The following is a 57671-nucleotide window of genomic DNA, read 5'->3' as shown; positions in this document are numbered from 1 at the left end:
CTGTTGCGGATACCATTAAGGAAACATCCAAAGAAGCGATTGCCCGATTGCACAATATGGGCTTGGACGTTGTAATGATTACAGGGGATAACACCCAAACGGCTCAGGCGATTGCTAAGCAAGTCGGAATAAAGCATGTCATTGCTGAAGTTTTGCCAGAAGGCAAGGCAACGGAAGTGAAAAAGCTTCAGCAAGCTGGCAAAAAAGTCGCCATGGTAGGCGATGGGATCAATGATGCCCCGGCACTTGCGACAGCTGATATCGGGATGGCGATTGGCACGGGTACCGATGTGGCAATGGAAGCGGCAGATATTACCCTCATTCGGGGTGATTTAAATAGTATTGCAGACGCAATTTTTATGAGTAAGAAGACGATCACAAATATCAAGCAAAATCTTTTCTGGGCGCTTGCCTATAACTGTATCGGCATCCCTATTGCTGCAGTAGGCTTCTTAGCTCCGTGGCTAGCTGGAGCAGCAATGGCATTTAGTTCGGTATCGGTCGTCCTCAATGCCCTAAGACTGCAAAGAATCAAATTAAAGGCTTAAATATAGAAAGGAGGCGGCATATGTGAAGCGAAGTGTTATGATTTGGGCGGTTACGGCTATCGTATATCTTGGGGTAGTCATCGCAGGTTACAGCGTTTATGCAAATATGAATCCTAAAACGGATGAACAAACAAATCATACAGAGGAGGAAGAAAATATGAATCATCAACATAGTCATGGGAACCATGTCACAAACACTGCTAGTGAGGTCACACCGAAAGTATCCTATGCCAACGGAGTAATCACCATTGAGCTGAAAGATAAAAATAATCAAGTGCCGAAACTGGAAGTCTCCCATGAGAAATTTATGCATTTTATTGTCGTCAGTTCAGATTTGAAAGAGTACCATCATTTGCATCCAGAGAAGAAGGAAGATGGAATTTACCAGCAGAGGGTGAGTTTAGCTGATCGTTCTTACAAAGCGTTCGTTGATATAAAACCAAAGGGCCTCCAATATGCTGTAAAGCCTATTGAATTCCATGTTGGTGAAACGCACCATGAACACGGGGATAATAATCTCGTTGCGGATACGGATTTCGTTAAGACCATCAATGGCCAAACGGTTGAGTTGATTTCTCAGCCGTTTGCAATCAACAAAGAAATGACTCTTACTTTTGATATGAAAGGTGCTACCCCGGAGCCCTATTTAGGCGCCTTAGGGCACGTGGTCATCTTGGATGAAAATGGGGAAAAATATATCCATGTTCACCCTGCAGCCGATGATCAAACGGTATTTAAAACACAATTTGATAAGCCAGGTATTTACAAGATTTGGGCTGAATTTAAGTTTGAGGGACAGGTCAATGTCTACCCGTTTGTTATTAAAGTTAAATAATTAAGAACGTGGGAGGTGAGTATTCATGTCGAAAGTTCAGCTTGAGCTTTACACAAGACCTACTTGTTCAGATTGTCAGGCTGGAAAAGAGTTTCTCTCCAAGAATAATGTTTCTTATGTTGATTATGATTTAACGAAACAACCTTCTAAAGAAAGAGACTTAGTCAAAATAACAGGAACAAGAATGGTTCCGACGTTCGTATTTAAAAATAAATCCTTGTTTGGTCTAAGGAGCAAGAAAAAAGTTCTAATTGGATTTGAGCAAAATATAGACGAAATAAGAAACATATTGCATATTGATAGCTGACGTTCCGCCAACTGTTGCTTTTCTGTAAGCAAGTATATCTTTTAACCATTTGTATACGGTTCGGGAGTATAGTAAATATGAAGCGAATGATAAAATCAGGTGATTAGAAAGAGGGAAGAAATAAAATGGGGGACGATGTTAAAAAAATCAAGATGGCTGTCAATGGAGGAATAGATTTTGGGGCAAAGCTTAATGCAGAACAACTTCTCATGCTCTCAAAATATATGAATGAAAATGAAGAAATTGAACTAACAACCTTCCAACAGCTTTATATACGAATTCCAGAAGAGAAGATGGAAGAGATCATCAAGGAATTCGAAAGTGTTAAATTAGCCTGTTACCCAGTTGGGAATTACGTGAAGAGCTTGAGAACCTGTAATTTTTGCAAAGGCGAAGAAGAGGAAGGAATGCCAATAGCAAAAGAGCTAAACCGCCGCATTGCCGGAAAAAGTGTACCATTTACTCTTAAGGTGGCTTATACAGGCTGTCCTATTGGTTGCGGTGAACCTCTGTTAAGCGACATAGGCATTATGAAAATTAGAGATTATTATAACTTATATGTCGGCGGAAAAGCCAAAGGGAAAGACGCTGAGGTTGGTTCCCTACTGATGGAGAAGTTAACCCCCCAAGAATTGTACAGCACAATAGAAAAAATCATTGATGTATATTCCCAGACAGGCAAAAGACGAGAAACCTTCCATAAATTTTTAAAACGTGTAGGCAGAGAGTCCTTAATTAGCTAAGGGGGAAAAGAGCCGGTTACAACTTTGTAACCGGCTCTTTTATATGATTATTTTGTTCCTTAAGATTACTACGTATATGTTCGTGGATGCAAATCTACGCTTCCCCCCTTTAGGTAGTTGACGCACTGATGAGCTAAGCCTATATAAAAATTACACTCTTACTGTAAATATTTCTCTGGATAATATAGATTCTACGAAAAAAATAACAGAAAATTTTAAAAAAACCTACCATTCGAAAAATAATTATGTTATATTCATAAATATTACAGTATAACTGTAAAATATTTTTGGATATTTCATTATATTCCTATGATTCATTACAGTAAGACTAGAATTTTATGAGGTGCTTAATTCTATGGAAGACATTCACAAAAAAATCAAAGCTTTACGTCTCCAAAACAACCTAACATTGAAGGAACTAAGTGAAGAAACTGGATTATCACTTAGCTTTCTTTCGCAAATCGAGAGGGGGACTTCCTCACTATCCATTACATCTCTGAAGAAATTGGCTGATGCACTAGGAGTCTCAATGATCTTCTTTTTTGAGGACGATAAAGAAAACCAAAACTATTTATTAAGAAAAAGCGATCAAAGAATATTTCAAGTAAATGGTGGAGAACAGAGATACGTCCGCTTGTCCGGTACATTTCCAGACAGGAAACTGGAGCCGCTAATGGTTATACTTCCCCCAAAAATGAAAGAGGAACAGAGTTACAGTCATTCGGGAGAGGAGTTTTATTATGTCTTGCAAGGTGAGGTCATTTTTCATTTAAACCAGGACGGCTATCATCTGAAAGCTGGCGACACTATTCACTTTCCTTCTGAACTTTTGCATGCGTGGGAAAACCCAACTTCGGAGGAAACAATTATTTTGAGTATATCAACACCTATCATTTTCTAATTGACACAAAGGAGTGTAGAACAAATGAGAGTAGCGACAGATATCGGGGGCACTTTTACAGATCTTGTATATGTTGATGAAAACGGTTTCGTAGGAGTAGCAAAAAGCAATACCACTCCACCGAACTTTGAGAAAGGTGTACTTGACGTTATTGAGAAAGCTGGTATTAAAAGCGAGCAACTGTCGATGTTTATTCATGGAACAACGGTCATTATCAATGCGCTAACTGAGCGTAAAGGGGCCAAAATGGGGTTGATTACGACAGAAGGATTCCGGGATATTTTAGAAATTGCAAGAGGCAACAGGCCGGATCTATTTAATGTTCGATACAAAAAACCAGAACCGTTCGTTGAACGGCATTTGCGACTCGAGGTAAGTGAACGTCTCAATTATAAAGGTGAGATTCTATCCCCTCTGCACCGAGAAGATATAGAAAGATGTGTGGATTACTTTAAAAAAGAGGGTGTGGAGGCGATTGCCGTTTCTTACATGCATTCTTATGTTAATCCGGCACATGAAATAGAGACAGTAAAGATTATTAAAGAGCTATGGCCAGAAGTATTTGTGACAGCATCGAGCGATATCACAAAAGAATGGCGTGAATATGAAAGAACTAATACAGCCGTTTTAAATGCTTATGTCCAGCCCGCCGCTACTACATACATTGATAAATTAGACAAGAAATTACGGGAACAAACTGAGATAGATCAGCGTTACATCATGCAATCAAATGGCGGGACAACAAGATTTAACAGTGCCAAAGCGGCGCCTATTAACATGGTTGAGTCCGGGCCGGTGGCCGGTATTTTTGGAGCCGCTGTTCTTGGGGAACTGATCGGTGAAAAAAACATCATTGCATTTGATATTGGTGGAACTACAGCAAAATGTTCACTCATTGAAAACGGGGAAGTGAAAGTTTCTACAGATTACTATATTGAGAGAGATAGCCGAAATGCAGGATACCCGATTAAAGCACCTGTTGTCGATATTGTGGAAATCGGAAATGGAGGCGGTTCCATCGCTTGGATAGATGATGCAGGCTCATTGAAAGTCGGGCCGCAATCTGCCGGTGCGATGCCTGGACCAGTCGCATACGGATTGGGTGGCACGGCTCCAACCACAACAGATGCTAACTTATTGACAGGCAGGCTGTCTCCTAAAAACTTCGACTACGATGTGGATATGGATCATGTAAAAGAAGTGATCCAGAAGAAAATAGGTGATCAATTTGAGATTTCTGCCGAAGAAGCAGCCCTTGGCATTATTCGCATTGCTAACTCGAACATGTTGAATGCATTAAAATTAATTTCTATTCGAAAAGGGCATAATCCGCAGGACTTCACTTTGCTGGCGTTTGGTGGAGGCGGATCGATGCACGCTCCGGCACTTGCACTCGAGCTCGGTGTTAAAAAAGTCATCGTACCAATTGCTTCACCGGTGTTCTCTGCCTGGGGAATGCTTATGACTGACTTGCGGCATGATTATATCCAAACATATATCAAACGGATGAATGAGCTTTCTCTTGCCGAAATGGATGCACAATGGGAAGAAATCGAGAAACAGGCGCTGACCTATTATGAAGATGAAGGGATGGAAGCTGGGACAATTGAATTCCATCGCTTTGCGGATATGCGCTATCTAGGACAAGAGCATACGGTAAAAGTTCCTGTTCCTAATGGCAAATGGACCGAGGAAGATAAACAGGCGATCATTGAAAAGTTCCATGAGCTTCACGAGAAGAATTACACATTTAAACTGGTTGATTCACCGACTGAAATTGTCAATCTCCATGTAACGGCTTTTGGCAAAGTGCCTAAACCGGTCATTGGAAAGATTACACGTGAAGGTTCTATAGAAGAAGCGAAAAAAGAAACACGTGATGTTTACTTCGAGCAAAAAGGGTGGGTTAGCACACCAGTTTACGATCGGGACAAACTTCCGCCAAATGAAGTAGTTCATGGACCCGCAGTAATAGAAGAAAAAGCAGCCGTCACTGTTATTTATGAAGGCCAGCAGTTGCACCTGGATGACTTTGGAAACATCATTATCGAAATGGAGGCAAAGTAATATGACAACTTCTGTAAAAGTGGATCCGTTTACACTGGAAATCGTTAAAGATTCTCTTTTGGCAGCTGGGGACGAGATGTTTGTGGCCCTTGCTCGCACATCCATGAGTCCTATCATTTACGAAGTACTTGACTATGCCAGCGGTTTGACTGATGCACAGGGAAATCTTCTTACTCAAGGCAATGGTGTTACCGGATTTATCGGAATGCTTACCTTTATGGTAAAGGAAACACTGAAGAAATATCCTGGCGATAAGCTGAAGCCTGGAGATGTTATTATCATCAATGACCCTTATAACGGAGGAGGATCCCATCTTTCCGATGTTGGACTTGTTATGCCGATTTTCTATGAAGGTGAACTCATTGCCTTCTCGGCAAACAAGGCCCATTGGACAGAGGTCGGCGGGAAGGATCCCGGCTCATTTACAAACGATGCCGTAGACATTTTTCAAGAAGGCCTTCAATTCAATTGTATTAAATTATATGAAGAAGACCGCTTAAATGAAGGCATTGTTGAAATTATTCGCTCCAACGTCCGCTTTCCGGACCTGTCATTAGGGGACATGTGGGCGCAGGTTGCCGCCTTACGCACAGGCGACCGCCGATTAAAAGAACTTTGTGAAAAGCATAGCAAAGAAACTATTCTGACAGCTATTAATTACTTATTGGATCATGGAGAGATCATTTCTCGACAAGAAATTAAAAAGCTGCCAAAGGGTGTTTTTGAAGCGGAAGATTATATTGATACAGACGGCATGGGCAACGGACCATTTAAAATTAAAGTAAAGGTAACGATTACGGATGACGAATTTATTTGTGATTTTCGGGGAAGCCATCCACAGGTGCCAGGCCCGATGAACTGTTCCTATACAGGACTCATGTCAGCTGTGCGATCTATTTTCCTGGCTATAACAAACCCTGAGCAAGATGTGAACGATGGAGTGTTTAGGCCACTTCAGGTACTTGTTGACAAAAAATCAATTATGTCTGCCGAGCGACCAGTTCCGGTCTCTAACTATTTTGAGACGCTCTTAGGAAGTTTAGACTTAGTCTGGAAAGCTTTGGCGCCACACTTGCCAGAACGGCTGACTGCAGGACACCATTTGTCCGTTTGTGCCGTAACATTGTCTGGTAATCACCAAGATACAGAGGAACCTTTCCTTATTGTTGAACCTTCTGTTGGAGGATGGGGTGGAGGCGCTGGACAAGATGGCGCTTCAGGTCAGTTCTGTATCGCAGATGGTGAGACGTATAACGTTCCGGTCGAAGTAGCGGAAACACGTTATGGTGTTCTTATTGATGAATATAGTCTTCGCCAGGACGGCAATGGGGCAGGTGCAGGTGAATACATTGGCGGAAAAGGGGTCATCCGTGCTTATCGCGCATTATCTGATAACCAGGCCGCCACAGTTACCTTTGGCCGCAATAAATTTTATCCGTGGGGAATGAACAAAGGCCATGAAGGTTCGCCAAACGAGTTCTATGTTCATAAGGCAAATGGGGAGATAGATGGACCATATGGTGTTTATCCGCGGTACAAGCTTCAAAAGAACGATGTGGTACGCCTGATGACAGGAACAGGAGGCGGTTATGGCAGTCCGTCCAAGCGTCCAGCCGCCCAAGTGGCCAAGGATGTGAAAAATGGTTATTTCACTGTCGAAGAGGCAAAAGCACACTTCCTCGTTGACATCGACCCGGATACTTTTGACTATCAAGAGCTGCCAGGCAGACTATCATAATTGGAGGCATTCATATGGATATTAAAGAACCAAAAGTCACAAAAGAAATTGTTCAAACCCTTTTTCAGAATCAATTCCAAGGCACGGAAGTAAAGTTCGGTTTTGTTTCCATCCCAGCCGGAGAGCGCCTTCCCTTAGAAGGAACGGGTGTTCATGAAGAACATGAGTATTCGTATATTCTCAAGGGCACTTTAGCTGGTGAGAGCGGGGGACAGCCTTATAAAATTAATGCGGGGGAAGCGTCTTATATTCCTGCTGGAGAGCACCATTGGTGTGTCAATGAAGGGGAAAGTGCTTGCGAATTGATCTATGCATTGGTGAAAAGTTGATAATAAAGTGAAAAATAGAATAGGAAGACATAGGTGCTTCCTATTCTATTTTTATACCATAAAAAGGATGTGAAAGGATGGAGCAAACGAATACAGTGGAAGTGACAAAGAAAACAAGTTCAGAGGGATTCATGAGCCAAGATCAGGCATTGGATTCTATCCCCGAATCTGCTCGGCAGCATTGGCTGACTCCAGCGATGATTTTTGGCGGATTAGAATTTACCATTCCAGTTTTAATGGTTGGCTCTACATTAACCGGAAGTTTTGGGTTGTCAAAAATACTTTTCATACTTCTCATTTCATTATTCGGCATTCAATGGGTTGGAAATACCTTGCAAGGATATATAGGCGCGAAAACAGGGCGCTCTTCTTCTGTTATTTCCCGTTCCAGCTTCGGTGATGTTCAGGCAAAAGTCATTGTTGGATTTACCATTTTTATCGTTTCACTTGGCTGGTGGGCATTGCAAACGGCTGTTGCGGGAAATGCGATTTCTGCGATGTTGGGCATAGATTACAAGGGTAATTGGGTTGGCTGGGCGATTGTCACTGTCATATGCGGATTACTTTTTGCATTGCCGTCTATCATCGGCTACAGCTCGATGAAATGGACAGATTATATCGCCGTTCCCGCTGGCCTTATTTTAATAGCTGGGGGAATATACTACGCATTAAGAAATACAGGCTGGGAGGCGATCGCTTCATGGCATCCAGAACCTACGATGACAATATGGGCTGCCATTAGTTTAGTGATCGGAGTAAATGTTTCTCAGTGGGTCATTGCCTCGGATTATACACGCTATGCAAAGCCCACCTGGAAAGACAATATTATTATTCCGAGTGGCATTATATTCGTGGGTTTTCCTCTTTTCATTGTTGGGGCTATAATGGCCGTAGGAGTGGGGGATGCCGATATCGTGAATGTTATGATGGGCATGGGTTTTCCTATTTGGGGCTTTCTTATTTTATGGTTTGCGACTTGGACATCGCAACTTGTCAATAACTATAGCATGGGATTAGCTTTAGCAAATATTTTTAATGTCAACTCCGGGAAAGGGAGAGCACTCCTCACACTTCTTGGCACGATTCTGGCAATTATTGTCGCGCTATTAGGAATACTTGAACATTTTATGGACTTCTTATACTTAACAGCCTTGCTTTACCCAGCTATAGGAGGCGTCATGATGGGTGATTTCTTCTTTATTCGCAAACAACAGTGGGAGGATTGCAGAGGGTGGAACTGGATGGCCACCATTGCCTTACTTGCGGGAATCGTTGTCGGCTATCTTACACAATATGTATCCCCATGGGGGCTGCCAGCCGTTCAATCCCTCCTTATTTCCCTCGTTGTGTACATCGTTGCAATGAAGATAAAAAAGAACGTAGCGCCGGATCAGTTTACAGCATAGCCCTATGTTAACCAAGAATTATCACCTATTTAATAGTAAGTAAAGAACATACCCATGAACAAACGAAATAAAAAGCCGGTCCCTTTAAAATAAAAGGTGGCCGGCTTTTTTTCTAGCCTATGCTATTTGAAATAATGAGCAGGGGAGCTAAGGTATTTTTCTCCTGTTCTAGGGACATTCATTTCATCAGGCATTTTTAAAAACAAGGTTTATTCAGGAATATATGGATAGTATGAGGGAAATATAACATGTGGCAAGGAATAAAAAAACTTTGGAGGATCGTTCATGAAAAATAACCAATCCAATCATCAAAGCCAGACGAATGAAGAACACGAAAACACATTAACGAATCGGCAGGGTCATCCTGTGACGAATAATCAAAATATGAGAACGGTTGGAAATCGCGGTCCAGCCATGTTAGAGAATTATGATTTTATTGAGAAAGTCAGCCATTTTGATAGAGAACGGATTCCAGAGCGCGTCGTGCATGCGCGTGGTGCCGGAGCCCATGGCTATTTTGAGGCCTATGGAACAGCTGGAAAGGAACCTGTTTCAAAGTACACGAGGGCGAAACTGTTTCAAGAAAAAGGCAAAAAAACGCCTGTTTTTGTACGTTTTTCGTCAGTTATCCATGGAGGGCATTCTCCGGAAACGTTGCGTGATCCTCGCGGCTTTGCCGTGAAATTTTATACAGAGGATGGGAACTGGGATCTTGTCGGGAATAACTTGAAAATTTTCTTTATCCGTGATGCGATGAAGTTCCCGGATATGATTCATGCATTTAAGCCTGATCCAGTGACGAATATCCAAGATCCAGAGAGGTTTTTTGACTTTTGTGCAAGCTCTCCGGAATCTTTCCATATGGTGACTTTTGTTTATTCTCCTTGGGGAATTCCTGCGAACTATCGCATGATGCAAGGTTCTGGAGTGAACACGTACCGCTGGGTTAACAATGAAGGAAAAGCAGTCCTCGTTAAATATCACTGGGAACCGAAACAGGGCATTAAAAACTTGACGATGAAAGAAGCGGGCGAAATTCAAGCTACAAACTTTAATCATGCTACACAAGATTTATATGAAGCTATTGAGCGCGGCGAATATCCGGAGTGGGAGCTTCTTGTACAAGTCATGAGCGATGAAGAGCACCCTGAACTTGATTTTGACCCGCTGGACTGTACAAAATTATGGCCGGAAGATCAATTCCCATGGCTGCCGGTGGGCAAGATGGTTCTAAACAAAAACCCGGAAGATTATTTTACTGAAGTGGAACAAGCTGCATTTGGCACAGGTGTGCTTGTGGATGGCCTTGATTTTTCTGATGATAAAATGCTGCAGGGCAGAACATTTTCTTATTCAGATACACAGCGTTATCGTGTCGGACCGAATTATCTTCAACTGCCGATTAATGCGCCGAAAAAGCGGGTGGCTACCAATCAGAGCGGCGGACAGATGCAGTATAAAGTTGATCATCCAAATCCTCATATCAACTATGAACCATCCATACTGGACGGCCTGAAAGAAGCCAAACAGCATGGCAAGGAACATACGCCACATGTGGAAGGGAATATTGTACGCGAGTCGATTGAACGGACGAACGATACAAAACAGGCAGGCGAAACGTATCGCCAATTCGAACAGTGGGAAAAGGATGAATTGATCGCAAACCTTGTAGCCGATCTTTCACGATGCGACCAGCGCATTCAAGATAAAATGATTTCTTATGCGGAGGAAGCAGATGAAGAGTATGGCCGCCGTTTAAGAGAAGGATTAGCCAATGCGCCAAAGGGAGGCTCTACCCGTAAGCCACTTGGAGATAACCATGCAGAGGATGCTACCAAACAAGCTGTAGAAAAAGGGCATGACGCTGATCCATACTAAATAGCTGAAAAAAGCCATAAACGAAATGTTTATGGCTTTTTTTTCGAGATTTGCAGAGGAGAAAAAACTGCCTTCTTCTGAAGATTCTTGCCTACACTTTAGTGTCGGCATAGCAGCTTGCATGCAAATATAACCAAGGAAGAAACCGAAGAGTGATCGATCGTTGTCTAAGCCTTTGGATGCTCTATTTTAATGGGCAATGTTAGTGAAATGTAAGAAGAAACGTTACTCTTTAAATTGTGCAAAAGAGGCTATTCAGAAAGGATGTCATCAGTTTGCTTGCTATATGACGCTTCGGAAGCATATGTTTCCGGTATCATAAGACCAGTAAAAAACGCTTAATCGAGTATTCAGAAATAGAGAAAAAGCTATAAGGGTTCATCTATACTGCTTATCGGTTATCATACTTCACAGACTATGAACTAAACATTGTAAAAAGAGACCGAATATAAAGCATAACTTGACTATAAATAAAACCTTGTATTATATTAAATCATATAAGTCTTATAGGAATTTAGGATTTTTTGTTCTAAAACTGACTGACTTGTCAATCAATAAAGGAAAGAAGGGAAAGATAATTGGCAAATACAGATCGCAGAGAGGAACTTTTGCACGCAGCTCTTGAGATTTTCGCTACTAAAGGCTATCATGCCACGAAAATTTCGGACATTGTAAAGCAGACAGGGGTTGCACAAGGGACCTTTTACTGGCATTTCAAAAGCAAAGAGGAAATTGCATTAGAAATTATCGGTACAGGGAAAGAAAATTTGCTTGCAGCGATCCACCAGGGGTACAGGCAAACTTTTGGGACAACCGATGATATGATCAAATCTTCTACAGCTCTTATGAAGAGGATTTTCACTTTTGCCGAGAAAAATCGCAATCTTCTAACTCTCCTGTTAATCAAGGGACAAGGAGCAGATCCTGTAATTAGAGAAGCGGTTGCAGACACGGTTATAAGTATTGAAGAGGCATTCAAAAAAAATATTGAAAGAGCGATTGAGCTGGAGATGCTAAATTCTAATCATAATGTTGATTTGCAAGCCAACATGTTAACGAGCCTTGTCATAGGCACACTGTCAAAATGGCTGTTTGGACCGAAGAACGACCTTAGCTATACACCGACCCTTTCTGTCGATGAGATTACTAGGGAATTAGTCGATTTTGAATTTTTTGGTTTGATTGGCCAAAGGAGGGAAACAGATTGACTGTTATTAAACAAGAAAATAAAGAATTCGGTATTTTTAATCAGATGGGCAAACAGGTAGAGGGAGCCTTTGCTCCTAATTCAAAGGGGCTTTCTCCAATCGAACTTCTAGAAGCTTCTTTAGGCATGTGTCTTGTTATTTCTCTGCAAAGAATGTTTGAAAGGGACGGCATAACTGTATTAGATCATGAATTTTCAGTGGAGGTATCTGCCAAGAAAGCCCTGGAGGGTCCTTCCCGTGTAGAGAGGTGCAAGGTGGCTGTTACATTTCCGGAACATTTCACCGCTGAGTACAAAAAAAAGCTAATCATTTCGGCGGAAAGGGCATGCACCATAGGCAATACATTAAAACAGGGGTTAATGATTGATATAGAAGAGACAATATAACATGTTTGTTGTTTAGAATTTTCAATCTTTCGCTTAACTAAAATAAGGAGATTTTAAGATGGAAAAGAATGTACGAAAAATTCCTCAAGCCCAGACAGATGATTTTGCTGTGACCTCTGTGCCGGCAGAACAGAGAAAATCGTCTGTCAATATTGCTATTACAAGTTGTGCCTGGATTATTTCATTGTCGACGATTGTGACGGGCGGGGCTCTTATTCAAGGGCTAAATTTTAAGAATGCGATTTTTGCAGCTATATTCGGCATGTTAATTTTAGCTGTTTATGGATTTTTTCAAGGGGTAATGGGCGCTAAATATGGAATTTCAACTACGGTTCTGGCCCGTCAGGCTTTTGGACGTTATGGCGCGAGCCTATTCGGGATTGTATTGGCTCTAACCCTTGGAGTTGGATGGTTTGGCTGGCAGGTTGCTTTTTTTGGGACGACCATTTCTGAAATGTTTCCAAATGTTTGGCTCGCACAGCCTGAGGTGGCTATCGTTTGGGGAGGCATCTTAATGATGTGTACAGCCTTTATCGGTTACCGCGGACTTGCTGCCTTAAGCTTTATTGCTGTTCCCTTAGTTGTCATCTTATCGATTTGGGGGATTGTGAGTGCTGTCAATTATTCTGGAAGCTGGCATGCTTTATTATCATTTGAGCCAGCAGGCGATCCGATGACTGTTTTCGCGGGAATTACGATCGTCGTTGGAAATGCAGCCTTGGGTGCAGTAGTCTTTCCGGATGTAACGAGATATGCCAAAAGTGCGGCTTCCGGCGGCATTAGTGCATCTGTCGGTTATTTTCTTGGAGGGGTTTTCTGTATTATTGCTGGGGCCGCAATGGCCATTGCAGCCCAAGTTCCTGATATCGGGTCTACACCAAACATCCCAGCCGCCATGAGCAAGCTAGGACTAGGATTTTTTGCCTTTTTGATTTTAATTTTTGCTCAATGGACAACAAATGACAACAACTTATATACCGGCTCTTTAGGTCTTCGGAATGTTGTGAAAATCCCTAAAAAAGTCTTGGTTATTTGTATGGGGGTTATTGGGATCCTCATTGCGCTCATGGGTATTCAAGATATGTTTGTGCCATTCTTATCGTTCTTAGGGTTATATGTTCCCCCGATTGCAGGTGTAATGATTGCGGATCACTGGATTGTAGGGCCTAAGATTCGAAATAAGAAATATGAATTTGGGCCAGGATCGGCGTATTCGGGATTAAACATTGCGGCGATTGTATCTGTAGTGATCGGTGGTTTTGTTACTTCTAAATTATCATTTGGTATTGGACCGATTAATTCTACTCTTCTTGCTTTCTTAATTTATATTGTTCTTACTTTTATTTTGAACAAATTAAACCTGCATTACGAGCTTGGAGAAGTAAAGGAAGAGTCATCTGGATTTTAAGCGAATAGAAGGAGGAAAAGCTTCATGGAGAAACAACAAAATCAATGGGTGTTCGGAGTGGATGTCGGTGGAACGTTTACCGATTTAGTGGCTATCGACAGACACGGTAAAATGGTTTCAACTAAAACTCCTTCAACACCTGATCAATCAGATGGTGTCATGAATGGAATTAAGAAAGTCTCCGAAATCATTGGAGTGGATATAAAAGTTCTTTTAGCGAACAGTCCATTAGTTGTCCACGGAACAACTGTAGCGACAAACTCATTACTAGAGTATAACGGTGCGAAAGTAGGGTTGCTTACGACAGAGGGATTCCGTGACGAAATTGAATTCCGCCGTGCCTATAAGGAAAGCGTATTTTCTCCGCGCCTTCAGGCGCCCTTTCAAATTGTTCCAAGAAGATATCGAGTGGGGATCCCTGAACGTCTAGATCATGCGGGAAAAGTAATCAAAGAGTTAGATGAAGCAGCTGTACGTCAGGCCGTCCGCGACTTTGTTGAGGAGGGAATCGAGGCTATTGCGGTATGCTTCCTATTCAGCTTCATGAATCCTTCCCACGAAAGCCGGGTAAGAGAGATTATCCAGGAAGAAGCTCCTGGTATGTTTGTTTCCTTATCTTACGAAGTGTTGCCACAAATTCGGGAGTTTGAACGCGTCAGCACGACCATTGTAAATGCCTTTACAGGGCCATCAATGCAAAGCTATTTAAACCATTTGGATGAACGTCTCCGTGCAGACGGTTTTACAGGTGAATTATTTGTTATGCAATCAAATGGAGGAGTCCAAAACGTCTTACAGAGTGGGAAATTTGCGGCCGGCGCTCTTCTCTCAGGGCCGGCAGGAGGGGTGACAGCCGCTTCCTTCATTGGAGAAAAATCAGGGTACGAAAATGTCATCACTGTTGATATGGGCGGAACAAGCTATGATGTCTCGGTGATCGAAAAATTAAATCCAGCCATTACAACTGAAAACTGGATCAGCCGTTACCGTGTCGCATTGCCAATGATGGATATCCATACAATTGGCTCTGGAGGTGGAAGCATCGCCTGGATTGATAATGGTGGAGCCCTGCAAGTTGGGCCTAGAAGTGCAGGGTCAACTCCAGGCCCTGCTTGTTATGGAAGAGGGGGAGAAGAACCAACTGTTACAGATGTCAATGTGTTCTTAGGCTATATTAATCCTGACAACTTCCTGGGAGGGGAAATGAAGCTTGACCGTTCGTTAGCTGAAAAAGCTATTCGCACACGCATTGCAGACCCGCTTGGCATTTCAACAGTAGAAGCGGCCCTTGCCATCTCGCAAATCGTAAATAGTGATATGTCGAATGCTGTCCATTTTGTGACAACACAGCGCGGACATGACCCGCGCAACTTTGCCTTAATGGCCGTTGGTGGTGCAGGAGCCATTCATGCTGGAAAACAGGCAGAAGATCTTGGAATCAATACGGTGATTGTTCCCTCTTTAGCTCCTGTTTTTTGCGCACTCGGTGATGTCGCAGCAAATCTAAAGGTAACAGAACTGAGAACCCGCTTTGAAAGCATGAACCAAGTGGATCTTCAAGCGATGAATGCTGATTTTGAAAAGATGGAACAAACAGCTCGTGAAAAACTAGGCGGACAATCCGTAACGGATCAGTATGAAACTCGTCGTTATATTGATATGCGCTATGCAGGAGAGGTGCATGAAGTTACTGTGCCAGTAAAATCAAGAACTCGCCGAATTACGGAGCTGAACCTTGAAGCAACGGTTACCGATTTTCATGAGCTTCATGAAAGAATGTTTGCTCACAAAGATCCAGGTCACGAAATTGAAATTTTAAATCTTCGCCTTGACCTTGTAGGGGTGAGAGAGCCGTTAAAGTTGAAAGAGGAGCCTTTCCAACAGGAGGACCCTGCTCAAGCACAAACGGGTGAGCGCGAGATGTATTTTGACACGGAGCCGACGCGGACGCCTATTTACGACGGTTCCTTGCTGGAACCAGGAAACCTGATAGTTGGGCCCGCGATTATCGAACAGTGGGGAACAACGATTGTCGTTTACCCGGGGCATGAGGCTTTGATCGATTCTTACCGCAACTGTGTCATTGAAGTCAAACACTCTCCTGCCCAGCAAAGGAGTGGAAATGAATGATCCAAGCGCAAATTTTATACAGCAAGCTACAGTCCATCGGCAGAGAAGTGGGAGATAATTTGCAACGAATTTCCCGCTCTCCCTTGTTGTCCCAGGATCGGGCGTTTGCTACAGCCATTTTTACCAATGAGTTAAAAATAGCTATTCAACACCAATATGAGCCAGAGCACTTATTTGCCTTAAAAGAAAGTGTAGAGAACCTGTTTGACTATTTTTCTTTTGATATTGCGGATGGGGATGTATTATTGGTGGCTGATCCCTACAGCGGTGGAACGAAAGGGCAATCTTTGACGATGGCAGCTCCTTTATTTGTAGAAGGAGAGCTCGTCCTTTTTCCTGCTATTCGCGCACAAATGATGGATCTGGCCGGTGAATACCCGGGTGGTTTTCATCCGGATGCTTTTGAGGTATGGCAGGAAAATATGCGTATTACACCGATCAAGCTTTATAAACAAGGGGTACTGCAAGCGGATATTTTACGGTTTTTATTATCTAACAGCCGCATACCTACTTCCTTCAAATCGGATTTAGAGACAATGTACACATGCTTGCGCGGAGCTCAGCAACAACTCAAAAAACTTCTTGGCAGCTATGGGCAGCAGAAAGTAGATGCATCCATTGAAAGCATTTTTCAATACAGTCGAAAACGAGTGGAGCAACATTTATCACAGCTTCCCAAAGCAGGGATGAAAGCTCTGGTGGAATTTGAAACGACACAAGGAGATAAAAATGCCATCGATGTGAGCATTACCATTCCGAACAACGCTGTTGAAATTGATCTGACTGGCTCCTCCATGCAGTCAACGAAGCCTATTAATTCCCCGATAGCTTTGACAAAAGCATTTTCGGTTTGGCCGTTTCTCGCAACGATTGCCGATGAACTCTCGATTAATGAAGGTACGCTGGAACCGTTTAACATCAAAACAAAGGCCGGAACGATACTAGACCCACAATTTCCAGCAGCTACTGCTTTAGCACCAAGCATGACAGGGCATTTTCTTGCTGAAGCGATCTATCGGGCTATTCAAAATGGCCAGGGTCCGACAGAGGAATTTCCCCCGATTTACGGAACTGGTCCACAAGCCATTTTCTATCCTGAGCTTGGGACAAGAGCTGAAACCCAATCGATTGTCCTTGTCCCTGGATATCCTTCCACGGATAAAGGTTTTGGACCGCCTGCTTTATTTGGACAGAGGCTGCTTGTGTCGGCGGAAGAGTTAGAACTTTATCATGGCTTCAAGATAGTTTCTCGCGAGTGGACGGATAGGAAGGAAGAGTTGAAAGTCTCCTTGCTGAATCAGGATGAGGATGTTTATTTTAACTTGATTTTACCTTTTAGTGAAGATGGGGACTATGGATCTGTTACAAGAGAGGGAGAAGGAAAAGAAACGTTTTATCAAAGTATAGTCAATCAACATGTGAAGAAAGGCGATCTCCTCGTCTTTACATACCCCGGAAAGGAGGAGCAATGATGATAAACCAAGAGGTAATCTTGTCACAGGTGGTTGGAGGCTCACTTGATGCAATTGCGCGAGAAATGAGCGCAACGGTTACGAGAACAGCGCGTTCACCACTTTTTAATGAAGCACATGATTTTACAACAGGCGTGTTTGATCTTTCCGGAAAGAAATCCCGGCTCGTTGCACAAGCTCCTGGATGTACTTTGCACTTGTATGCAGTTGTAGGGGCAGTTGATCATTTATTGGATGCTTTTCGGTATGATCTTCATCCAGGCGATATTCTGCTTGTAAATGATCCGTATCATGGCGGCTCACACAGCCTTGATTGGACGATTGTCATGCCAGTTTTTTATAATCGAAAGCCGATTCTGCTGCCAGCCGTACGCAGTCACATGGGAGATAATGGCGGACCGGTTGCCGGCGGATACAATCCGCGCTCACAAGATATTTGGCATGATGGGCTTCGTATCCCACCGTTAAAAATTTATGAGCGTGGCGAGAAGCGGAGAGATGTATTTGATTTAATCATCGCCAATAATCGTCTTTCTCATTGGCTTGAAGGAGATTTAAATGCGATGATTGGCGCTTGTAAACTAGCTGCTAGCCGAATTCAAACAATGCTCGATAAGTATAGCGATGAAAAGGTAATCAAGGCCATCGATCACCGCATTCAATATACAGAAAAACGGGTTCGCGATGAGATCGCCAGCTGGCCGGACGGCACTTATATTGGAGAAACGTTTGCCGATCATGACTTCCAAGGGAATCGTGACATTAGAGTTAAGGCAACCGTGACTGTGAGCGGCAGTGATCTTCATATCGACTTTACTGGATCTTCGCCACAGGTAAAGGGCTTTATCAACAGTCCGCTCTCTAATACTACTTCATTTGCTTTTGTTGGAATATCGACTTGTTGTGAGGAGGACATTCCAGTTAATGAAGGGTATATGAACCCGGTGACAGTAACGGCGCCATTAGGAACAGTGGTTAATCCACGCCTTCCTGCTCCGTGTGGGCATGCGACCGCTTGTGTAGGAGCAGAGATTGCCGAGGCTGTGCTCCAAGCCCTTTCCCAATGTGCTCCTACCCGTGTAGGGGTTAATGCTCATAAGTTGCCACTTGCTTATTCTCATGGAAAGTATGATGATGGCAAACCGTGGGTAAATTTGAATTTTTACGGCTACACGGGCGGTGCGGGAGCTGCTTATGAAACAGACGGCTGGGGCCTTTATCCTCCTGTAATGACCGGGGTTATTCTCCCGTCGATTGAAATGAATGAAGTTCAGTATCCAAGCCGTGTCTTAAAGCACGAATATACTAGTGATTTTACGGGTGCTGGCCGCTGGAGAGGCACACCTGGACTAGATGTACAAATTCAGCATTTAAAGGAAAGTGCCACAAGTGTGATGATGGCAGGAGTACGAAATACAACAAAAGGCTACTGTGAGGGCCTTCATGCCCCGGCAAACAAAGTGATTGTCAATTATGGAACAGAAGAAGCACAGGAAATTGATGAAACGGCTTTTGAAGTGAAAATGCCGGCAGGGGGGATTATCCAGTTTTACCGAGCCGGCGGCGGTGGCTGGGGAGATCCATTTGAGAGGGACCCGGAAAAAGTGTTAGAGGATGTCTTAAATGAATTTGTAAGCATAGAATCCGCATGGCGCGACTATGGGGTCGTCATCGACGCTAAAACGCAAACGATTAACTATGCAGAAACCGAACGCATCCGTGCTTCTCGTTTGTTATAAATAAATTCTGCCAGGAGAGAAAAGAGCGGACTAAAATGGGTGTATAAAAAGCCTTTTTAGTCCGCATTTTATTTTTGTCGGGATTCACAGACCGCCATTAATCCTACTAATAAAGCGATTAAGAATATTAGAGGAAGTTTTATCTTTTCGGCATACCAATCCGTAATAAACGGGAGTTGAGAAGGGCAATTCCAGATCTATAGTGATCAAGTCATGGGTTAATTCCGCTTGTGTATCCGCAAATGAATAATCAAGCCCTATCGTCACAGCGATTCCTTGTTTCACGGCATTTTGTATAGCACGAGTATTATTGGTTATAAATAACACGTTCACGTCTCCGTATTGAGCAATTAACTCGTATGCATCCGTTCTAATGAACTCATCATCGTACAACACTAGCGTATGGCCGGAAAGCTGATGAGGACGTATGGTTTTATTGAGTGAAAGAGGAGAGTTTTTATTTACTCCTACTACAAGTTTCCCTTCTAATACCCGGTCAAAGTAACATTCCTTTTCTTTCTGTGCAATTTCCTCTGATAGGACGATAAAGCCTATATCCACATGATTAGTATGTATATCCTCTAATATTTCCTTCGTTCCTTTTTCGATAATTTCTATTTTGACCTTTGGAAAATCTTTTTTGAAACTGGAGACGGTATCTACCAGCAAATGCATCGGCCCGGGGATCGTTGCAATTCTTAAATGACCGCTCAGCGCATTGGTATAAGATTGGGCTTCTTCCAGCATCTCATCCACTTTTATCAAAATTTCATTTGCCTTCGTGATAATGGCCATTCCTTCAGGGGTTGGAGTTGCGCCAATGCCTCGGGAACGAGTAAACAAAGAAAGCCCCAGCTCTGATTCGAGAAGAGAAATAGACTGGCTTATGGCTGGCAGTGTAACATTTAAGTTTTTTGACACTTGAGTAAAAGAGCTGGTTTTTGCTGCTTCCACAATGTACCTCATTTGTTCAAGATTCATATCATTTCTCCTTATTAAGTAAAAGTTAATTTATAAATAAATATATATAAATTTTAATTAATAAACTAGAGGGGTAAAATATAAAAGAAGAATTTTTTAAAGTAAAAGAACACAATCTAAACAACTATAGGGGGGAAGTATAGGTGAATAGCAAAAGAGTAGTCGTTATAACAGGCGGAGCAAGCGGCATAGGAAGACAGGCTGCGATGAAGTTTGCTAAAAAGGGAGATCAGGTCGTAGTAGCAGACTTTAACGAAACAAGCGGACAAGAAACTGTTAATCTGATTACATCTAATGGTGGAGAAGCGGTCTTTGTAAAAACAGATGTATCAAAATACGAAGAGGTGGAATTCTTAGTTGAAAAGGCTGTTGAAACCTATGGCAAGATTGATGTGATGTTTAACAATGCTGGAATTGGCCGCAGTACTCCTGTTTTGGATCAGGATTTAAATGATTATCATAGCGTTATTAATGTAAATCAACATGGTGTGGCTCATGGCATCATCGCTGCAGGCAAAAAAATGAGGGAATTAAATAGCAAAGGAGTGATCATTAATACGGCATCTGTATTTGGTTTTCTAGCCTCTCCTGGTACATTTGCTTATCATGCAACAAAAGGAGCCGTGATTATGATGACAAAATCGGCCGCGCTTGAATTAGCTCAGTATGGAATTAGGGTCATTGCTGTAGCGCCAGGTGTGGTGGACACACCTATTATCCAAGGATATAAGGATAGCGGATTGATTGAATCGATGAAAGCAAAAGTGATGGGAAATAAATTGACCCAGCCGGAGCAAATAGCGGATTCTATTTATCTTCTTTCTTTAGAAGAAGCCAGTGCTATTAATGGAAGTGTAGTTATGGTTGATGAAGGGTATGCTTCTTTTAAATAAACATTCTAATCAATAATACAGAAGGGATGCGTTTTTATTATGAGATTTAAGGACAAGGTATCTATCGTTACTGGCGGGGCAAGCGGAATAGGAAAAGAGACAGCTACTTTGTTTGCAGAAGAAGGAGCGAAGGTTGTCATTGCTGATTTCTCTGAACAGGGAGCCGAAGTGGCAAAAGATCTCACATCAAAAGGACATGCCGTGCACTTTATAAAAACAGATGTCACCATAGCAGAGGATGTGCAAAACTTAATTTCTGAAACCGTCAAGCTGTTTGGCCGGCTTGATATCGTCTTTGCCAATGCAGGCATTGCCAACGATGGCCCCATTCATAAGCTGGACGCTGAAGCTTGGAAGAAAACGATTGACATCAACCTTACCGGTGTATTTTTAACCGATAAATATGCGATTGAACAAATGAGGGCACAAGGGACAGGCGGGGCAGTTGTCAACTGTGGGTCTATTCATAGCTTTACGGGGAAATCTGGAGTGACTGCCTATGCTTCTGCAAAAGGCGGAGTAAAACTGCTAACTCAGACACTCGGCATTGACTATGCTAAAGAAGGCATTCGGGTAAATGCCGTATGTCCAGGCTATATTGATACACCGCTTATTAAAGGAAGAAGTGAAGCCATTAATGAACACCTTATCAGCCTGCACCCAATGGGCAGGCTAGGGAAGGCAGAGGAAGTCGCAAAGGCCGTCTTATTTTTAGCAAGTGAGGATGCCTCCTTCATTACGGGAACTACTCTGTTAGTAGATGGCGGATATACAGCTCAATAAAGATAAAAACAAGAGAGAAACCATGCTGGTTTCTCTCTTGTTTTTATCTAGATCAAGTACAAATAGGCCGAAAAAACTGGGCAGTCAAATAGCTTCCTAGGCTAGGGAAATCTATCAGTGAAAAACGATTTCGAAAAATTTATGAAGGATTGGCTATCTAAAGTTATCTAATCAATTTCAGCCTTACAGTTCTCTTTCAAATCTTATAGCATGCTTGCTGTTAGCAGTTCAAAAAATTATATAATCTCATAAAAAAGGTGGATTTAGAAACACTTTTTCTTTTTATTTCCAATAGTATGATTATTCCTGAAGACTTGATATGAACAGATATTAAGTTTTTACCATCTGCGAGCGACAGAATGAGAAAGAATTTAGACAACGATATGATTTTTATTCCTCATCTAAGTTTTCTCTTGAACCTCCAGCTACGTAAGGGGCTATAGTGAACATATACTTTATGATAGGAGGAAGGTTAATGATAGAAAGCAACAAATATTCCATTGGTGAATTTTCAAAAAAGACAGGAATATCCATTCGCACCCTACATTACTACGACGAAATCGGTCTTTTACAGCCAGAAAAGCACCCGACGTCAGGTCATCGTATTTACCATCATCAGGATATTCTTACCCTACAAAAGATTATAAGCCTAAAGTTTCTCGGATATAGCTTGGATAAAATCATTGACTTGTTACAAAAGCCAAGCTTTACCGTTGATCTAACGGACACTTTAACTCTCCATTTACAAGCGTTAGAGAAAGAGAAAGAACGAATTGAGCAATCGATGACGGCTATCAAAAGAGTAATTAAGTTGCTGAAGGATGAAGGGGAAGTGGATGGTGCCATATTATTTAGTCTTATCCATGGCATGCAAACAGAAAGTATACAAACAAAATGGATGGAGCGGCATAAGCTGACGGAGGTCGTTGAGGAATTAACGATGAAGACAGAAGAAGAGAAAACTACATTAGACCAAACGTTTGTTCAAATGGCTAAGGAAGTAAAAAAATTGTACGGCCAGTCAGTGGAAGACCCAAAAGTGCAAAACATGATTAGAGAATATATAGAAGCTTCCTTTGAGTTTCTTGGTGAGGAGTTGATTCAAAAATTAGCTGATGTCGACATGGAAGAACTGGATATTCAAGAACTAGAAGAAATGTCCCCTTCCCCCTTTACAGAAGATGAACAAAAATGGCTCAATCAAGCGATGGAATATTATATGAAACAGACAGAATCATAATAGAAGAGGGTTTTTTATAGACGGTACTTCATTAAAATAACAATTGTTAGCCTTCAAAAGAACATGCTCTAAAATGGTTGGAGGATTTCAATGAACTTCCCTCTATAGCTAAAGTCGTAAAATCCATTTTGATTAATCTATTTCAAAATGGATTTTTTTGTTGGGATGTATCAAAACCTTCTTTAATTAGGAAGAGTAGTCATGAAAAGATCTGATTGTTTTATTATATCTAACGTATATGAAAAAAGATTATAATATGATTTATCCATTCTTTGCTTTTATAAAATCTTACTATTCGGTTATTTCATGGTATCTTTATAGTAAAGATTTTTGAATGGGGATGAAGGAATGGAGGATATAAGAGAGTTAGAGTTGAGAGCGATTCTGGCTGCTTCGAATGATAATATCGTAATTACGGATGGACAGGGGGTAGTGTTAAGGGCGAGTCCAAGCTGCCTGGCAATTTATGGAGAAGCAGCAGACAAGCTAATCGGTATGAATGTTGAAGAACTAGAGCAAAGAAATATTTTTTCGCCCTCTGTAACGAAGAAAGTATTAGCGGAGAAAAAGGAAGTTCAGCTCATGCAATATACATCCACTGGCCGAGTTGTTATGGCTACTGCTTTACCTGTCTGTAATGATGAAGGAGAGATTATTCGCGTTATCAGCTTTTCACATGATTTAACGGAAATTCAACAATTAAAGGAAGATTATGAAGAGCTGAGAACAAAGATGGCTTATTACCAATCGGAAATTAAGGAATTAAGGCAGAAAGATGATAGTTTTCGAGGAACAGTAATGAGAAGCAAGGAACTTCGCCAAATATGGCAGCTCATTCAACGAGTGGCGAAGTCAGATGCGACCGTTGTTTTTCTTGGTGAATCAGGCGTCGGGAAAAATGTATTTGCCAGAGCTATTCATGAGGGAAGTCGCCGGCAGAATGAGGTATTCATTGAAGTAAATTGCAGTGCGATCCCCGAATCGTTGTTTGAATCGGAAATGTTTGGTTATGAGAGAGGGGCTTTTACGGGTGCTAATAAGGAAGGAAAGCCTGGACTGATTGAAACGGCAAATGAAGGCACGTTGTTTCTTGATGAGGTAGGTGAATTGCCATTAGCGCTTCAATCTAAGCTGTTAAAGGTTATTCAAGAGAAAAAAGTAACAAGAATTGGTGGGACGCAGCAAAAGAATATCGACTTTCGGATTGTTGCTTCAACAAATCGGGACTTGGAACAGATGGTCAAGGAGGGGAAATTTCGCAGGGATCTCTTTTATCGCTTAAATGTTATACCGATTCACATCCCTCCACTCAGAGAACGGAAGGATGATATTATTCATTTATGTAATTTTTATCTAAAAAAATTTAATGAAAAGTACGAATCTAATAAAGTATTCCATGTAACAACGATCAATGAGCTGCTCGCTTACGATTGGCCGGGAAACGTGCGGGAGCTGGAAAACTTAATCGAGCGTCTCGTGGTGGCGACGGAAAGTGTCGTCATTTATTCGTCATCTCTTCCTTTTTACTCAGCCACTAACTCCAACTCTGCTCTCACAGAACAGGAAAGTGCACTAGAGGAAATGGAAGAAAAGCGCTCATCCTTACGCGAGGCGCTAGAAGAAGTAGAAATCCGCTGGTTAAAGAGAGCAGCCAGACAGTATAAAACAACTTATGAAATGGCCAGTTACTTAGGGATTAGTCAGTCTAGTGTCGTTAGAAAGCTAAATAAGTATCGTATTAATTCATAAATGCATTAAGAGTCAGTTTTGCATGAAGATTTCCTTTCTTAATGCAAAATTGACTTAATTATGTTTGTTCAACTAGCCTGTTTGTGATGAAAATGAGTTGGCATAGTTATTGCAATAGTTAACATGCAAAACATCTATTTTATGACACAGGAGGCTTATTACTATGTATCAACCAAAAGATTCTTCTAAATCCCCTCGTTTTTGTGGTGTGCGTACATTTATGAGATTGGAACAACTTCAGACGACGGACAACATTGATTTTGCTGTACTCGGCGTGCCTTTTGACACGGCGGCATCCAACCGCACAGGACAGCGGCTCGGTCCCCAGCATATTCGTGATTTTTCTGTCTTGCTTCGCCCGTATAATCCTGACATGGATATTGATATTTTTGAGTATTGTTCAGGTGTCGATTATGGAGATATCGATGTTATTCCGGGCAATATCCACCGTACATACGATAACATTGTCGCCGGGCTTGAACCACTTTTAGAAAAGGATGTGACTCCGATCATTATGGGCGGAGATCATTCGATTTCTCTGGGGAATCTGCGGGCTTTTTACAAAAAGTATGGCCCGGTTGCGCTTGTCCATTTCGATTCGCATGGAGATACGTGGGATAACTACTATGGAGAAAAATACATGCATGGAACGCCTTTTCGCCGTGCAGTAGAGGAAGGATTAGTGGATGTGGATCATTCCATCCAAGTTGGAATGAGAGGGCCGCTTTATAGTCCAGATGATATTGAAGATGCACGCAGGCTGGGATACGAAGTGATTCCGATGAAAGAAGTAAGGAAGATTGGATTTGAAAAAGTCATGGAACGTATTCATGAACGGACAAAAGGACGTCCTGTTTTCGTTTCCTATGATATTGATTTTGTCGATCCAGCCTACGCTCCGGGAACAGGCACACCGGAAGTTGGTGGGCCGACAAGCTATGAAGCGCTTGAGTATGTAAGGGGATTAGATGGATTAAATGTGGTGGGATTTGACTTAGTGGAAGTGTTGCCGTCCTATGATAGCAATGAAATTACCGCTGTTCTGGCTTCCTCTATCATTTATGAAATGATTACGTTGACTGCTTTGAAGAAGCGTCGCCATGAGGAGAAAGCAAACAAACAATCTGAACAGAAACTGATGAGGTGATAGCTGTTTACATAAGAAAGGGGGAAGATAAATGAACGTACTCGATGTTATTATCATGATCGGTTACTTTTTGCTGTTAGTTATTGTCGGTATCATTGGTTCAAGACGGGCAAAAACCTCGGAAGATTATGTACTGGCAGGGAGAAATTTAGGATTTTTTATGTATTTTGGATGTCTGGGCGCCGTTATTTTAGGCGGCGCCTCTACAATAGGTACCACAAAACTTGGCTATGAATTTGGTATATCAGGTATGTGGCTTGTTGTCATGCTGGGGTTAGGGATTATGACGCTAGGAATTTTTCTTGCTAAACGAATTTCTCATGTAAAAGTAATGACAATTAGCGAGTATCTTAGTAAGCGCTTTAGCAAAGAAGCGGGACTTGTCAGTGCTCTTATTGCCGCTATATATGCGATGATGGTTTCTGTAACCCAAGTGATAGGGATGGGAACGATTTTAAACGTGCTGCTTGGCTGGAATTTATCAGTATCTATGCTTGCAGGTGGTGGGATTGTCTTATTTTACACTATCCTCGGTGGCATGTGGTCGGTAACGATGACAGATATTGTCCAATTTATCATTATGACCATTGGTATTTTCCTAATTATGCTTCCATTAAGTCTTTCAAAAGCAGGGGGCTGGTCAGCGCTGCAGACACGTTTGCCTGACTCTCACTTTGATTTTTCAGGGATCGGCATAGATCAAATTTTTCAATTTTTCTTGCTGTTTGCTCTGGGAATGGTAGTAGCCCAAGATATTTGGCAGCGAATATTTACAGCCAAGACTCTTGATATTGCTAGAACAGGAACAGTGGCAGCAGGGGTATATAGCTTGTTTTATGGAATTGCTGTCAGCATAATTGGAATGTGTGCATTCATCGTTTTGCCAAATTTAGAAAATACACAAAATACATTTGCGAGTATGGCCATCGCTACACTTCCACCCGGTGTGTTAGGCTTAGTTGTAGCAGCAGTTGTCTCGGCTCTCATGTCTACTGCCTCAGGGACACTGTTAGCCTCATCCACTTTAATTTCTAACGATATCATTAAACAATTTTTTTATAAACATGCAACTGATCAGCAATACTTGGTCATTTCAAGAATAGTAACCATGGTAGTAGGGATTTTCACGATGGTTTTTGCGTTGTGGATCCAAGATGTGCTTGTTGCTTTGGATGTCGCATATGCACTGCTATCAGGTGGCATTTTTGTGCCGGTTATTTTCGGATTCTTCTGGAAAAAGGCCACTGCGAAAGCAGCCTTCTATTCTATCATCACCAGTACTATCGTTATATTAGTAAGCCTTGCCATGGAAGGGATTACTTCTACAAATCCAATTATGTATGGTATCGCTACTAGTTTCATCGTAATGATTGCAGTGTCCTATATTCAACCTGCTAAGAAAGAGGAAGACTCAAACCACGCCTCATTTAAGGCAGTGAAATAGCATGCAGAGTTTCAACAATTATTATAGGAAGAGAAACTGCGGATTTATTTAAATAGCCTTATCGAACCTTCCATCGGCAACACTGGTGGAAGGTTTTTTACATGATGGTTCTTATACAAGTATTTACTATTACTTCCTAAACTAACGGGTTTAACAACTTCATAATAAATAAAGCTAGCTGCCAAATCGGTGCTGAATTAAAAGGGAGGGAGAAATAGCACTCCCTTCACATGTTGTTGACTCCCAGTGATAAACTTCTCAATCTGCTGTACACTTAAAGATAAATAGAACAAAGGCAGAGGATACGATTGAAAATGCATAGAGTGACACTTCAGACAAAGATTCTGGGACTAGTATTATCTTTAAGCTTATTTTTAATTTTTATGTTAACAGCTTATTTTACGTACATGGAAGGAAAACAGATTGCAGAAGATAGAGGGCGCCTGGCTCTGGAATTAGCGAAAACGATCGCCTCCATGCCAACGATCGTTGACGCCTTCCAATCAGAGGACCCAGCAGGAATCATCCAGCCGATTGCTGAAAAGATAAGGCAAAAAGTAGGAGCTGAATTTATCGTGGTCGGGAACGCAAAGGAAATTCGGTATTCTCATCCTATCCCATCAGAGATAGGAAAAATGATGATTGGCGGGGACAATGCACGGGCGATCAAAAAAGGGGAATCTTATGTGTCCGAAGCGCATGGTTCGCTGGGCCTTTCGATGCGAGGGAAAGCACCGATATTCGATAAAGAGGGCCACATTATTGGAATTGTCTCTGTTGGGTTTTTAGTAGAAGATGTTCAGCAACAAATTTTTAGGGATTTATCAAAAGAGATTGGCGTATCAGTAATTGCTCTTATAATATCGGTTATTGGCAGCTACTTGCTTGCTAGAAGCATTCGCAAAGACACACTAGGATTAGAACCTTATGAAATTGCTCGTTTATATAAAGAAAAAAATGCAGTGCTTCACTCAGTGAAAGAGGGGATTTTAGCCGTTGATCGGGATGGGGTGATCAGGTCCATGAATCAGCCGGCCAAAACATTACTTAATATCAAAGAGTCCGTTCGAGATTTGAAGGTGGATGACCTCTTTCCTTCTGTATACTTGTATGAGGTGCTCGAATCAGGGAAGCCGAGAGTAGATAAAGAAATGCAATGGGCGCATAAGAAAATTATTATGAATTGTACGCCAATTTTTGAGGATAACAAAGTCAGTGGTGCAGTTGTTTCGTTCCGCGATAAAACAGAAATTGAGCAAATGATTAACACATTATCAGAGGTAAAAGTGTATTCTGAGGATTTAAGGGCTCAAACTCATGAATTTACCAATAAATTATATGTGTTATCCGGCTTGCTTCAGCTGGGAAAACATGATGAAGCAATCGACATGCTGCAAAGTGAAACAGCTGAACTGCAATCTATCAATCGAATTGTTTTTGAACAGATAAAGGACACAAAAGTACAAGCTATCTTACTGGGGAAGCTGGGCAAAGCATCTGAAAAAAAAGTAGCGTTTGAGATAGACTCACAGAGCTATTTAGATGCATTGCCAGACCATATAAAGCTGTCTGAACTGACCTTAATTCTTGGCAATATCATTGATAATGCGTTTGATGCTGTTTCCAGTGAGAAGGAACCGATTATCAATTTTTTTGCAACCGATATTGGAGAGGATATTATCTTTGAAGTGAGCGATAACGGAGGAGGGATCAAACAAGAAGAGCTCTCCCTCATTTTTGAGCGGGGGTTTACGTCGAAAGAGGGCGAAGTTCCGAGCGGCTATGGCCTTGCAAATGCTGATCAGGCTGTAAAAGAGCTGGAAGGGCTGATTGAAGTGCATAGCGAGCCAGGAAATACGATCTTTACAGTTTATCTGCCTAAAAGACAGGAGGGGAAGAAAAATGGCTAAAATAAAAGCAGTCATTGCAGAGGATGATTTTCGTGTGGCAGACATTCATGAGAAGTTTCTAAATAAGTTTGATCAAATAGAGGTGGTTGGGAAAGCATTGAATGCTGAACAGACTCTTGAGCTGCTGGATGAGCAGCAACCTGATTTGCTCCTTCTTGATGTATATATGCCGGATCAGCTCGGCTCCGACCTGCTGCCAGTTATTCGGGAAAAGCACCAGCAGGTAGATATATTGATGATCACGGCAGCAACCGATAGAGAAATACTTGAAAAGGCCCTTCACTATGGTGTCGAATATTTCTTGATTAAGCCGGTAAAGATGGAGCGATTCAACCAAATCATTGAAGAATATCTTAAGAAGTCTCAGCTTTTGCGTTCTACACAGGAAGTAGATCAAGAGATTGTTGATATGGTTTTTAATAAACTTTCCAAGCATTCAGCCGCAATCAATCGGGAAACCTCGCTGCCAAAAGGGGTGGATGAAATCACACTGTCGAAGGTAACAGAGGTTCTGGCTAAAAGTGACAAAGGATTATCCGCTGAACAAGCAGCTGATCAAATTGGCGCTTCAAGAACAACGGCCAGGCGTTATTTAGAATATTTAGTATCCATTCAGGAATGTAGAGCTGAAGTAGTATATGGGGTAGTCGGAAGGCCTGAGCGGAAGTATTATAAAATATGATTGTCTTATTACTTGAAAGCCGAGTGGTCTAATTTAGGGTCAAGCGGTTTAAGAACGGGATGGTATGAATCGTTTTCATATCATCTTTTTTTTGGAAGCAATGCCTGTTTCGGCTGCTCAACCTCCAATTACATGAATAGTGGATGCTTAAAAAAATGCATAATAACAGTCCTCCAAAAAGTCTTTCTTACTTAAAGAATAGTGAGGCTAAAATAAAACCAATCAGCAGTACAAGAATTAGAATGCCCATGCCTTTCCAACTTAAACTACCTGCTAAATCAGCAAGGTTTCCCATTCCAGCTTTATTAAATGCATCATTTAAATTTCCAGCGGGATTTCTTTTTAATTCTTCTTGTCTTCGTCTTTCTCTTGCTCGTTCGGGCGTTTCTTTCTCTTGCATCATTTTAAAATCTCCTATTCTGTGATTCCACTATAGTTTGTTAACGGATCATCATGTTTGAGATAATTTTAACAGAATACGGAAAATGGCTAAACAGCTATATCCGAAGAAATACTTTTTGCAAAAACAGCCCTCTTATCTCTCGTATCAGGAAATGCAGATTTGGCTATTTCATTTACTATAAACTAGAAAACTCTCTTACAGCAATCAGATAGGAGAGGTAAATTCGAACAGACATGTTGTCATTAATCTATATAGATGGCATGATGCGGAGAGATATTCCACTTCTATATACTGTTTATTTTAAATCTTTCGTGAACAAAATGAACAAAATTTTCAAAATAAACTCAAAACACATTAAATTGATAACGCTTACAAAACAGAAGGGACCGCTTACAATTTAATTAATTAGAATGAAGGGGTGAATAATATGTTGGCTATATTAGGCTTTCTGATGATATTGGTATTTATGGCTTTAATTATGACTGGACGGCTATCAGCGATGATTGCTCTTATTGTCGTACCTGTTGTATTTGCTCTTATAGGAGGTTTTGGCAGTGAGATCGGCCCCATGGCGTTAGAGGGGATTAAAAGTGTGGCTCCCACAGGTATCATGATTTTGTTTGCCATTCTTTTCTTCGGTATTTTAATTGATGCAGGAGTATTTGATCCTATTATCAGTACCATTCTTAAGCTGGTGAAAGGGGATCCTGTAAAAATTGCTATCGGAACGGCGGTATTAGCTCTTCTTATTTCATTAGACGGAGATGGTACGACTACCTATATGATTACGATTTCAGCCATGTTGCCGCTTTATAAAAGAATTGGCATGAAGCCGCTGATATTAGCAGGAATTGCTGTTTCCGCCTCAGGAGTAATGAACCTTCTTCCATGGGGAGGCCCGACAGCCAGGGTGATGACGGCTTTGAAACTTGAAATGTCAGATGTATTCACGCCTGTTATACCTTCCATGCTTGGCGGGGTTCTGTTTGTTTTATCCATGGCTTATCTGCTTGGCAGAAAAGAAAGAAAGCGGATTGGCATCATTGAGCTGGATTTTGGCACAGTTGCTCACGAGTTGGCGGCTACTGCAGAAGAGGGCTATCTGAAGCGTCCCCAGCTAATTCTTTTTAATTATGCTTTAACCATTATCCTTTTAGGTTCGTTGATTATGGAATTATTGCCGACAACTGTATTGTTCATGCTTGGCTTTGCTGTTGCGATTACCGTGAACTATCCAAAAATGAGTGATCAAAAGGAAAGGGTGGCCAACTATGCGGATAATGCCCTTTCTGTTGTTTCTATGATTTTTGCTGCCGGGGTTTTTACAGGGCTTCTTTCAGGGACAGGCATGGTGGATGCCATGGCGAACTCAATGATTCAGCATATTCCGGAAGGGATGGGTTCTCATTTTGCTGTTATTACAGCGATTATTAGTGCGCCGTTTACCTTCTTTATGTCCAATGATGCTTTTTACTATGGTGTGCTGCCATTGCTTGCAAAAGCAGGGGCCGCCTATGGAATAGATCCTGCTATGATTGGAAGGGCTTCTCTTTTTGGACTTCCTGTTCACTTGCTAAGCCCGCTTGTTCCATCTACTTATCTTTTAGTTGGAATGGTAGGAGAAGACTTTGGTGAACTGCAGCGCGCTTTTTTAAAGTGGGCATGCGGTTCAACATTGGTTCTGCTTATCGTTGCTCTCCTTTTAGGAATTATTCCTTGGTAATCTAACAAAGGGAAGGTCGGTAAGGTCCTAACAATGAAATAAGAAACATTCAATAAAGCAGGCGATTCCCGCTTGCTTCTTTTCTTTTATCAAAAATCAAATATAGAGCAATAGTCAAGAGGTGAACAAAGTTATGATATTTTATCAAATTATATTACAGGTTATTTTTCCATTGTTTCTAATGATCGGGGCGGGGGCCTGCCTTCATCGTATGTTAAAACTTCACCTAGCTACATTATCTGCCATAACGATCAATTTTTTGCTTCCAGCCGTTTGCTTTGTCAATATTTATAAAAGTAACTTATCAGGAAGGTTAGTTGGCCAAACACTTTTGTTTTTATTACTTTTTAATTTGCTTCTTGCTGTTATCAGCCTTCTTTTTGCGAAAGCCAATCGGTTTGATCGTCAGTTATCGGCTGTTTTTAAGAACAGTTTCGTTTTGAGCAATTCAGGAAACTATGGTCTTCCGGTCAGTGAACTTGTTTTTGTCGCCAATCCAGCTGGTACCGCTATCCAAGTCATCGTGTCTATCTTTCAAAATTTGCTTACCTTTACTTATGGGGTCTATAATTCAATCTCTGCTCAAAGTAGCGGAAAGGATCTTATTAGGAAAATAATGAAACTGCCTGTTATTTATGCTTTAGTTATCGCTATTATATTGCGTTGGGCAAATGTAGATGTTCCCGATTTTATCTGGCAGCCCATCGAGAATGCGTCTGAAGCTTTTTCTGCTATTGCTCTTATAACCCTTGGCGCACAAGTCGCTTATTTAAAGATCACTCATATTTCTAAACCTGTTGCATGGATAGTCATCGGGCGGTTGATTATTTCTCCTTGCGTCGCTTTGCTGATTATATTTTTCCTCGGCTTATCTGGTACAGTGGCTCAAGCTCTTTTTATTGCCAGTTCCTTTCCGACTTCGCGGAATAGTGCATTGTTAGCTCTTGAACATAACAATTACCCGGATATGGCCTCCCAAGCGGTTCTGTTGACGACTGTTTTTAGCAGTGGAACCGTAGCGGTTGTTATTTATTTATCATCTTTCTTTTAGTAGCATCCTTTTTATAGATAAGCTTTATTTAGATAAATACGAGCAAAACAATAACTTGGGACGGTTGAACATTAGAAGATTAAGTGGTGCTTTGAATATTGGCACGTCCTACCGAAAAAAGTGTTGAAAGAAATAACAGAACAGGTAAAATAAACGCTTACCTAACAAGATAATCTGTGTATCCTCTCCATCTTCTTCTTTGCTAAATGAGGGGCTCTTGTTTCTAATTTTTCAGAGGCGTAAAATAAAAATCAGTGGAATTCTTTTAGTCGTCCTCTTTGGTCATCCCTTGATGCCCTCTTATTCTGACTGGAAAAAGAAGAGCCTTTTGGAGAGAGAACGTCGTGTTATTACATACTTTCTACTTATATAGAAGGTAACTCTACATATTAAAAAGAAAGAATTCTGATGTAAGGAGTTGACAGAAGAAAGGATGGCGGGGAACAGAATGACTTGCCCCATCTTTACTAGTTTTTTATTATCAGGTGTGTATAAACGAAGCAGCATCTATTTGAAGAATATCCAAGGTTTTATTGGTAGTTCTTTTTTTATTGGGTAATAATGAGGTAAGTGCATCAAAAGCTTTCATGGGAGACCTTGTATGGATTAATTGTAGCCGTGCATAAACCGATGTACAATATTTAGATAAGAAGGATTTTTATAGTATGTTTCTTCCAATGAAGTGCCTTGGCAAGCGATGGTCCATACATGAATCATGCGCTAGCCTACAATAGGCACTTTAAGAACATAAGCTATCGAGGGAGGGTTGTGTTTGAAAAAATATCAAGAGATATTTGTTAAGAAAATGGCTACCACTTTTCAGCAATGGAAAAGCCAACCCTTTGTTACAGAAAAGGAATTATATCGATTTCTTCATTCATTAAAAGGAACGGCTGGCTCCATTGGGCTCGAGGAGCTATCCATTCTGGCGGCTGTTAAGTTAGAGCAGCTAGATGAAGAGAAAGAGAAACAGTGGAGCAAGGAGGAGTGGCAGCTTTTTTTAGCGGAATTATTAACAATCGACAATACAGCCGAACCGGAAGCCGTACCCGTTGAAGCGAAGATGGAGAAAAAAACGAGCAATGAAGTTGTGCTTTTCATAGAAAGCCATATTGAAAGATTGACTGTATTAAGGAGAGAGATGGAGAGGAAAGGCTGGGATGTGCTGGCAGCGATGACAGCAGAAAAAGGATTGTCGACCTTTGTGAACAAACATCCGGATCTTCTGCTCATTGATCTTGATCTTCCAAAAAATAGCGGGATGGAGCTGCTGGAAAAGATGAAGGAAACAGCAGGAAACCGTCTCACCCCTATTATTGCCATAAGTTCAAGCAGAGAGAAAGAGATGCGTACGAGAGCATATGAACTAGGAGTGCTAGATTATATTGAAATGCCAACTGACTCCGATGAAATTCTTATCCGGATAAAGAATAAAATGAACTATCGGGATTTAATGAGGGAAGTTGTTCTAGTCGATGAATTGACAGGGGCGTTCAACCGAAAATTCTTTAACGTAGAAATTAAACGGCAGCTCGATATATTAAAAGAATCCCACTTGCCGTTTTCTCTAGCGATTCTTGATCTGGATCACTTTAAAAAAATTAATGATACGTATGGTCACACGGCTGGAGACGATGTATTAAAGGAATTCAGCCGCATGGTTAGAAGCCGGATTCATCAGGATGACTTCTTTATCCGCTTTGGCGGCGAAGAGTTTGTGCTGCTTATGCCCGGATGTACTGGAGAAAAGGCAAAAAAGATTATCCAATCAATGATCAAGGAATTCATGCAGCATGAATTTGTATTTGAAGATCATATTATTTCGTGCAGTTTTTCTGGGGGAGTAGTAGAGGTAAATCATGCAGAAGAGAGGCCAGGAGATTTTTTGAAAAAGGCGGACCTGGCTCTTTATTCTTCTAAGATCAATGGCCGCGGGAAAGTCATGAATTATCAGGATATGAATCCTTCTGATAATAATGAGAAGCGACTGCACATCGGGATTATTGATGACGATGCAGTGATGCGTCAAATTTTGGAAGATCAGCTGCACAGGATGTCATTTAGAGGTTATCAAACGGATATCCGTTCCTTTAGGGAAGGAGAAGCGTTTTTTAAGGATGACTGGTACAAACAAGGTGGAAAGTACATTATTTTACTTGATGGTGTAATGCCAAGAATGGATGGCATGGAAGTGCTGCAGCGGCTGAGAAAAGAATTTCCGGAAGAAGATTTCGTCATTATTATGTTGACAGGAAGAAAAAGTGAGAAAGACATCGTAAAGGGGCTTGAATTAGGTGCGGATGATTATTTAACAAAGCCTTTCAGCATCAAGGAATTGGAAGCCCGTGTACGCCGGCTGGCTACGAAGATAGTCAATTGATCGTTGTTGACTAGTGAACAGGGGGGCGTATGATTACAATGTTTCGCAAAAGTATTCGCAAACAATTTCTAGCCACCATGGTTGCCATGCTATTTCTTTTAATAATCGGGGCAGGTGTCGCCTATTTTGCTGGAGAACGATTAGCAGGTAATTATATGGAAAAGCGGAGAGAAATGAATACAAAGGTGCAAGCCATCCGCTTTCTTGAGAATAGCTTTAAAAACACAGTATTTTCAATGCGCGGCTATATTGCTTTTAAAGATGAAAAAGAGCTTCAACAAGCCTACGACAATTCACGGGAGCTTCAACGGGCGATCCGTGAGTTTCAGCCGCTTGCTTCTTCTCTAGAGGAGAAGAAGCTTGTCAGGGAGCTGGCTGAATTTCGCCGGATCTATATGTATGAGCTTGTTCCTAAGGCTGCGGCTTTTGTAAAATCTAGTGATTATGAAAGCGTGCAACGATTATCAGCTTCAGGAGCAACGGATAGGATTATGTTCTTCATTAATGAAATTGAAGCTGAGAAAGCTGGGTTAAATCGAAGAATTGATACTCAATATAAGCAATTTTTAGAGCAAACGAAGACGCTTAATATTTTTCTTGCGGGATATTTTATATTTGTTTTTATAATCACAAGCGGAGCGGTCTGGCTGCTTTCCAGAAGAATCGGGCAACCCCTTCAAGAGCTGACAGCCGCTGCAGAAAAGTTAGCGGCTGGACGTGAAGTGCATATTCGACAGATCAAAAGGACAGACGAGTTAGGGGTTCTCTCAGCTTCATTTGTCCATATGGCTAGAACGATACAGGAAAGAGAACATGAATTGACTGCCCATAACGAAGAGCTGGTCATGCAACAGGAAGAATTAGAAAAAATGCTCATAGAAACCGAAAGGATGAAAAATCAACTGCTGGAAGTTGATCAGCTGAAGTCTGAGCTTGTCAGTACGGTGAGTCATGAATTAAGAACGCCGCTTGCCAGTATTCTCGGCTTCACAGAATTAATGCTGAACCGTTCCCTGAAGGAAGAAAAACAGAAGAAATATTTAACCACTATTTATCAAGAGGCAGTGCGTCTGACAAGCTTAATTAATGATTTTTTAGACTTGCAGCGGATGGAGTCAGGCTCTTTCGTCTGTTCGTTTGCGAAGGTGGACCCTAGACTTTTAATTGAGCAAGTTATAGAAGCGGTCAATCAAACGACGGATCGTCATCATTTTCAATTAATTGACCAGCGCTCTCAGAAATGGCTGAATGGTGATCGAGAAAGACTGATTCAAGTGTTTACGAATTTAATCAGCAACGCGGTTAAGTTTTCTCCAGAAGGCGGCACGATCGTTGTTTGTCTAACGAATGATGAGCAAAAAATGTTAATAGAAATAAAAGATGAAGGGCTGGGCATACCGGCTGCCGATATCCCACATTTATTTAAAAAATTTCATCGTATTGACAATTCAGATCGTAGAAAAATTGGTGGTACAGGTTTAGGTCTAGCTATTTGCAAAGAAATAGTAGAGGCTCATGAGGGGTCCATTGCGGTTTCCTCAGAATACGGAAAGGGGAGTGTTTTCTCTATTCTTCTTCCGCTTCATCTTCAAGAAGGAGAAAAACAACTAGATCGGCCCATATAATCATAGAAATAAATTGAGAGTGGATAAGGGGAAGCTGAATGAGAATATTGATTGCCGACGATGAAGAAGTGTTAAGAATGTTAATCGTTGATACATTAGAAGAAGAGGGTCACGCGCTTACAGAAGCCGCTGATGGACAGGAGGCGATCGAGTGCTTTGAAAAGGAAGTATTTGATCTGTTGCTCGTTGACTACATGATGCCAAGGATGACAGGAATTGAAGTGATTCGAAAGGTAAGAGAGACAAGCGCTGTTAACATTGTTATGTTAACAGCAAAAACACAGCAAAAAGACTTGGAAGAAGCAAAGGAAGCGGGAGCAAATTTCTTTCTGCCAAAACCGTTTAGCCCGCTAAAGTTGATTGAGCTAATCGAGGAGTTGGAGAAAGAATAAAAACAGGGGGGATACCGTGTTAGAAGAAATTCATAGGGAGTTGGAGAAGCACTTTGAAGAAACAGTGAAAGTAAGAAGATACCTGCATCAGCACCCGGAGCTGTCATTTGAAGAAGAAGAAACCCCAAAGCTGATTGCCCGCTTGCTAACAGAAATGGGCATAGAGGTAAAAACAAAGGTTGGCGGCCGTGGAGTAATAGGTACCATTTATGGGGGGAAACCGGGAAAAACAGTTGCGCTACGAGCTGACTTTGATGCCTTGCCGATTCAGGATTTAAAGGAAGTTCCTTATCGTTCAACGGTTCCTGGGAAAATGCATGCCTGTGGACATGATGCTCACACGGCTACGCTATTATCTGTTGCAAATGCATTGCAGAACAAGCGGGAGAGTCTGCAAGGAAAGGTAGTGCTTATTCATCAATTTGCCGAGGAGCTTGTGCCGGGCGGAGCAAAAGAAATGATTAAGGATGGCTGTCTGGATGGTGTAGATGCCATTTTCGGCACACATTTATGGTCGACCATTCCTGTGGGCCAGGCTGCTTTTCAGCCACAGGCGATCATGGCAGCAGCCGATCACTTTGAAGTGGAGATTATTGGCAAAGGTGGACATGGTGGATTGCCTCATGAAACAGTCGATCCTATTGTACTTGGCATGAACTGGGTTCAGCTCATCCAGCAAATTATTAGCCGCAATGTCAGCCCGCTTGATTCAGCTGTTATTTCTGTGGGGGTCTTCCACGGTGGCGATGCTTTTAACATTATTCCGGAAAAAGTGACGATTAAAGGCACAGTGAGAACTTTTCGATCGGATGTTCAGCAATTGATTGAGCAAAGAATGGAAACGTTGTTGCATTCGCTATGCGAAGGAGCCGGAGCTTCTTACCAGTATCAATATATAAAAGGGTACCCGCCCGTCATTAATCACGCAGACGAAACAGCTTTCGTCCGTTCGTGTGCTGAAGACATTCTCGGCAGCAGCAACTGCTATGTGGCAGAGCCATTGATGGTAGGAGAGGATTTCTCTTATTATTTACAGCGCGTTCCGGGTACTTTCTTTTTAACTGGCGCGGGTAATCCTGAGAAGAATGCTGTGTATCCCCATCACCATCCAATGTTTGATATTGATGAGCAGGCTATGCTGTATGCAGGAAAGATTCTTGCTTCGGCTGCATGGAAATTTTTGAATGAGAAAGTTTGAGCACCTTTTCAAGCGCGAGCATTTTCTGTATAGTATGTTACGGAAACAATCTAAAGATAAAGGAAGAGTTCGATGATTATAAAAACAGAAGAAGAACTGCAGTCTTTGAAGAAAATTGGAAGGATCGTGGCGGAAATTCGCGATGAGATGCGCCGTGCAACAAAGCCTGGCGTCACCACGAAGGAACTGGATGAACTAGGCGGCAGACTGTTTGAAGAGAAAGGCGCTGTATCTGGCCCGAAAAGTGAGTATGATTTTCCTGGATACACATGTATCAGTGTGAATGATGAAGTCGCACATGGTATTCCAGGAAGCCGCGTGATTAAAGAAGGGGACCTAGTTAACATTGATGTGTCGGGTTCATACGATGGATATTTTGCTGATACAGGTATTTCGTTTGTCGTCGGAGATGGGGATCCTTTGCTTTTCAAGCTATGTGAAACAGCCGAAAAAGCATTCGAGCGCGGCTTATTGAAAGCAAAGGCAGGAGCCAAGCAAAACCAGATTGGGAAAGCGGTTATGAATGAAGCAAAGCGGAACGGCCTTACCGTTATCAAAAATTTAACAGGTCATGGAATCGGACGTACGCTTCATGAGTCACCTGACCACATATTAAACTATTTCGATCCATGGGACAATGATCTATTAAAAGAAGGAATGGTTATTGCCTTCGAACCGTTTATTTCTGCGAAAGCAGACATGATTGTCGAAGGGGGCGACGGCTGGACGTTTAAGACGCCGGATGGCAGTCTCGTGGCCCAAATTGAGCATACGATTGTAATTACAAAAGATGAGCCGATTATTTTAACTAAATATTAAACGGAAAAAGCCAAATGCCCTTTTGCATTTGGCTTTTCAGTTTGTCGACAAAAGGGGTTCGGAATAGTCTTATTCCGAACCCCTTTTGATTTTTCGGTAGTTTTAAAGCCATTCGAGAGAAAGATAGACCTCTCCGAGGTCATCATTTAAGCCATTTCTGGTTCTCGCCAAGTCCAGCTGGCCATTTTCTTGAGATTCATGGCAGCGAAAGTAAGCATCGCTTGCATCGACAATTTTTTAAGTCCCCTTAACGTTGTCCAACGCATGCCATGCTTTTCTTTTGCATCTGCGAATACACGCTCAATCGTTTCTTTTCGCTCCGCATAAATCGCTTTAACTTCTTCGTGGTGGCGAAGATGGTCGGCCTCTTCCATATATTTCTGCCAAATATGGCGTGTCACCACTTTTTGATGATTTCTGCTTTTCGTGCATTTAGCTAAAAAAGGGCAGGAGGTACAAACCTGTTTGGGTGATCTGTATTCACGATAGCCTTCCTTATTCGTCGTTGAGTAATTCAATACTTCCCCTGCCGGACAAAGGTAACAGTCAAAATGTTCATCGTACACATAGTCATGCTTTCTGAAGAAGCCCTCTTTTGTGCGCGGCCGTGTATAAGGCAAAGCAGGTGTCATGCCGTTTTCCATTAAATAACTGGCAATGGCAGGTGTTTTGTAAGCTCCGTCTGCACCAACAGCTTTAGGTTTTCCTACCTTTTCTATCACTTTCTCCATTAACGGCTCTAAGATTTGGCTGTCATGTGTGTTGCCTGGTGTGACCATTGTGCCAATTACGAATCCCTTACGGTCTGCGGCCGCGTGAAAGGAATAGGCAAATTGTTTGGTTCGTTCGTCTTTAACGTAGTAGCCACTGTCCGGATCGGTTGTACTTTCCTTGATTTCTTTTGTTTCTTCTTTATCGAACTTATCTGGCGGGAACGGCTTTTTTCCATGATCCTCTCGGTCCTGATTAATCTCTTCTTGGAGGCGTTCCTGATACGCGCGTGTTTCTTTGCGAACCATTTTCTTTTCAAATTTACGCTTATTCGCGCTAGCTTTTACATGAGTGGAATCCACAAAAACGTGCTCCGCACTAATGAGCTTTTTCTCGGCAGCTATTTTTAAGATACGATAGAAGATCTGTTCAAACAGGTCGGTATCTTTAAAGCGACGCTCGTAGTTCTTACCGAAGGTAGAGAAATGCGGCACTTTATCATGGAATCCATAACCGAGAAACCAGCGGTAGGCCATATTCGTTTCCACTTCCTCGATCGTCTTGCGCATGGATCGAATGCCAAAGGCATATTGGATAAATGTTAGTTTAATTAAAATAATTGGATCAATGCTTGGGCGGCCCACTTCCGCATACAATCCTTCCACCAAGTCATAAATAAAAGAGAAATCCATCGCTGCCTCCATTTTACGGACCAGGTGATTCTCTGGTACAAGCTGGTCTAGAGCGATCATTTCTATTTGATTCCGTTGGATTGGATTGTTTTTCGAAAGCATCTTTCTCACCTCAAGTGTTTGATCTATTTATTTTAAAACAGGTATGGTTGTACGGCTACTCTAACTTTGTAACCCCTGTTGATTGAAATGAATGGCGCAAAGACTCCTGCGGGATCAGCGGGACAGGTGAGACCCCGCAGGCGCTTTCGCGGCGAGGAGGCTCACCGCCCGCCCCGCGGAAAGCGAAGCGCCTGGAATGGAAATCAACAGCCCCCATTCACAAGCAAAATAAAAAGGACTGTAGACAAACTCTAGAATTTCATTGAGTTTGTCTACAGTCTGAAAAGCCAAATGCCCTTTTGCATTTGGCTTTTTTGAATCATCAACAAATCGAAATGATTACTATTTACAAAACGGAATGATTTCGATATAATTCTTTTGGATAAAGATTTTATATTTTTTGAGGAGGAATTATTTTGTCCCGTATGTTAAAAGTTGTTTTTATTTTTACAGCTATTTTTCTTCTTTCCGCTTGTGGACAGGAAAAAGCAAATAAAGAAGATCGTAATAAGGAAAAAGATGTGTTAAAAGTATATACAACCGTCTATCCTTTAACTTATTTCACTGAAGAAATCGGCAAGGAACACGTTGATGTGCAAAGTGTTTTGCCAGCCGGAGTGGACGAACATACATATGAACCAACAGCAAAGACAATCATTGATATTGCTGATGGAGATTTGTTTTTATACAACGGTCTAGGGCTTGAGCCTTTCGGTGAAAAAGTAAAAGACTCAATGAAAAGCGAAAATGTACGTGTGGTAGAGGTAGGGAAAGAGATCGATTTGAATTCTTATAAACACTCCCATGAACATGATGAAGGAACAACCGAAGAAAGTGAGCATTCCGATCATGAAGGGCACAACCACGGAGGAACAGATCCTCATGTATGGATTGACCCTGTGCTAGCGATTGACATGGCGAAAGTCGTTGAAAAGGAGCTCTCACGACTCGATCCAGACCACAAAAAAGAGTATGAAAAAAACTATGAAGAGCTAAAGAGCAAATTAACTAAGCTTGACAAAGAGTTTAGAGAATTAGCTGACCAGTCGGCCCATAAAGAGTTCCTTGTCTCGCATGCCGCTTTTGGCTACTGGGAAAAAGAATACGGACTAAAACAAATCAGCGTGGCGGGGCTCTCCCCTACCAATGAGCCTTCACAGAAGCAGCTGAAAAATATGATTGAAACAGCGGAAAAGCATAAAATTAAATATGTTATTTTTGAGCAAAATGTTACACCAAAAGTAGCGAAGGTGGTGCAAAAAGAGTTGAAAGCTGAAGCTCTTCAAATTCATAATCTCTCCGTACTGACTGAGGAAGATGAAGCGAATAAAGAAAATTACTTTACGCTTATGGAACGAAATATTCAGACGCTGAAGAAGGCAGTTGCAAAGTAAAGCCAAAAAAAGACGGTTTCACAGGTAGAGCTGTGAAACCGTCTTTTTTATTTATTTACAAAAATAAGTTTGCGGAAAATTGAATGTTTTTGTATGGAAAATGAATGGATCCAATCAATGATTTTCCCGCTTATCCACTGGCAGCATAGGGCATAGAAAATGGTTCTGACATCCACAATCAAGCCTGCTAAAAGTAAAATAACCGAATTAATGTAAAAGAGAGTTTGTCCTGGTTTTTCGTTCCGCCATTTAGCAATAATTAAGGCGAGAATATCCATTCCTCCGGATGAAGCGCCGAGCCGGAATAAAATTCCGAGGCCGACTCCAAAAATAACAGCTCCTGCTGCCAAATCAAAAACTGGATGACTAGGTGATGCCGTTACAAATGGCGAAAGAAAATGTATGGTAACAGTCGTGACTGTTACACAAAACATCGTTTTAGCGGCATTGCCCTTACCCAACTGCCTAAGGGCCAATAAAATCATTACGGCATTCAAAGTCCATAGGACAGTAGAATAAGGTGTTTGAAATAAAAAATGTAAAATAATGCTTATACCTGCCGCTCCCCCGGAAGAAATGTGGTGCGGAAACAAAAAAGTGTCATGGCTGCTCCCTGCATAAAAGCCCCGAGTGTGAGAGCGGCTATTCGAAATACTAGACTCACAACCCATCCTCTTCTCTATCACTATATATTTCCAGCTTAACATAGATACAGGTTAGATGTAAGCCTCTGCTAAGAAGTTTAGTAGGAGGAAGAAGTAAAAACATTTTCTTTCTTTGGCATACTTTTCCTCAATAGAGGAAAGATATAAAAAAGTAATGTTTTAAAGGAGGAATAACGATGAATGAAGCAAACCATGAGCCGTTATGGAGAGCAGATACAAAATTGCCTTCTTTTCCAGCTTTAACAGAGCAGGTGTATGCAGATACAGTGATTGTAGGCGGCGGCATTACAGGCATTATTACTGCTTATATGATGACAAAGGAAGGGAAGAAAGTAGTCATACTCGAAGCGGATGAGCTATTAAACGGGACCACCGGCCACACAACTGCCAAGGTAACTGCTCAGCACAACTTAATTTATGACCAGCTGATTACTTCTGTTGGAGAAGATCAGGCGAGGATGTATTATGAGGCGAACGCGGAAGCAGCTCATTGGATCAAAGAGACGATCGAGCAGCAAGGAATCGATTGCGATTGGCAAGAGGAAGCAGCTTATATTTATACAAATGATGAGGAAAAAGAAAAAAGCTTGCAGAAAGAAGCGGAAAGTTACAAAAAACTTGGAATAGATGGGGCGCTTGTTGATTCGATGCCGTGGAAAGTTCCTTTTAAACAAGCGGTGCAGATGAATGGGCAAGCTCGCTTTCATCCATTAAAATTTCTAAAACCACTCGTTGAATATATTGTTAAAAATGGAGGGGCTATTTATGAGCATTCTCCAGCTGAAGATATTGAAAAAGGGGAAAAGCCGGCTGTCCTGTTAAAATCGGGTGTAAAAGCTATTGGAAACCATGTCGTTATCGCTACACATTTTCCTTTCTATGACAACGGTTTTTATTTTGCGAAATTATATCCGACCCGTTCCTATGTCATTGCAATTAAGCCGAAAAAGCAATTTCCAGGTGGAATGTATATTACAGCTGAACAGCCGACCCGTTCTGTAAGAAGTACAGTGTACGATGGACAAGAGGCTCTCCTTATAAGTGGTGATGGACATAAAACAGGAAAAGGACAACCGACAGCTGAACATTATCAGAATTTGATAAAGTTTGCTGAAAAGGAATTTGGCATAGAAAAGCTGCTGTTTACCTGGTCAACACAAGACCTTGTTCCAATGGACAAAATTCCTTATATCGGAAAAGCAGATAAGGATGAGAATATATACTCAGCAACCGGCTTTAAAAAATGGGGAATGACAACGAGTGTGGTTGCGGCACGAATTCTTTCAGATCTAATTGTAAACAAACAAAATCGATATGCAGAGCTGTTTTCCCCTGATCGATTTAAAGCCGATCCAGGTGTAAAACAGTTTGTAAAGCAGCAAAGTGACGTGGCGGCTACGTTTGTTAAAGGAAAGCTCGATTATTTCTTTAAAGATGGGAACAATCTGCCGGTAAACCAAGGCATGATTATTAACTGGGAAGGAACACGGGCAGGAGCCTTCAAAGAAGAAAACGGAACGGTACATCTTGTTGATACAACCTGCACGCATATGGGCTGTGAATGTGAATGGAACGATGCAGAGCGCACGTGGGATTGTCCATGCCATGGATCTCGCTATTCTATTTCGGGGGAAGTCATGGAAGGACCGGCAAAGAAGCCGTTGAAAAATCTTGGAGAGCTAGGTGATCAAACATGGCAGGAGTAAAGGCTGGCAACCGCACATGACTCTAGTATCCCCCATTGAATAATAGAAGACAAAAAAGCTGACCCAGTAAGTCATTGACTAACTGTAAGTCAGCTTTTTTTCACTTTCATTTTCATCTTATTCATCTTTTTTTGACAGGCAGCGATCACATTCCATCATATAGGACTCCGCTTGCTCATGCATATGTTCCCCACATTCCGGACACATTTTTGGTGGCAATGATCTAAAAAACTCTAACGGACTCATCATCATTTTACTTCCTCCTTTTATAAGACAGAAATTAAATTTGTTCATCTGTTATAATACAGTATATTCACTTCCTCAACTGCTGTAAACAACAAAATTAAATATTCTGAAAGTTGGTTCAATAGTCCTAGCTTAGATAAAATAAAGCGTTATCTAAATCTACTGCTACATTGTCTTGCTTTTTAGAGGAAGAGGTGATATAGTAGTAATAGTTGTTTAAGTTCGTTTCAAAAGAGAGCAAGTTTGAATAAAGTTGTTTTCGTCTTGAAATAGTAATAAACAGCAAGAAATGAATGAGCAAGTTAGCTCGAGGAGGATATTTACATGTTACAAGGTAAAGTAAAATGGTTTAATGCAGAAAAAGGTTTCGGATTCATCGAAGTTGAAGGACAAGACGATGTATTCGTACATTTCTCAGCTATTCAAGGCGAAGGCTACAAAACTTTAGAAGAAGGTCAAAGCGTTTCTTTCGAAGTTGTTGAAGGACCACGTGGACCACAAGCTGCTAACGTAGAAAAACAATAATTAATCATAAAAGCCAAAAGCAGCATGTTTACATGCTGCTTTTTTTATGCCGATTTATTCGAATCGATCACTTTTTTATAAAGAAACTAGAAAAATTATCAATACATGAAAATGACTGAATATGTGTTGACTTTATATTTTATTCAATGTTATAATTTAAATCCACCGTTAGCAAGGTGGGACAGAAAAGAAATAAAAAAGATTGACTTTATTTAGGGTTAATGATATTATAAGAAAGTTGCTGTAAAAATTGATCTTTGAAAACTGAACAAAATACATGCCAGTAAGTTAATTCTTATTTTTAAATTATGAGCAAGTCAAACAATCTTTTTGGAGAGTTTGATCCTGGCTCAGGACGAACGCTGGCGGCGTGCCTAATACATGCAAGTCGAGCGGACTTGACGGAGCTTGCTCTGTTCAAGTTAGCGGCGGACGGGTGAGTAACACGTGGGTAACCTGCCTGTAAGACTGGGATAACTCCGGGAAACCGGGGCTAATACCGGATATTCTTTTTCTTCGCATGAAGAAGAATGGAAAGGCGGCTTTTAGCTGTCACTTACAGATGGACCCGCGGCGCATTAGCTAGTTGGTGAGGTAACGGCTCACCAAGGCGACGATGCGTAGCCGACCTGAGAGGGTGATCGGCCACACTGGGACTGAGACACGGCCCAGACTCCTACGGGAGGCAGCAGTAGGGAATCTTCCGCAATGGACGAAAGTCTGACGGAGCAACGCCGCGTGAGTGAAGAAGGTTTTCGGATCGTAAAGCTCTGTTGTCAGGGAAGAACAAGTACCAAAGTAACTGTTGGTACCTTGACGGTACCTGACCAGAAAGCCACGGCTAACTACGTGCCAGCAGCCGCGGTAATACGTAGGTGGCAAGCGTTGTCCGGAATTATTGGGCGTAAAGCGCGCGCAGGCGGCTTCTTAAGTCTGATGTGAAAGCCCACGGCTCAACCGTGGAGGGTCATTGGAAACTGGGAGGCTTGAGTGCAGAAGAGGAGAGCGGAATTCCACGTGTAGCGGTGAAATGCGTAGAGATGTGGAGGAACACCAGTGGCGAAGGCGGCTCTCTGGTCTGTAACTGACGCTGAGGCGCGAAAGCGTGGGGAGCGAACAGGATTAGATACCCTGGTAGTCCACGCCGTAAACGATGAGTGCTAAGTGTTGGAGGGTTTCCGCCCTTCAGTGCTGCAGCTAACGCATTAAGCACTCCGCCTGGGGAGTACGGCCGCAAGGCTGAAACTCAAAGGAATTGACGGGGGCCCGCACAAGCGGTGGAGCATGTGGTTTAATTCGAAGCAACGCGAAGAACCTTACCAGGTCTTGACATCCCGCTGACCGGTCTGGAGACAGATCTTTCCCTTCGGGGACAGCGGTGACAGGTGGTGCATGGTTGTCGTCAGCTCGTGTCGTGAGATGTTGGGTTAAGTCCCGCAACGAGCGCAACCCTTGATCTTAGTTGCCAGCATTCAGTTGGGCACTCTAAGGTGACTGCCGGTGACAAACCGGAGGAAGGTGGGGATGACGTCAAATCATCATGCCCCTTATGACCTGGGCTACACACGTGCTACAATGGATGGTACAAAGGGCTGCAAGACCGCAAGGTTTAGCCAATCCCATAAAACCATTCTCAGTTCGGATTGCAGGCTGCAACTCGCCTGCATGAAGCCGGAATCGCTAGTAATCGCGGATCAGCATGCCGCGGTGAATACGTTCCCGGGCCTTGTACACACCGCCCGTCACACCACGAGAGTTTGCAACACCCGAAGTCGGTGGGGTAACCCTTACGGGAGCCAGCCGCCTAAGGTGGGGCAGATGATTGGGGTGAAGTCGTAACAAGGTAGCCGTATCGGAAGGTGCGGCTGGATCACCTCCTTTCTAAGGAAATTGTGAACCGTGTCAGGCTTTTAGCCGCACGTAGTAGCAACAGAGAACGCTGTTCTCACAAACGAATTAACGGCACTGTTTTTTGTTCAGTTTTGAAGGATGAATTCCTTCTATATAGGTAAGACCATTTGTTCTTTGAAAACTGGATAATATCGTATAAAAGTAACCAAGCAATAACCGAGTAATCGCCATTTTAGGTTAAGTTAGAAAGGGCGCACGGTGGATGCCTTGGCACTAGGAGCCGAAGAAGGACGGGACTAACTCCGATATGCTCCGGGGAGCTGTAAGTAAGCGTTAATCCGGAGATTTCCGAATGGGGAAACCCACTGTTCGTAATGGAACAGTATCCCTACCTGAATCCATAGGGTAGGAGAAGGCACACCCGGGGAACTGAAACATCTAAGTACCTGGAGGAAGAGAAAGCAAACGCGATTCCCTGAGTAGCGGCGAGCGAAACGGGAACAGCCCAAACCAGAAGGCTTGCCTTCTGGGGTTGTAGGACACTCTATACGGAGTTACAAAAGAACGGTGTAGGCGAAGAGGTCTGGAAAGGCCCATCAGAGAAGGTAACAATCCTGTAGCCGAAACATCGTTCTCTCCAGAGTGGATCCTGAGTACGGCGGAACACGTGAAATTCCGTCGGAATCCGGGAGGACCATCTCCCAAGGCTAAATACTCCCTAGTGACCGATAGTGAACCAGTACCGTGAGGGAAAGGTGAAAAGCACCCCGGAAGGGGAGTGAAAGAGAACCTGAAACCGTGTGCCTACAAGTAGTCAGAGCCCGTTAATGGGTGATGGCGTGCCTTTTGTAGAATGAACCGGCGAGTTGCGATTTCATGCGAGGTTAAGCCGTAAAGGCGGAGCCGCAGCGAAAGCGAGTCTGAATAGGGCGCATGAGTATGAGGTCGCAGACCCGAAACCAGGTGATCTACCCATGTCCAGGGTGAAGGTAAGGTAACACTTACTGGAGGCCCGAACCCACGCACGTTGAAAAGTGCGGGGATGAGGTGTGGGTAGCGGTGAAATTCCAATCGAACCTGGAGATAGCTGGTTCTCTCCGAAATAGCTTTAGGGCTAGCCTCAAGGGAAGAGTCTTGGAGGTAGAGCACTGTTTGGACTAGGGGCCCCCCTCGGGTTACCGAATTCAGACAAACTCCGAATGCCAAAGACTTATCCTTGGGAGTCAGACTGCGAGTGATAAGATCCGTAGTCAAGAGGGAAACAGCCCAGACCACCAGCTAAGGTCCCCAAGTATACGTTAAGTGGAAAAGGATGTGGAGTTGCTTAGACAACCAGGATGTTGGCTTAGAAGCAGCCACCATTTAAAGAGTGCGTAATAGCTCACTGGTCGAGTGACTCTGCGCCGAAAATGTACCGGGGCTAAACGTATCACCGAAGCTGTGGATGGACACCTTGTGGTGTCCGTGGTAGGAGAGCGTTCTAAGGGCGGTGAAGCAAGACCGGAAGGACTTGTGGAGCGCTTAGAAGTGAGAATGCCGGTATGAGTAGCGAAAGAAGGGTGAGAATCCCTTCCACCGAATGCCTAAGGTTTCCTGAGGAAGGCTCGTCCTCTCAGGGTTAGTCGGGACCTAAGCCGAGGCCGATAGGCGTAGGCGATGGACAACAGGTTGATATTCCTGTACCACCTCTTCACCATTTGAGCAATGGGGGGACGCAGGAGGATAGGGCAAGCGCACAGTTGGTTGTGCGTCCAAGCAGTTAGGCCGGTGATGAGGCAAATCCCATCACCATCAAGGCGGAGCTGTGACGGCGAGGGAAGTTTAGTACCGAAGTTCCTGATTCCACACTGCCAAGAAAAGCCTCTAGCGAGGTGAAAGGTGCCCGTACCGCAAACCGACACAGGTAGGCGAGGAGAGAATCCTAAGGTGAGCGAGTGAACTCTCGTTAAGGAACTCGGCAAAATGACCCCGTAACTTCGGGAGAAGGGGTGCTCTTTGGGGTGCATAGCCCTGAGGAGCCGCAGTGAATAGGCCCAGGCGACTGTTTAGCAAAAACACAGGTCTCTGCGAAGCCGTAAGGCGAAGTATAGGGGCTGACGCCTGCCCGGTGCTGGAAGGTTAAGAGGAGGGGTTAGCTCACGCGAAGCTCTGAATTGAAGCCCCAGTAAACGGCGGCCGTAACTATAACGGTCCTAAGGTAGCGAAATTCCTTGTCGGGTAAGTTCCGACCCGCACGAAAGGCGTAACGATCTGGGCACTGTCTCAACGAGAGACTCGGTGAAATTATAGTACCTGTGAAGATGCAGGTTACCCGCGACAGGACGGAAAGACCCCGTGGAGCTTTACTGCAGCCTGATATTGAATTTCGGCACAGCTTGTACAGGATAGGTAGGAGCCTTTGAAACCGGAGCGCCAGCTTCGGTGGAGGCGTCGGTGGGATACTACCCTGGCTGTGTTGAACTTCTAACCCGCACCCGTGATCCGGGTGGGAGACAGTGTCAGGCGGGCAGTTTGACTGGGGCGGTCGCCTCCTAAAGAGTAACGGAGGCGCCCAAAGGTTCCCTCAGAATGGTTGGAAATCATTCGCAGAGTGTAAAGGCACAAGGGAGCTTGACTGCGAGACCTACAAGTCGAGCAGGGACGAAAGTCGGGCTTAGTGATCCGGTGGTTCCGCATGGAAGGGCCATCGCTCAACGGATAAAAGCTACCCCGGGGATAACAGGCTTATCTCCCCCAAGAGTCCACATCGACGGGGAGGTTTGGCACCTCGATGTCGGCTCATCGCATCCTGGGGCTGTAGTCGGTCCCAAGGGTTGGGCTGTTCGCCCATTAAAGCGGTACGCGAGCTGGGTTCAGAACGTCGTGAGACAGTTCGGTCCCTATCCGTCGCGGGCGCAGGAAATTTGAGAGGAGCTGTCCTTAGTACGAGAGGACCGGGATGGACGCACCGCTGGTGTACCAGTTGTCTTGCCAAAGGCATCGCTGGGTAGCTATGTGCGGACGGGATAAGTGCTGAAAGCATCTAAGCATGAAGCCCCCCTCAAGATGAGATTTCCCATAGCGCAAGCTAGTAAGATCCCTGAAAGATGATCAGGTAGATAGGTTCGAGGTGGAAGCGTGGCGACACGTGGAGCTGACGAATACTAATCGATCGAGGACTTATCCTAAATGATACGCCTAACGGCGTCACACATGAAATGGCACGGAGTTGCCGGTTACTTGAACATATTATCCAGTTTTGAAAGAACAAACTCTTTCAACTTTATACAGTCTGGTGGCGATAGCGAAGAGGTCACACCCGTTCCCATCCCGAACACGGAAGTTAAGCTCTTCAGCGCCGATGGTAGTTGGGGGATTCCCCCTGTGAGAGTAGGACGCTGCCAGGCAACCCAAGAGAACAGCAGTGCTGTTCTTTTTTGTTATGCTCTATGGTTTGGTTCTTTAACTTACTCTTCGTCTCTGTTTAAACATGAAACAGCTAGGTGCTTTTATGAATTTACAAAGAGGAAGCTAATTAATTGGTCAATAGTTTCCTTCAGACACTTTTAAAAAACAACCCACTTGTTTAGTGGGTTGTTTTTATTTTTATTCTATTGTATTCTGCTAAACTAATGATTGGCTAATCCTTTTCAAAGGATGTCAAAAGGTAAATTTAAATAAATAAAGTGCCAATCAGACAGTACACAATGATGATAACAAATAGAACCGTCAAATGGTTAAGTGAGAAAATAAACATTGTAGTTGCCCACTTCTTAGGAGACATTTTCTTATAACCGATGATACTTAAGACAAGCCATGCACCGCTTAGAAGAAAAGCTACTAAAGCAATACCGATGCTTAAAGGCATGAAAAGAAAGCTTCCAGCGATTAAAGCAACTAAATACATATTTGTTTGTACATAGGTTCTTTTAAACCCTTTAACAACCGGGAGCATAGGAACATTTGCTGCTTTGTATTCATCATGTTTGCGAATCGAGATTGCGTAAAAATGGGGCATTTGCCAAAAAACCATGATTACAAACAAACCAAGAAGCTCAAGATGCATCAGATCCGGGGTAATAGCAGCCCAGCCGATAAGTGGCGGCATAGCCCCCGAAATACTTCCAACCTCTGTATTATAAATGGTCTGACGCTTAGTCCACATCGTATACGGTCCTACATAGAGAAATAAACCAAGAAAGCCAAAAAGTGCAGCAAGTGGAGAAGCAAAAGCAAGGAGCGCTAATCCCAACAATGTCATTGAAATACCTAACATGAGTGCCGGCTTTAGTTGGATTGCTCCGGTAACAGTCGGCCGTTTCTTTGTTCGTTCCATGATCGAGTCAATATCACGGTCGTATAAGTTGTTAAAGGTGCCTGCTGCTCCTATGACAAGCGCTGATCCGATGATGGTTAACAAGATTTCTGGAAGTTTCTCTACTGGATTTATGCCATTTATATATAAAGCTAATGCTAGTCCTGCAAATACAGCAATTAAATTTGATTTAATAATGCCTGTCTTAATAGTTTCTGCCAAAACTTTGGATAGGTTCTGTTTTGGCATGGCTAGAGAGGCTTTTTGTGCACTTCTATCTATTTTCACGTCACTTCGCATTTTTTCCCCTCTTCTTTCTGTAAGAAGTTGTCTACCTTTGTTAGTTTACCATAATTCAAGCTTTAAAAGGGATAGTAGCTTTGACAACTTTAGAACAACTATATAAAAAACTTAACTTAATACATAATAAGTTAAATCTCGTTTCTTTTTGCATGTTTGTATTTTCTTGAATCTTCTCTTGATTACAGGACAGATCTGAAATAGTGAGGCATTGAGCAATACATCATTTGGAGTAAATGATTATCAGAATCTTCTAATAAGTGTTATGATAATAATATTGTTCCATTATATGATGTATTAAGAAAAGGAGGGGGAGAATAGTGTACGATATTGCTGTTATTGGCGCTGGTCCTGCTGGAGCAGGTGCGGCTTTGTTCGCGGCAAAAGCGGGGAAGAAAACAATTGTTATTGATAGTGACAAAGGGATGACAAAGCGAGCATGGATTGAAAACCATTATGGAGTCTTAGAGATCTCCGGTCCTGATATGGTTGAAACAGGAAAAAAACAAGCTGCAAAATTCGGAGCGGAGATTGTTCAAGCAACAGTTTCAAATATAGTTAAGTCAGAAAATAGCTTGCAAATCGAAGCAGATGATAAAACATATGAAGCCAATCATGTGATTTTAGCTACAGGTGTATTAACGGATCTTGCTCAAAAGGTCGGTGTAAAAACAAAGACTGGGACGGAGCCGCGGATTAAAACCATTATAGAAGTAGATTCGTCTGGTAAGACAAATATTAACAACATTTGGGCAGCTGGCACTGTTGCAGGTGTCAGTGTTCACTCTATTGTTACGGCTGGAGATGGAGCAAAAGTAGCGATCAATGTTTTATCTGAAATGAACGGCGAACGTTATGTTGACCACGATGTATTAAAAGGATAGATTCTTTTCGCACGAAGATGGTTAATGGAGGATTTATCTTGAGGTAAAAGGCCGCTCTTTTACATTTTTCTGAGAGCGTGAAAGAGGGCGGAAACAGAAATAATAGGAAATAAAAAAGGGACGTCGTCATACGACTGTCCCTTTTTTAAAGCTTATTGAGTAATTTGTGAGGCAGGTAAGGTGATGATTTTCCCGCCAATTTGTATATGAATAGTATCGTTAAAAATTGCTTTTACGATTCCTTTTAGAGAAACAGTTGAATCAACAGAAATTTTTTTTGTCTCAGAATTTGCCGCCATCTATTTCAGCCTCCAATCGGGTAATTGAAATCAAGCAGATGTAAAAAATAAGCTGTAAGTTAATTATCGCACGTACATATGAAGGGTGTCAATTTAAGATCTACCTGATAATTTTCTATATATTTTTGAAAAAGTCTTATATCTTTCACCGACAGCTCCGACGAGTTCAGCAATCATATGGAGAATCGCTAATAGAAGAAGTAAAATGGCAAGCGAAGCCCACAAAGTAGCTGAAGATAAAAGAATAGCCGCAACGCTAAAAACTATGCCAAAGCCGTAAATAACGAGTACAGTATTTCTGTGGGATAGTCCCAAATCTAAAATTCTATGATGAAGATGAGATTTATCCGGCGCTGAAATGGGCTTTTTATTGATAATTCGGCGAATGATCGCAAAAGCTGTATCAAATACAGGTACACCTAAAATGATAATTGGAATAACAATGCTGAACAAGGTAACGCTCTTATACAAGCCGAGCAGAGATAAGATAGCAATAACATACCCGAGAAAAAGCGCTCCTGTATCTCCCATGAAAATTTTGGCCGGATGAAAGTTGTAACGTAAGAAACCGAGCGTACTTCCCAAAACGATTAAAGCTAAAGTCAAAATTAATTCCTTTCCAGAAAAAGCTGCCAAAATAGCAATGGAAGCAATACCAATGGATGAAATGCCCGCTGCTAACCCATCTAATCCATCAATTAAGTTCACTGCATTTGTTATACCCACAATCCAGAAAACAGTAAACGGATACGCCAAAAATCCGAGCTGAATTTTTTCATTGATAAATGGAATCATAATAAAGTCAATCGTTAAACCGGAACTGACAATGAGTATGGCTATTAAAATTTGACCAATAAATTTTATTTTAGCTGACAGTTCGTATAAATCGTCAAGAATCCCTAGCGCAATAATTAATAATGCCCCTATGCTGATAGTAGCTACTCGTTCTTCATATAAGCCCGCTGCAAAGAAGCCGGCAACGACACCAATAAAAATGGCTAGACCTCCTAATCTAGGCATTAAGGTTTGATGTACTTTTCTTTCATTCGGTTTATCAACTGCTCCTATTTTTATCGCAAATTTAATGACGAAAGGTGTAATAATTAAAGCCGCAATGAATGACACTGCAAAGGCTAAAAAAAGTTGTAAGTCCAATTTATAAAGCTCCTTTATGACTGTGTTCTATTAATTTAATCAAATTAATAACTGACAGTCTTTAAAATTCTACTCTCTCAATCTGATAATAAAAGAAAGTGGCAGATAGTACAATAATTATCACTCTAATTAATAATAACTTAATCTTTTTGTCGAGAAAAGCAGGGAAAATATCCACAATGTGCTAAAAGGGTGAGAAACCAAAAATATTCGGCAATAATCGACTATTTTAACAAGCTTTCCGCTATTTGTATCATAACAGATACAAAAGGGAATCTTAATGTATTATACAACAAGAGTGGTGTTACGAGTGAAAAATTTTGATGCGATTATTGTCGGCGGCGGGTTAGCCGGATTGTCTTCCGGGCTTGAATTAACAAGTAGGGGGAAAAGTGTACTTTTGCTTGAACAGGAAAGCGTCGTCGGTGGAAGAACCTCTTCCTATAATTTAGAAGGAATGGATGTAGAGTCGGGGTTTCACCGCTATATTGGGTATTATACTTATCTACCGAAGGTTCTGCGAAAAGCAGGAGTGGATCTTTCCGATATTTTCATGTGGGAAGAAAAAATTCATGTTAGGATAAATGATGAAAAGCCTTTAGTGCTTGGTATGGCTCCTTTATTAGGAATGATAAAAACAATAAAAGGAGTAGTTGGCAATCAAAAATATCTATCGTTAAAGGATAAGTGGTCTTTGCTGTCCTTTTTCATGAATGGTTTAAAGGATTACGTAAAGAAGCCGGGCAAGCTGGATCATTACAGTATTAAAGAGTATGCGGCAAAGCATGGTGTAACAGACAGGGCCTTTCATTTTTAAGCTCTGGAATCTTTTTTTTGCCGCCTGATCGTTATTCGGCTTACGTATTTTTCGGTCTATTGGCACCGGCTCTTCCTAGATTTTACAGAATGAGAATTGGTGCTTACTTAGGGGGCATGACGGAAACCATGTGTCAGCCTATTGCTGAGCAAATTATCAAAAATGGTGGCACGGTTCAAACGGACGCTAAAGTCCAGTCCCTCGTTGTAGAAGATGGGAAAGTGAAGGGGGTTCAGATGGAGAATGGCGAAATACACCGGGCTAATCACACAATACTAGCGGTTACATTGTATGCTGCCAAGCAGTTGCTGAAACCGGCGTTTGAGAAGCATAATTGGTTTCAGCCGATGTTTCAGTTGCCGCTCATGCCCGCAGTCAGCTTCCAAATCGAAATGACCGAACCGGCTCTTCCTATTGATGTCACTACATTTGCTCCTTTTACGTGCCTGTCGAGCTTTGCTGAACAGTCTCGTACGACCTTTCGAGCTTCTCGGGGACGGCTATCAATTATATTAAGTCCGCCTGAGAAGTTTCTCCGTCTAGCTCCTGAAGAAACCTTAAAGTTGGTCTTAGAGGATGCACAAAAGATCGGACTATATTTGGAGGGCAAAATACTCAGTTATCGCCAGGTAAATCATGAGTATGATTTTCACAGCCTAGAACCGGGCTGTCAAAGCCTTCGGCCAACTCAAAAGCCGCCAGTGGAGGGCTTGATTTTAGCTGGTGATTATGCGAGACAGCCTTATTTTGCCACGATGGAAGGAGCAACGTTATCCGGGTTAAAAGCAGCGTCATTCATCCAATAACTGCTGTAACATATTCATAAAAAAGCGATATTTAGACATAAAGGGTAGGGAAAGATGAACCGATAAAGCCAATCAGCTATCGCTGTAATAGCGACCACTGATTGGCCCTTTAGATTGGCCTATTTCTGTAACATAATAGCAGATGGATAAGAGTGGAAGTGAATTGTTTTTTACATCGCCTATCAGCAAAGAAGATCATTTTAGTAATGTATAATGAAAAGCATATCCGAGTAAAGTTAAACATAATAAATGATAAGCTAAGCTGCTTAAATAAGCTGGGGGATACAGAGCATGAGAACATTTTTCTTTTGGATGAGTTTGTTGGTATTTTTCTTACTATCTTTAACATTTAAACAACCTTTGCTCGAAAAGTATGATGTAGCCGTGATATTGTTTTTTGAAAGGATACGAACAGGGTTTTTAAACAACTTCTTTCACCTAGTTACCCAGATGGGTTCCATAAAAGTCCTTCTTCCTGTAGCTATTGTCATAGCAGTTCTACTGGCGGTTAAGAAAAAGTACCATGAAGCATTCTTTGTTATGCTTGTCTTTTGGGGAGCCAGATTGGCAAACAGTTTGCTTAAGGAGTTTTTTGGGAGAGAACGCCCTTCATTCCATTCGCTAGTACACGAGGGAAGTTACAGCTTTCCAAGTGGGCACACAATGAATTCGACTGTGTTGCTTGGGTTTTTATTGTATTTGTTCATTTATAGTCTCCAAATAGGCAAAAAATATTCAACCAGTTGGCTGTTGATCACTATAGTATTAGTCGTTCTTATTGCCACAAGCCGGATCTATTTAGGCGTCCATTATTTAACGGATGTTATAGCTGGAGGATGTGCTGGTTTATTGCTTCTGTTCCTTTTTATTTACTTATACGAGCTTACAGCTAGACGAGAAAACTCAATAAAGAAAGCTATTGGCAGTAATGAATAAAGCCGGAGCTTAAAGACATACTAAACCTGATTACCTGAAAGGAAGGGATGCAGTATGTCATTGGAATGGTTTGACCGGGTTAGCGGGGAGCTGCAAGATCATCTTGAGTCTATCTGTGAGAAATACGATGAAGTGGGCCACATGACGATTGACAGAGCAGCGAAGCATCCCAGGATCGAGTTCTTTGTAGAGACGAGCGAGGATGAGAGTGAATATTTCTGTACTTTATTTTTTGACCCGTATAACGAGGAATTTTACGTAAAAACATTAGAATTGGATTTTGAACAAATGTCCAAAACTGTTCTTCCAGATATTGAAGATATTATTGACGAAGTTCATGAAAGCTTCCACGAATTTATGGAAGGTGGCAGCGATTGGGAAGACGACGATGAGTTGGAAATGATAGTAGACGATGATTCTGAGAGGGTATTTCAAGAAATAGACGTAGAATGGTCGACACCGGAAGTCACCGCTTACGCTCATGAAGATGAAGTGGAAGTCACTTATCAATTTGGTGTGATTGAGGAGACGGGTGATGGTGTTCTTCGCAGAGTGAACCGGATAAAAACAGTGGATGATGAATTATTAGAAGATGAGACGAATTTCATTTTCAGTAAAGAAGAAGCCAATACTATCATTGCGATGATCGCCAGTCACGCAGATTCCCTCAGCGAATTTAATTTTGACAAATATTAATCTTTCCTAAGAACTGTTCTAAAACCGAATGTTATCGGCTCTTTGAACAGTTCTTTTTTGTGCGCCTGGGTAAAAGA

The 57671-nt window shown here is 42.2% G+C and carries 47 protein-coding genes and 3 rRNA genes (1 of these 50 only partly in view); 42 read left to right on the top strand and 8 right to left on the bottom strand.

Going from position 1 to position 57671, the window contains the following annotated elements:
- From MKZ02_RS15270 to MKZ02_RS15195, 16 genes are all read left to right on the top strand, one after another.
- Positions 1–548, top strand: partial view of a heavy metal translocating P-type ATPase gene (locus tag MKZ02_RS15270; protein WP_340854321.1) — the 3' end only. Its footprint begins 1870 nt before the window's first position; 548 of the gene's 2418 nt are visible here — the last part of the coding sequence; its start codon lies beyond the left edge, outside the window; it ends in the stop codon at positions 546–548.
- A 22-nt stretch (positions 549–570) separates the two neighbouring features.
- The gene (locus tag MKZ02_RS15265) at positions 571–1383 is read left to right on the top strand and encodes a hypothetical protein (RefSeq protein WP_340854320.1); all 813 of its coding nucleotides are present in this window, start codon (positions 571–573) and stop codon (positions 1381–1383) included.
- Between the two features lie 25 nt (positions 1384–1408).
- On the top strand, positions 1409–1690 hold the full coding sequence (locus MKZ02_RS15260; protein WP_340854319.1) for a glutaredoxin family protein: 282 nt from the start codon (positions 1409–1411) through the stop codon (positions 1688–1690).
- A 125-nt stretch (positions 1691–1815) separates the two neighbouring features.
- Positions 1816–2433 carry a nitrite reductase gene (locus tag MKZ02_RS15255; RefSeq protein WP_340854318.1) on the top strand — a complete coding sequence of 206 codons (618 nt, stop codon included), beginning with the start codon at positions 1816–1818 and terminating at the stop codon, positions 2431–2433.
- A gap of 355 nt (positions 2434–2788) precedes the next feature.
- Positions 2789–3334, top strand: coding sequence for a helix-turn-helix domain-containing protein (locus tag MKZ02_RS15250; protein WP_120030927.1), 546 nt, complete (start codon positions 2789–2791; stop codon positions 3332–3334).
- Between the two features lie 24 nt (positions 3335–3358).
- A complete protein-coding gene (locus MKZ02_RS15245) occupies positions 3359–5401 on the top strand; it encodes a hydantoinase/oxoprolinase family protein (protein WP_340854317.1) in 2043 nt (680 codons plus the stop codon).
- 1 nt (position 5402) lies between these two features.
- Positions 5403–7139, top strand: a complete 1737-nt coding sequence (locus tag MKZ02_RS15240) for a hydantoinase B/oxoprolinase family protein (RefSeq protein WP_120030931.1) — start codon at positions 5403–5405, stop codon at positions 7137–7139.
- A gap of 14 nt (positions 7140–7153) precedes the next feature.
- Positions 7154–7468: a cupin domain-containing protein gene (locus MKZ02_RS15235; protein WP_120030933.1), complete on the top strand. Its 315-nt coding sequence runs from the start codon at positions 7154–7156 to the stop codon at positions 7466–7468.
- Positions 7469–7599: 131 nt separating this feature from the next.
- Positions 7600–8874, top strand: a complete 1275-nt coding sequence (locus MKZ02_RS15230) for a cytosine permease (protein ID WP_445324339.1) — start codon at positions 7600–7602, stop codon at positions 8872–8874.
- Between the two features lie 285 nt (positions 8875–9159).
- Positions 9160–10752 carry a catalase gene (locus MKZ02_RS15225; RefSeq protein WP_120030935.1) on the top strand — a complete coding sequence of 531 codons (1593 nt, stop codon included), beginning with the start codon at positions 9160–9162 and terminating at the stop codon, positions 10750–10752.
- 578 nt (positions 10753–11330) lie between these two features.
- Positions 11331–11960 carry a TetR/AcrR family transcriptional regulator gene (locus MKZ02_RS15220; protein ID WP_340854315.1) on the top strand — a complete coding sequence of 210 codons (630 nt, stop codon included), beginning with the start codon at positions 11331–11333 and terminating at the stop codon, positions 11958–11960.
- Positions 11957–12346, top strand: coding sequence for an OsmC family protein (locus MKZ02_RS15215; protein WP_340854314.1), 390 nt, complete (start codon positions 11957–11959; stop codon positions 12344–12346). Before MKZ02_RS15220 ends, MKZ02_RS15215 begins: the two co-directional genes overlap by 4 nt.
- A 58-nt stretch (positions 12347–12404) precedes the next feature.
- The gene (locus MKZ02_RS15210) at positions 12405–13754 is read left to right on the top strand and encodes a cytosine permease (RefSeq protein ID WP_340854313.1); all 1350 of its coding nucleotides are present in this window, start codon (positions 12405–12407) and stop codon (positions 13752–13754) included.
- Positions 13755–13778: 24 nt separating this feature from the next.
- Positions 13779–15884, top strand: a complete 2106-nt coding sequence (locus tag MKZ02_RS15205) for a hydantoinase/oxoprolinase family protein (protein ID WP_120030944.1) — start codon at positions 13779–13781, stop codon at positions 15882–15884.
- Positions 15881–17356 (top strand): hydantoinase B/oxoprolinase family protein, encoded by a 1476-nt coding sequence (locus MKZ02_RS15200; protein ID WP_340854312.1) that lies wholly within the window; start codon positions 15881–15883, stop codon positions 17354–17356. The genes MKZ02_RS15205 and MKZ02_RS15200 overlap by 4 nt, the downstream gene beginning before the upstream one ends.
- On the top strand, positions 17353–19095 hold the full coding sequence (locus tag MKZ02_RS15195; RefSeq protein WP_340854311.1) for a hydantoinase B/oxoprolinase family protein: 1743 nt from the start codon (positions 17353–17355) through the stop codon (positions 19093–19095). Before MKZ02_RS15200 ends, MKZ02_RS15195 begins: the two co-directional genes overlap by 4 nt.
- A gap of 84 nt (positions 19096–19179) precedes the next feature.
- On the opposite strand, the gene MKZ02_RS15190 is transcribed toward MKZ02_RS15195, so the two are convergent.
- Positions 19180–20076 (bottom strand): LysR family transcriptional regulator, encoded by an 897-nt coding sequence (locus tag MKZ02_RS15190; protein WP_340854310.1) that lies wholly within the window; start codon positions 20074–20076, stop codon positions 19180–19182.
- A 143-nt stretch (positions 20077–20219) separates the two neighbouring features.
- Between MKZ02_RS15190 and MKZ02_RS15185 the strand changes: the two genes are divergently transcribed.
- The 8 genes from MKZ02_RS15185 to MKZ02_RS15150 all read left to right on the top strand — a co-directional run bounded on the left by MKZ02_RS15185 (position 20220) and on the right by MKZ02_RS15150 (position 29924).
- Positions 20220–20969: an SDR family NAD(P)-dependent oxidoreductase gene (locus MKZ02_RS15185; RefSeq protein ID WP_340854309.1), complete on the top strand. Its 750-nt coding sequence runs from the start codon at positions 20220–20222 to the stop codon at positions 20967–20969.
- Between the two features lie 39 nt (positions 20970–21008).
- Entirely contained in the window at positions 21009–21752 is a 744-nt protein-coding gene (locus MKZ02_RS15180) for an SDR family NAD(P)-dependent oxidoreductase (RefSeq protein WP_340854308.1), read from the top strand.
- Between the two features lie 475 nt (positions 21753–22227).
- Positions 22228–22992, top strand: a complete 765-nt coding sequence (locus tag MKZ02_RS15175; RefSeq protein WP_340854307.1) for a MerR family transcriptional regulator — start codon at positions 22228–22230, stop codon at positions 22990–22992.
- Between the two features lie 348 nt (positions 22993–23340).
- Complete coding sequence (locus MKZ02_RS15170; protein WP_340854306.1) at positions 23341–24741, top strand: sigma-54 interaction domain-containing protein; 1401 nt, start codon at positions 23341–23343, stop codon at positions 24739–24741.
- Positions 24742–24904: 163 nt separating this feature from the next.
- Positions 24905–25888 (top strand): agmatinase, encoded by a 984-nt coding sequence (speB, locus tag MKZ02_RS15165; RefSeq protein ID WP_340854305.1) that lies wholly within the window; start codon positions 24905–24907, stop codon positions 25886–25888.
- A 31-nt stretch (positions 25889–25919) separates the two neighbouring features.
- Positions 25920–27332, top strand: coding sequence for a sodium:solute symporter (locus MKZ02_RS15160; protein WP_340854304.1), 1413 nt, complete (start codon positions 25920–25922; stop codon positions 27330–27332).
- A gap of 314 nt (positions 27333–27646) precedes the next feature.
- Complete coding sequence (locus tag MKZ02_RS15155) at positions 27647–29242, top strand: sensor histidine kinase (protein WP_340854303.1); 1596 nt, start codon at positions 27647–27649, stop codon at positions 29240–29242.
- Positions 29235–29924: a response regulator gene (locus tag MKZ02_RS15150; protein ID WP_120030962.1), complete on the top strand. Its 690-nt coding sequence runs from the start codon at positions 29235–29237 to the stop codon at positions 29922–29924. Before MKZ02_RS15155 ends, MKZ02_RS15150 begins: the two co-directional genes overlap by 8 nt.
- Positions 29925–30111: 187 nt before the next feature.
- Here the strand turns inward: MKZ02_RS15150 and MKZ02_RS15145 are convergent, their stop codons facing one another.
- Positions 30112–30327 carry a DUF6366 family protein gene (locus MKZ02_RS15145; protein ID WP_120030964.1) on the bottom strand — a complete coding sequence of 72 codons (216 nt, stop codon included), beginning with the start codon at positions 30325–30327 and terminating at the stop codon, positions 30112–30114.
- Positions 30328–30754: 427 nt separating this feature from the next.
- On the opposite strand from MKZ02_RS15145, the gene MKZ02_RS15140 reads away from it, so the two are divergent.
- From MKZ02_RS15140 to map, 7 genes are all read left to right on the top strand, one after another.
- Positions 30755–32050: a CitMHS family transporter gene (locus MKZ02_RS15140; RefSeq protein WP_340854302.1), complete on the top strand. Its 1296-nt coding sequence runs from the start codon at positions 30755–30757 to the stop codon at positions 32048–32050.
- A gap of 133 nt (positions 32051–32183) precedes the next feature.
- Positions 32184–33101, top strand: a complete 918-nt coding sequence (locus MKZ02_RS15135) for an AEC family transporter (protein ID WP_340854301.1) — start codon at positions 32184–32186, stop codon at positions 33099–33101.
- 772 nt (positions 33102–33873) lie between these two features.
- Positions 33874–35481: a diguanylate cyclase gene (locus tag MKZ02_RS15130; RefSeq protein WP_340854300.1), complete on the top strand. Its 1608-nt coding sequence runs from the start codon at positions 33874–33876 to the stop codon at positions 35479–35481.
- A 29-nt stretch (positions 35482–35510) separates the two neighbouring features.
- Complete coding sequence (locus MKZ02_RS15125; RefSeq protein ID WP_340854299.1) at positions 35511–37106, top strand: sensor histidine kinase; 1596 nt, start codon at positions 35511–35513, stop codon at positions 37104–37106.
- A 38-nt stretch (positions 37107–37144) separates the two neighbouring features.
- Complete coding sequence (locus MKZ02_RS15120) at positions 37145–37498, top strand: response regulator (RefSeq protein ID WP_120030978.1); 354 nt, start codon at positions 37145–37147, stop codon at positions 37496–37498.
- 16 nt (positions 37499–37514) lie between these two features.
- Positions 37515–38696 (top strand): M20 family metallopeptidase, encoded by a 1182-nt coding sequence (locus MKZ02_RS15115; RefSeq protein ID WP_340854298.1) that lies wholly within the window; start codon positions 37515–37517, stop codon positions 38694–38696.
- Between the two features lie 72 nt (positions 38697–38768).
- Positions 38769–39515, top strand: a complete 747-nt coding sequence (gene map / locus MKZ02_RS15110) for a type I methionyl aminopeptidase (RefSeq protein WP_120030982.1) — start codon at positions 38769–38771, stop codon at positions 39513–39515.
- A gap of 146 nt (positions 39516–39661) precedes the next feature.
- On the opposite strand, the gene MKZ02_RS15105 is transcribed toward map, so the two are convergent.
- A complete protein-coding gene (locus tag MKZ02_RS15105) occupies positions 39662–41020 on the bottom strand; it encodes an IS1182 family transposase (protein WP_340851863.1) in 1359 nt (452 codons plus the stop codon).
- A 425-nt stretch (positions 41021–41445) separates the two neighbouring features.
- Between MKZ02_RS15105 and MKZ02_RS15100 the strand changes: the two genes are divergently transcribed.
- A complete protein-coding gene (locus MKZ02_RS15100) occupies positions 41446–42414 on the top strand; it encodes a metal ABC transporter solute-binding protein, Zn/Mn family (protein ID WP_120037719.1) in 969 nt (322 codons plus the stop codon).
- Positions 42415–42461: 47 nt separating this feature from the next.
- Here the strand turns inward: MKZ02_RS15100 and MKZ02_RS15095 are convergent, their stop codons facing one another.
- Positions 42462–43100, bottom strand: coding sequence for a YitT family protein (locus tag MKZ02_RS15095; RefSeq protein ID WP_340854297.1), 639 nt, complete (start codon positions 43098–43100; stop codon positions 42462–42464).
- 155 nt (positions 43101–43255) lie between these two features.
- On the opposite strand from MKZ02_RS15095, the gene MKZ02_RS15090 reads away from it, so the two are divergent.
- Positions 43256–44785 carry an FAD-dependent oxidoreductase gene (locus MKZ02_RS15090; RefSeq protein WP_340854296.1) on the top strand — a complete coding sequence of 510 codons (1530 nt, stop codon included), beginning with the start codon at positions 43256–43258 and terminating at the stop codon, positions 44783–44785.
- 117 nt (positions 44786–44902) lie between these two features.
- Here the strand turns inward: MKZ02_RS15090 and yhfH are convergent, their stop codons facing one another.
- Positions 44903–45037: a protein YhfH gene (gene yhfH / locus MKZ02_RS15085; RefSeq protein ID WP_120030986.1), complete on the bottom strand. Its 135-nt coding sequence runs from the start codon at positions 45035–45037 to the stop codon at positions 44903–44905.
- Between the two features lie 318 nt (positions 45038–45355).
- On the opposite strand from yhfH, the gene cspD reads away from it, so the two are divergent.
- The 4 genes from cspD to rrf all read left to right on the top strand — a co-directional run bounded on the left by cspD (position 45356) and on the right by rrf (position 50793).
- Complete coding sequence (gene cspD / locus MKZ02_RS15080) at positions 45356–45556, top strand: cold-shock protein CspD (RefSeq protein WP_041101023.1); 201 nt, start codon at positions 45356–45358, stop codon at positions 45554–45556.
- 327 nt (positions 45557–45883) lie between these two features.
- Positions 45884–47437 (top strand): 16S ribosomal RNA (locus tag MKZ02_RS15075).
- 205 nt (positions 47438–47642) lie between these two features.
- Positions 47643–50574, top strand: a 23S ribosomal RNA gene (locus tag MKZ02_RS15070).
- 103 nt (positions 50575–50677) lie between these two features.
- Positions 50678–50793: ribosomal RNA gene (rrf, locus tag MKZ02_RS15065) — 5S ribosomal RNA — on the top strand.
- Together the 16S, 23S and 5S rRNA genes form the textbook arrangement of a ribosomal RNA operon.
- A gap of 266 nt (positions 50794–51059) precedes the next feature.
- Here rrf and cyoE read toward each other — a convergent pair.
- Complete coding sequence (cyoE, locus tag MKZ02_RS15060; protein WP_340854295.1) at positions 51060–52001, bottom strand: heme o synthase; 942 nt, start codon at positions 51999–52001, stop codon at positions 51060–51062.
- 320 nt (positions 52002–52321) lie between these two features.
- Between cyoE and MKZ02_RS15055 the strand changes: the two genes are divergently transcribed.
- Positions 52322–52885, top strand: a complete 564-nt coding sequence (locus tag MKZ02_RS15055; protein ID WP_340854294.1) for an FAD-dependent oxidoreductase — start codon at positions 52322–52324, stop codon at positions 52883–52885.
- Positions 52886–53037: 152 nt separating this feature from the next.
- Here MKZ02_RS15055 and MKZ02_RS15050 read toward each other — a convergent pair whose 3' ends face one another.
- Complete coding sequence (locus tag MKZ02_RS15050; RefSeq protein ID WP_182916915.1) at positions 53038–53184, bottom strand: hypothetical protein; 147 nt, start codon at positions 53182–53184, stop codon at positions 53038–53040.
- A gap of 93 nt (positions 53185–53277) precedes the next feature.
- Positions 53278–54339 carry a glycosyltransferase family 4 protein gene (locus tag MKZ02_RS15045; protein ID WP_340854293.1) on the bottom strand — a complete coding sequence of 354 codons (1062 nt, stop codon included), beginning with the start codon at positions 54337–54339 and terminating at the stop codon, positions 53278–53280.
- A gap of 280 nt (positions 54340–54619) precedes the next feature.
- Between MKZ02_RS15045 and MKZ02_RS15040 the strand changes: the two genes are divergently transcribed.
- From MKZ02_RS15040 to MKZ02_RS15025, 4 genes are all read left to right on the top strand, one after another.
- On the top strand, positions 54620–55156 hold the full coding sequence (locus tag MKZ02_RS15040) for an FAD-dependent oxidoreductase (protein WP_340854292.1): 537 nt from the start codon (positions 54620–54622) through the stop codon (positions 55154–55156).
- Between the two features lie 17 nt (positions 55157–55173).
- A complete protein-coding gene (locus MKZ02_RS15035) occupies positions 55174–55962 on the top strand; it encodes an FAD-dependent oxidoreductase (RefSeq protein WP_340854291.1) in 789 nt (262 codons plus the stop codon).
- 291 nt (positions 55963–56253) lie between these two features.
- Positions 56254–56898 carry a phosphatase PAP2 family protein gene (locus tag MKZ02_RS15030; protein WP_340854290.1) on the top strand — a complete coding sequence of 215 codons (645 nt, stop codon included), beginning with the start codon at positions 56254–56256 and terminating at the stop codon, positions 56896–56898.
- Between the two features lie 54 nt (positions 56899–56952).
- Positions 56953–57594, top strand: a complete 642-nt coding sequence (locus tag MKZ02_RS15025; RefSeq protein ID WP_120030998.1) for a hypothetical protein — start codon at positions 56953–56955, stop codon at positions 57592–57594.
- Positions 57595–57671: the final 77 nt, after the last annotated feature.

Source organism: Pseudobacillus sp. FSL P4-0506 (assembly GCF_038003025.1).
Taxonomy (GTDB): domain Bacteria; phylum Bacillota; class Bacilli; order Bacillales; family Domibacillaceae; genus Pseudobacillus.
The sequence above is the reverse complement of the archived record's forward strand: the minus strand, read 5'-3'. Positions and strand labels throughout refer to the sequence as shown.

Coding starts and splice junctions, on each gene's coding strand:
- MKZ02_RS15040 (WP_340854292.1), top strand. CDS start 54,620: ATGTATTATACAACAAGAGTGGTGTTACGAGTGAAAAATTTTGATGCG.
- MKZ02_RS15190 (WP_340854310.1), bottom strand. CDS start 20,076: ATGAATCTTGAACAAATGAGGTACATTGTGGAAGCAGCAAAAACCAGC.
- MKZ02_RS15235 (WP_120030933.1), top strand. CDS start 7,154: ATGGATATTAAAGAACCAAAAGTCACAAAAGAAATTGTTCAAACCCTT.
- MKZ02_RS15120 (WP_120030978.1), top strand. CDS start 37,145: ATGAGAATATTGATTGCCGACGATGAAGAAGTGTTAAGAATGTTAATC.
- MKZ02_RS15170 (WP_340854306.1), top strand. CDS start 23,341: ATGGAGGATATAAGAGAGTTAGAGTTGAGAGCGATTCTGGCTGCTTCG.
- MKZ02_RS15250 (WP_120030927.1), top strand. CDS start 2,789: ATGGAAGACATTCACAAAAAAATCAAAGCTTTACGTCTCCAAAACAAC.
- MKZ02_RS15025 (WP_120030998.1), top strand. CDS start 56,953: ATGTCATTGGAATGGTTTGACCGGGTTAGCGGGGAGCTGCAAGATCAT.
- MKZ02_RS15245 (WP_340854317.1), top strand. CDS start 3,359: ATGAGAGTAGCGACAGATATCGGGGGCACTTTTACAGATCTTGTATAT.
- MKZ02_RS15105 (WP_340851863.1), bottom strand. CDS start 41,020: ATGCTTTCGAAAAACAATCCAATCCAACGGAATCAAATAGAAATGATC.
- MKZ02_RS15210 (WP_340854313.1), top strand. CDS start 12,405: ATGGAAAAGAATGTACGAAAAATTCCTCAAGCCCAGACAGATGATTTT.
- cspD (WP_041101023.1), top strand. CDS start 45,356: ATGTTACAAGGTAAAGTAAAATGGTTTAATGCAGAAAAAGGTTTCGGA.
- MKZ02_RS15150 (WP_120030962.1), top strand. CDS start 29,235: ATGGCTAAAATAAAAGCAGTCATTGCAGAGGATGATTTTCGTGTGGCA.
- MKZ02_RS15200 (WP_340854312.1), top strand. CDS start 15,881: ATGATCCAAGCGCAAATTTTATACAGCAAGCTACAGTCCATCGGCAGA.
- MKZ02_RS15195 (WP_340854311.1), top strand. CDS start 17,353: ATGATGATAAACCAAGAGGTAATCTTGTCACAGGTGGTTGGAGGCTCA.
- MKZ02_RS15160 (WP_340854304.1), top strand. CDS start 25,920: ATGAACGTACTCGATGTTATTATCATGATCGGTTACTTTTTGCTGTTA.
- MKZ02_RS15050 (WP_182916915.1), bottom strand. CDS start 53,184: ATGGCGGCAAATTCTGAGACAAAAAAAATTTCTGTTGATTCAACTGTT.
- MKZ02_RS15255 (WP_340854318.1), top strand. CDS start 1,816: ATGGGGGACGATGTTAAAAAAATCAAGATGGCTGTCAATGGAGGAATA.
- MKZ02_RS15225 (WP_120030935.1), top strand. CDS start 9,160: ATGAAAAATAACCAATCCAATCATCAAAGCCAGACGAATGAAGAACAC.
- speB (WP_340854305.1), top strand. CDS start 24,905: ATGTATCAACCAAAAGATTCTTCTAAATCCCCTCGTTTTTGTGGTGTG.
- map (WP_120030982.1), top strand. CDS start 38,769: ATGATTATAAAAACAGAAGAAGAACTGCAGTCTTTGAAGAAAATTGGA.
- MKZ02_RS15125 (WP_340854299.1), top strand. CDS start 35,511: ATGATTACAATGTTTCGCAAAAGTATTCGCAAACAATTTCTAGCCACC.
- MKZ02_RS15030 (WP_340854290.1), top strand. CDS start 56,254: ATGAGAACATTTTTCTTTTGGATGAGTTTGTTGGTATTTTTCTTACTA.
- MKZ02_RS15230 (WP_445324339.1), top strand. CDS start 7,600: ATGAGCCAAGATCAGGCATTGGATTCTATCCCCGAATCTGCTCGGCAG.
- MKZ02_RS15175 (WP_340854307.1), top strand. CDS start 22,228: ATGATAGAAAGCAACAAATATTCCATTGGTGAATTTTCAAAAAAGACA.
- MKZ02_RS15260 (WP_340854319.1), top strand. CDS start 1,409: ATGTCGAAAGTTCAGCTTGAGCTTTACACAAGACCTACTTGTTCAGAT.
- MKZ02_RS15140 (WP_340854302.1), top strand. CDS start 30,755: ATGTTGGCTATATTAGGCTTTCTGATGATATTGGTATTTATGGCTTTA.
- MKZ02_RS15205 (WP_120030944.1), top strand. CDS start 13,779: ATGGAGAAACAACAAAATCAATGGGTGTTCGGAGTGGATGTCGGTGGA.
- MKZ02_RS15135 (WP_340854301.1), top strand. CDS start 32,184: ATGATATTTTATCAAATTATATTACAGGTTATTTTTCCATTGTTTCTA.
- MKZ02_RS15240 (WP_120030931.1), top strand. CDS start 5,403: ATGACAACTTCTGTAAAAGTGGATCCGTTTACACTGGAAATCGTTAAA.
- MKZ02_RS15155 (WP_340854303.1), top strand. CDS start 27,647: ATGCATAGAGTGACACTTCAGACAAAGATTCTGGGACTAGTATTATCT.
- MKZ02_RS15180 (WP_340854308.1), top strand. CDS start 21,009: ATGAGATTTAAGGACAAGGTATCTATCGTTACTGGCGGGGCAAGCGGA.
- yhfH (WP_120030986.1), bottom strand. CDS start 45,037: ATGATGATGAGTCCGTTAGAGTTTTTTAGATCATTGCCACCAAAAATG.
- MKZ02_RS15090 (WP_340854296.1), top strand. CDS start 43,256: ATGAATGAAGCAAACCATGAGCCGTTATGGAGAGCAGATACAAAATTG.
- cyoE (WP_340854295.1), bottom strand. CDS start 52,001: ATGCGAAGTGACGTGAAAATAGATAGAAGTGCACAAAAAGCCTCTCTA.
- MKZ02_RS15100 (WP_120037719.1), top strand. CDS start 41,446: ATGTTAAAAGTTGTTTTTATTTTTACAGCTATTTTTCTTCTTTCCGCT.
- MKZ02_RS15145 (WP_120030964.1), bottom strand. CDS start 30,327: ATGATGCAAGAGAAAGAAACGCCCGAACGAGCAAGAGAAAGACGAAGA.